Annotated in this window: 57 protein-coding genes, 2 tRNA genes and 2 pseudogenes (1 of these 61 cut by a window edge); 34 read left to right on the plus strand and 27 right to left on the minus strand. The window is 62.3% G+C overall.

What is annotated here, in order from left to right; all coding sequences use genetic code 11:
- The 5 genes from E8F06_RS09320 to E8F06_RS09340 form a co-directional block, all read right to left on the minus strand.
- Positions 1–1,482 (minus strand): aldehyde dehydrogenase family protein (locus E8F06_RS09320; RefSeq protein ID WP_280366442.1); only part of this gene is annotated, 1,482 nt, incomplete at its 3' end.
- A gap of 93 nt (positions 1,483–1,575) precedes the next feature.
- Positions 1,576–2,490: a transporter gene (locus tag E8F06_RS09325; RefSeq protein WP_280366445.1), complete on the minus strand. Its 915-nt coding sequence runs from the start codon at positions 2,488–2,490 to the stop codon at positions 1,576–1,578.
- A 64-nt stretch (positions 2,491–2,554) separates the two neighbouring features.
- Positions 2,555–3,805 carry an acyl-CoA dehydrogenase family protein gene (locus E8F06_RS09330; RefSeq protein WP_280366447.1) on the minus strand — a complete coding sequence of 417 codons (1,251 nt, stop codon included), beginning with the start codon at positions 3,803–3,805 and terminating at the stop codon, positions 2,555–2,557.
- 126 nt (positions 3,806–3,931) lie between these two features.
- Positions 3,932–4,933, minus strand: a complete 1,002-nt coding sequence (locus E8F06_RS09335) for a helix-turn-helix domain-containing protein (protein ID WP_280366449.1) — start codon at positions 4,931–4,933, stop codon at positions 3,932–3,934.
- 205 nt (positions 4,934–5,138) lie between these two features.
- Positions 5,139–5,531 carry a helix-turn-helix domain-containing protein gene (locus E8F06_RS09340; RefSeq protein WP_280366451.1) on the minus strand — a complete coding sequence of 131 codons (393 nt, stop codon included), beginning with the start codon at positions 5,529–5,531 and terminating at the stop codon, positions 5,139–5,141.
- 199 nt (positions 5,532–5,730) lie between these two features.
- On the opposite strand from E8F06_RS09340, the gene E8F06_RS09345 reads away from it, so the two are divergent.
- The 4 genes from E8F06_RS09345 (at position 5,731) to E8F06_RS09360 (ending at position 8,265) form a co-directional block, all read left to right on the plus strand.
- Complete coding sequence (locus E8F06_RS09345) at positions 5,731–6,765, plus strand: zinc-binding dehydrogenase (protein WP_280366453.1); 1,035 nt, start codon at positions 5,731–5,733, stop codon at positions 6,763–6,765.
- 2 nt (positions 6,766–6,767) lie between these two features.
- Complete coding sequence (locus E8F06_RS09350; protein WP_280366455.1) at positions 6,768–7,256, plus strand: RidA family protein; 489 nt, start codon at positions 6,768–6,770, stop codon at positions 7,254–7,256.
- A 420-nt stretch (positions 7,257–7,676) separates the two neighbouring features.
- Complete coding sequence (locus E8F06_RS09355) at positions 7,677–7,886, plus strand: BPSL0761 family protein (RefSeq protein WP_280366458.1); 210 nt, start codon at positions 7,677–7,679, stop codon at positions 7,884–7,886.
- Between the two features lie 175 nt (positions 7,887–8,061).
- Positions 8,062–8,265 carry a hypothetical protein gene (locus E8F06_RS09360; RefSeq protein WP_280366460.1) on the plus strand — a complete coding sequence of 68 codons (204 nt, stop codon included), beginning with the start codon at positions 8,062–8,064 and terminating at the stop codon, positions 8,263–8,265.
- Between the two features lie 2 nt (positions 8,266–8,267).
- On the opposite strand, the gene E8F06_RS09365 is transcribed toward E8F06_RS09360, so the two are convergent.
- The 4 genes from E8F06_RS09365 to E8F06_RS09380 form a co-directional block, all read right to left on the minus strand.
- Positions 8,268–8,933: a DUF882 domain-containing protein gene (locus E8F06_RS09365; protein ID WP_280366462.1), complete on the minus strand. Its 666-nt coding sequence runs from the start codon at positions 8,931–8,933 to the stop codon at positions 8,268–8,270.
- 103 nt (positions 8,934–9,036) lie between these two features.
- Complete coding sequence (locus E8F06_RS09370; protein ID WP_280366464.1) at positions 9,037–9,195, minus strand: hypothetical protein; 159 nt, start codon at positions 9,193–9,195, stop codon at positions 9,037–9,039.
- A gap of 79 nt (positions 9,196–9,274) precedes the next feature.
- Positions 9,275–9,649: a helix-turn-helix transcriptional regulator gene (locus tag E8F06_RS09375; RefSeq protein ID WP_280366466.1), complete on the minus strand. Its 375-nt coding sequence runs from the start codon at positions 9,647–9,649 to the stop codon at positions 9,275–9,277.
- 444 nt (positions 9,650–10,093) lie between these two features.
- Complete coding sequence (locus E8F06_RS09380; protein ID WP_280366468.1) at positions 10,094–12,058, minus strand: methyl-accepting chemotaxis protein; 1,965 nt, start codon at positions 12,056–12,058, stop codon at positions 10,094–10,096.
- Between the two features lie 277 nt (positions 12,059–12,335).
- Between E8F06_RS09380 and E8F06_RS09385 the strand changes: the two genes are divergently transcribed.
- From E8F06_RS09385 to efp, 3 genes are all read left to right on the plus strand, one after another.
- Entirely contained in the window at positions 12,336–12,545 is a 210-nt protein-coding gene (locus E8F06_RS09385) for a hypothetical protein (protein ID WP_280366469.1), read from the plus strand.
- Between the two features lie 120 nt (positions 12,546–12,665).
- Positions 12,666–13,796, plus strand: a complete 1,131-nt coding sequence (gene earP, locus E8F06_RS09390) for an elongation factor P maturation arginine rhamnosyltransferase EarP (RefSeq protein WP_280366533.1) — start codon at positions 12,666–12,668, stop codon at positions 13,794–13,796.
- A 43-nt stretch (positions 13,797–13,839) separates the two neighbouring features.
- On the plus strand, positions 13,840–14,406 hold the full coding sequence (gene efp, locus E8F06_RS09395) for an elongation factor P (protein ID WP_077523113.1): 567 nt from the start codon (positions 13,840–13,842) through the stop codon (positions 14,404–14,406).
- Between the two features lie 60 nt (positions 14,407–14,466).
- Here efp and E8F06_RS09400 read toward each other — a convergent pair whose 3' ends face one another.
- Together E8F06_RS09400 and E8F06_RS09405 are read right to left on the minus strand one after the other, a co-directional pair.
- Complete coding sequence (locus E8F06_RS09400) at positions 14,467–15,486, minus strand: alpha/beta hydrolase (protein ID WP_280366472.1); 1,020 nt, start codon at positions 15,484–15,486, stop codon at positions 14,467–14,469.
- 154 nt (positions 15,487–15,640) lie between these two features.
- A complete protein-coding gene (locus tag E8F06_RS09405) occupies positions 15,641–16,087 on the minus strand; it encodes a MarR family transcriptional regulator (RefSeq protein WP_280366474.1) in 447 nt (148 codons plus the stop codon).
- A 150-nt stretch (positions 16,088–16,237) separates the two neighbouring features.
- On the opposite strand from E8F06_RS09405, the gene E8F06_RS09410 reads away from it, so the two are divergent.
- Positions 16,238–16,747 (plus strand): RDD family protein, encoded by a 510-nt coding sequence (locus E8F06_RS09410; protein WP_280366476.1) that lies wholly within the window; start codon positions 16,238–16,240, stop codon positions 16,745–16,747.
- Here the strand turns inward: E8F06_RS09410 and E8F06_RS09415 are convergent, their stop codons facing one another.
- Positions 16,748–17,701, minus strand: a complete 954-nt coding sequence (locus tag E8F06_RS09415; RefSeq protein WP_280366478.1) for a LysR family transcriptional regulator — start codon at positions 17,699–17,701, stop codon at positions 16,748–16,750.
- Between the two features lie 101 nt (positions 17,702–17,802).
- Here E8F06_RS09415 and E8F06_RS09420 point away from each other — a divergent pair, with 101 nt between their 5' ends.
- Complete coding sequence (locus E8F06_RS09420) at positions 17,803–18,555, plus strand: sulfite exporter TauE/SafE family protein (RefSeq protein ID WP_280366481.1); 753 nt, start codon at positions 17,803–17,805, stop codon at positions 18,553–18,555.
- Between the two features lie 3 nt (positions 18,556–18,558).
- Here the strand turns inward: E8F06_RS09420 and E8F06_RS09425 are convergent, their stop codons facing one another.
- Positions 18,559–19,410, minus strand: a complete 852-nt coding sequence (locus tag E8F06_RS09425; RefSeq protein ID WP_280366483.1) for a LysR substrate-binding domain-containing protein — start codon at positions 19,408–19,410, stop codon at positions 18,559–18,561.
- Positions 19,411–19,507: 97 nt separating this feature from the next.
- Here E8F06_RS09425 and E8F06_RS09430 point away from each other — a divergent pair, with 97 nt between their 5' ends.
- The 3 genes from E8F06_RS09430 to E8F06_RS09440 all read left to right on the plus strand — a co-directional run bounded on the left by E8F06_RS09430 (position 19,508) and on the right by E8F06_RS09440 (position 21,584).
- Positions 19,508–19,747 carry a DUF1127 domain-containing protein gene (locus tag E8F06_RS09430; protein WP_280366485.1) on the plus strand — a complete coding sequence of 80 codons (240 nt, stop codon included), beginning with the start codon at positions 19,508–19,510 and terminating at the stop codon, positions 19,745–19,747.
- 76 nt (positions 19,748–19,823) lie between these two features.
- Positions 19,824–20,324, plus strand: coding sequence for a DUF3291 domain-containing protein (locus E8F06_RS09435; RefSeq protein WP_280366487.1), 501 nt, complete (start codon positions 19,824–19,826; stop codon positions 20,322–20,324).
- A 42-nt stretch (positions 20,325–20,366) separates the two neighbouring features.
- Entirely contained in the window at positions 20,367–21,584 is a 1,218-nt protein-coding gene (locus tag E8F06_RS09440) for a winged helix-turn-helix domain-containing protein (RefSeq protein ID WP_280366489.1), read from the plus strand.
- 112 nt (positions 21,585–21,696) lie between these two features.
- Here E8F06_RS09440 and E8F06_RS09445 read toward each other — a convergent pair whose 3' ends face one another.
- The 3 genes from E8F06_RS09445 to E8F06_RS09455 form a co-directional block, all read right to left on the minus strand.
- A complete protein-coding gene (locus E8F06_RS09445) occupies positions 21,697–23,046 on the minus strand; it encodes a 3-deoxy-7-phosphoheptulonate synthase class II (protein WP_280366491.1) in 1,350 nt (449 codons plus the stop codon).
- Positions 23,047–23,110: 64 nt separating this feature from the next.
- Positions 23,111–23,833, minus strand: coding sequence for a sulfite exporter TauE/SafE family protein (locus tag E8F06_RS09450; RefSeq protein ID WP_280366492.1), 723 nt, complete (start codon positions 23,831–23,833; stop codon positions 23,111–23,113).
- Entirely contained in the window at positions 23,830–25,164 is a 1,335-nt protein-coding gene (locus E8F06_RS09455) for an NAD(P)-binding domain-containing protein (RefSeq protein WP_280366494.1), read from the minus strand. Before E8F06_RS09455 ends, E8F06_RS09450 begins: the two co-directional genes overlap by 4 nt.
- 167 nt (positions 25,165–25,331) lie before the next feature.
- Here E8F06_RS09455 and E8F06_RS09460 point away from each other — a divergent pair, with 167 nt between their 5' ends.
- Positions 25,332–26,078: a spermidine synthase gene (locus tag E8F06_RS09460; protein ID WP_280366497.1), complete on the plus strand. Its 747-nt coding sequence runs from the start codon at positions 25,332–25,334 to the stop codon at positions 26,076–26,078.
- 85 nt (positions 26,079–26,163) lie between these two features.
- On the opposite strand, the gene E8F06_RS09465 is transcribed toward E8F06_RS09460, so the two are convergent.
- A complete protein-coding gene (locus E8F06_RS09465; RefSeq protein WP_280366499.1) occupies positions 26,164–26,955 on the minus strand; it encodes a crotonase/enoyl-CoA hydratase family protein in 792 nt (263 codons plus the stop codon).
- A gap of 370 nt (positions 26,956–27,325) precedes the next feature.
- On the opposite strand from E8F06_RS09465, the gene E8F06_RS09470 reads away from it, so the two are divergent.
- On the plus strand, positions 27,326–29,002 hold the full coding sequence (locus tag E8F06_RS09470) for a DEAD/DEAH box helicase (RefSeq protein WP_280366501.1): 1,677 nt from the start codon (positions 27,326–27,328) through the stop codon (positions 29,000–29,002).
- 188 nt (positions 29,003–29,190) lie between these two features.
- Here E8F06_RS09470 and E8F06_RS09475 read toward each other — a convergent pair whose 3' ends face one another.
- On the minus strand, positions 29,191–29,958 hold the full coding sequence (locus E8F06_RS09475; protein ID WP_280366503.1) for a class III extradiol ring-cleavage dioxygenase: 768 nt from the start codon (positions 29,956–29,958) through the stop codon (positions 29,191–29,193).
- A 99-nt stretch (positions 29,959–30,057) separates the two neighbouring features.
- Between E8F06_RS09475 and E8F06_RS09480 the strand changes: the two genes are divergently transcribed.
- Positions 30,058–30,714, plus strand: a complete 657-nt coding sequence (locus E8F06_RS09480; RefSeq protein WP_280366505.1) for a thiopurine S-methyltransferase — start codon at positions 30,058–30,060, stop codon at positions 30,712–30,714.
- A gap of 100 nt (positions 30,715–30,814) precedes the next feature.
- Here the strand turns inward: E8F06_RS09480 and htpX are convergent, their stop codons facing one another.
- The 3 genes from htpX to E8F06_RS09495 all read right to left on the minus strand — a co-directional run bounded on the left by htpX (position 30,815) and on the right by E8F06_RS09495 (position 33,446).
- Entirely contained in the window at positions 30,815–31,687 is an 873-nt protein-coding gene (gene htpX, locus E8F06_RS09485; protein ID WP_280366508.1) for a protease HtpX, read from the minus strand.
- Between the two features lie 88 nt (positions 31,688–31,775).
- Positions 31,776–32,228, minus strand: coding sequence for a hypothetical protein (locus E8F06_RS09490; protein WP_280366510.1), 453 nt, complete (start codon positions 32,226–32,228; stop codon positions 31,776–31,778).
- A 6-nt stretch (positions 32,229–32,234) separates the two neighbouring features.
- On the minus strand, positions 32,235–33,446 hold the full coding sequence (locus E8F06_RS09495; RefSeq protein ID WP_280366512.1) for a pyridoxal phosphate-dependent aminotransferase: 1,212 nt from the start codon (positions 33,444–33,446) through the stop codon (positions 32,235–32,237).
- A gap of 173 nt (positions 33,447–33,619) precedes the next feature.
- Between E8F06_RS09495 and msrB the strand changes: the two genes are divergently transcribed.
- The 3 genes from msrB (at position 33,620) to E8F06_RS09510 (ending at position 35,080) form a co-directional block, all read left to right on the plus strand.
- Positions 33,620–34,012 (plus strand): peptide-methionine (R)-S-oxide reductase MsrB, encoded by a 393-nt coding sequence (gene msrB, locus E8F06_RS09500; RefSeq protein WP_280366513.1) that lies wholly within the window; start codon positions 33,620–33,622, stop codon positions 34,010–34,012.
- Positions 34,013–34,130: 118 nt separating this feature from the next.
- Complete coding sequence (locus E8F06_RS09505; protein WP_280366515.1) at positions 34,131–34,616, plus strand: glutathione peroxidase; 486 nt, start codon at positions 34,131–34,133, stop codon at positions 34,614–34,616.
- Complete coding sequence (locus E8F06_RS09510; protein ID WP_280366516.1) at positions 34,613–35,080, plus strand: MarR family transcriptional regulator; 468 nt, start codon at positions 34,613–34,615, stop codon at positions 35,078–35,080. Before E8F06_RS09505 ends, E8F06_RS09510 begins: the two co-directional genes overlap by 4 nt.
- Here the strand turns inward: E8F06_RS09510 and E8F06_RS09515 are convergent.
- Positions 35,061–37,388: a response regulator gene (locus tag E8F06_RS09515; RefSeq protein WP_280366520.1), complete on the minus strand. Its 2,328-nt coding sequence runs from the start codon at positions 37,386–37,388 to the stop codon at positions 35,061–35,063. The two genes, E8F06_RS09510 and E8F06_RS09515, sit on opposite strands and share 20 nt — an antisense overlap.
- Positions 37,389–37,486: 98 nt before the next feature.
- On the opposite strand from E8F06_RS09515, the gene E8F06_RS09520 reads away from it, so the two are divergent.
- Positions 37,487–38,377, plus strand: a complete 891-nt coding sequence (locus tag E8F06_RS09520; RefSeq protein ID WP_280366522.1) for an ATP-binding protein — start codon at positions 37,487–37,489, stop codon at positions 38,375–38,377.
- Positions 38,374–38,856, plus strand: coding sequence for a GAF domain-containing protein (locus E8F06_RS09525; protein ID WP_280366524.1), 483 nt, complete (start codon positions 38,374–38,376; stop codon positions 38,854–38,856). Before E8F06_RS09520 ends, E8F06_RS09525 begins: the two co-directional genes overlap by 4 nt.
- 65 nt (positions 38,857–38,921) lie before the next feature.
- On the opposite strand, the gene E8F06_RS09530 is transcribed toward E8F06_RS09525, so the two are convergent.
- On the minus strand, positions 38,922–39,584 hold the full coding sequence (locus E8F06_RS09530) for a glutathione S-transferase family protein (RefSeq protein ID WP_280366526.1): 663 nt from the start codon (positions 39,582–39,584) through the stop codon (positions 38,922–38,924).
- Between the two features lie 23 nt (positions 39,585–39,607).
- On the minus strand, positions 39,608–40,378 hold the full coding sequence (locus E8F06_RS09535; RefSeq protein ID WP_280366528.1) for a hypothetical protein: 771 nt from the start codon (positions 40,376–40,378) through the stop codon (positions 39,608–39,610).
- A gap of 230 nt (positions 40,379–40,608) precedes the next feature.
- Between E8F06_RS09535 and E8F06_RS09540 the strand changes: the two genes are divergently transcribed.
- From E8F06_RS09540 to E8F06_RS09550, 3 genes are all read left to right on the plus strand, one after another.
- Positions 40,609–40,684: transfer RNA gene (locus E8F06_RS09540), tRNA-Glu, on the plus strand.
- Positions 40,685–40,689: 5 nt separating this feature from the next.
- Positions 40,690–40,765: transfer RNA gene (locus E8F06_RS09545), tRNA-Gly, on the plus strand.
- A 224-nt stretch (positions 40,766–40,989) separates the two neighbouring features.
- Positions 40,990–42,816, plus strand: a complete 1,827-nt coding sequence (locus E8F06_RS09550; protein WP_280360092.1) for an integrase arm-type DNA-binding domain-containing protein — start codon at positions 40,990–40,992, stop codon at positions 42,814–42,816.
- Positions 42,817–43,024: 208 nt separating this feature from the next.
- Here E8F06_RS09550 and E8F06_RS09555 read toward each other — a convergent pair.
- A pseudogene (locus E8F06_RS09555) lies at positions 43,025–43,158 on the minus strand (DNA-binding protein); the annotation flags it as partial.
- A 181-nt stretch (positions 43,159–43,339) separates the two neighbouring features.
- Here E8F06_RS09555 and E8F06_RS09560 point away from each other — a divergent pair.
- From E8F06_RS09560 to E8F06_RS09575, 6 genes are all read left to right on the plus strand, one after another.
- Complete coding sequence (locus tag E8F06_RS09560) at positions 43,340–44,281, plus strand: site-specific integrase (protein ID WP_280360093.1); 942 nt, start codon at positions 43,340–43,342, stop codon at positions 44,279–44,281.
- Between the two features lie 221 nt (positions 44,282–44,502).
- A complete protein-coding gene (locus E8F06_RS09565) occupies positions 44,503–44,709 on the plus strand; it encodes an MbcA/ParS/Xre antitoxin family protein (RefSeq protein WP_280360094.1) in 207 nt (68 codons plus the stop codon).
- Between the two features lie 78 nt (positions 44,710–44,787).
- Positions 44,788–45,042: a hypothetical protein gene (locus E8F06_RS29340; protein WP_348530033.1), complete on the plus strand. Its 255-nt coding sequence runs from the start codon at positions 44,788–44,790 to the stop codon at positions 45,040–45,042.
- A gap of 23 nt (positions 45,043–45,065) precedes the next feature.
- Positions 45,066–45,227 carry an inositol monophosphatase family protein gene (locus tag E8F06_RS29345; protein ID WP_348530034.1) on the plus strand — a complete coding sequence of 54 codons (162 nt, stop codon included), beginning with the start codon at positions 45,066–45,068 and terminating at the stop codon, positions 45,225–45,227.
- On the plus strand, positions 45,187–45,633 hold the full coding sequence (locus E8F06_RS29350) for a hypothetical protein (RefSeq protein WP_348530036.1): 447 nt from the start codon (positions 45,187–45,189) through the stop codon (positions 45,631–45,633). The genes E8F06_RS29345 and E8F06_RS29350 overlap by 41 nt, the downstream gene beginning before the upstream one ends.
- Before the next feature lie 191 nt (positions 45,634–45,824).
- A complete protein-coding gene (locus E8F06_RS09575) occupies positions 45,825–46,139 on the plus strand; it encodes a hypothetical protein (protein ID WP_280360095.1) in 315 nt (104 codons plus the stop codon).
- 568 nt (positions 46,140–46,707) lie between these two features.
- On the opposite strand, the gene E8F06_RS09585 is transcribed toward E8F06_RS09575, so the two are convergent.
- Both E8F06_RS09585 and E8F06_RS09595 read right to left on the minus strand, forming a co-directional pair.
- Positions 46,708–47,064, minus strand: coding sequence for a histone-like nucleoid-structuring protein, MvaT/MvaU family (locus E8F06_RS09585; protein WP_280360096.1), 357 nt, complete (start codon positions 47,062–47,064; stop codon positions 46,708–46,710).
- 372 nt (positions 47,065–47,436) lie between these two features.
- Positions 47,437–47,834 (minus strand): annotated as a pseudogene (locus E8F06_RS09595) (CmpA/NrtA family ABC transporter substrate-binding protein); the annotation flags it as partial.
- Positions 47,835–48,052: 218 nt separating this feature from the next.
- On the opposite strand from E8F06_RS09595, the gene E8F06_RS09600 reads away from it, so the two are divergent.
- The 5 genes from E8F06_RS09600 to E8F06_RS09620 all read left to right on the plus strand — a co-directional run.
- Positions 48,053–49,000 carry an alpha/beta hydrolase gene (locus E8F06_RS09600; RefSeq protein ID WP_280360100.1) on the plus strand — a complete coding sequence of 316 codons (948 nt, stop codon included), beginning with the start codon at positions 48,053–48,055 and terminating at the stop codon, positions 48,998–49,000.
- Positions 49,001–49,161: 161 nt separating this feature from the next.
- A complete protein-coding gene (locus E8F06_RS09605) occupies positions 49,162–50,889 on the plus strand; it encodes a DUF1302 family protein (protein ID WP_280347768.1) in 1,728 nt (575 codons plus the stop codon).
- 31 nt (positions 50,890–50,920) lie between these two features.
- On the plus strand, positions 50,921–52,261 hold the full coding sequence (locus E8F06_RS09610; RefSeq protein ID WP_280347770.1) for a DUF1329 domain-containing protein: 1,341 nt from the start codon (positions 50,921–50,923) through the stop codon (positions 52,259–52,261).
- A gap of 59 nt (positions 52,262–52,320) precedes the next feature.
- Positions 52,321–53,361: an alcohol dehydrogenase catalytic domain-containing protein gene (locus E8F06_RS09615; RefSeq protein WP_280347771.1), complete on the plus strand. Its 1,041-nt coding sequence runs from the start codon at positions 52,321–52,323 to the stop codon at positions 53,359–53,361.
- 256 nt (positions 53,362–53,617) lie between these two features.
- Positions 53,618–54,043: the beginning of a YCF48-related protein gene (locus E8F06_RS09620; protein WP_280347772.1), read on the plus strand. 693 nt of this gene lie beyond the right edge of the window; the window shows 426 of its 1,119 coding nt (coding positions 1–426); its start codon is at positions 53,618–53,620; the stop codon falls past the right edge of the window.

The raw sequence follows: 54,043 nt of genomic DNA on the forward strand, positions 1-54,043 counted from the left end.
GATGCAGACCGACTTCAGCTCGGTGTACGCCTCGATCACCGCGCGGCCGAACTCGCGGCCCATGCCGGACTGCTTGACGCCGCCGAAGGGCATGTTCGGGTCCAGCAGCACGTGGGCGTTGACCCACACGGTGCCGGCTTCGATGCGCGGCACCAGGTTCATCGCCTTGGACAGGTCGTTGGTCCACAGGCTCGCCGCCAGGCCGTACACGCTGTCGTTGGCCAGTTCGATCATCGCGTCCTCATCGGTGAAGGGGATCACCGACAGCACCGGGCCGAAGACTTCTTCGCGCGACACAGTCATCGCGTGGTTCACGTCGGCCAGCACGGTGGGCTGGACGAAGAAGCCGTCGCCCTCCAGACGCTCGCCACCGGCGACTACGCGGGCGCCTTCCTGGCGGGCCAGGTCGATGTGCTTGAGCACGTTCAGCTGCTGCTTGCGCGACACCAGCGGGTTGATCGCCGCGTTCTGGTCCATGCCCGGACCGATGGACAGGCCTTTCACCGCCGCCGCCAGGCCCTCGACGAAGGGCTCGTAGATGGACTGGTGCACGTAGAAGCGCGAGGCCGCGGCGCAGACCTGGCCGTTGTTCAGCAGGCCGCCGAGCAGCGCGCCCTGCACGGCCTTCTCCACGTCGGCGTCGGCCAGCAGGATCATCGGGTTCTTGCCGCCCAGCTCCAGGGCGAAGCGGGTCATGTTCTCCATGCAGGCCACGCCGACGCTCTTGCCCACGGCGGTGGAACCGGTGAAGGACACCTTGCTGATCAGCGGGTGCGACGCCAGGGCGTTGCCCACGGTGCTGCCGCCGCCGGTGACGACGTTGAACACGCCGGCCGGGATGCCCGCCTCGAAGGCCAGCTCGGCCAGGCGCAGGGCGGTCAGCGGGGTTTCGCTGGCGGGCTTGATGACCACGGTGCAGCCGGTGGCCAGCGCGGGCATGGCCTTCCAGGTGGTGATCATCAGCGGGAAGTTCCACGGCACGATGCCAGCGACCACGCCCACCGGCTCACGCCGGGCGAAGGCGGTGAAGCGCGAGCCCGGCGGGATCGGGATCGACACGTCCATGGTCTGGCCTTCGATCTTGGTCGCCCAGCCGGCCATGTAGCGCATGAACTCGACGGTGGCGCCGACGTCCAGCATGCGCGACATGTTGATCGACTTGCCCTGGCTCAGGGTTTCCAGCTGGGCCAGTTCCTCGGCGTTTTCTTCCACCAGGGCGGCGAAACGCAGCAGGATGCGCTCGCGGTCGGCCGGGCGCAGGCCGGACCAAGCGCCTGATTCAAAGGCCTGAAAGGCGGACTGCACGGCCTGGTCGACATAATCGAGCGACACGTCCGGCACGTGGGCGATGGTTTCGCCGTCGGCTGGATTCACGACCTTCGTGGTCGGACCTTCCGGCAGCACCCACCGGCCGTCGATGAAGCAGCCATGACGGCGCTCCAGGAATGCCGCCACCTGCGGCAGGATTTCAACCTTGCTCATATCTGGACCTCATGGTGATTGAACGGGCGTTGCCTTTTTTGCGGCAAGGCAACGCCCTCGGCACGAGTGCCGTGGTGTCGTGAAAGTGGGGATTCAGAAAATCTTGACCAGACGCAAGCTGACGCGGAAGTCTTCCTTCGGGCCGTTGCGAACCTCCAGGTCCTGGCCCACCTGGCCCATCAGCTGCACAGTTGGCGCGACCATGTGAGCAACCGACAGCAGGTAGCGTTTGGTGTTGAGCGAGTCGTCGAGGTCGACTCCGTTCAAGCGATTTTCACCGCCTGTCGTGTGGAAGTAGCTCGCACCGACGAAGCTGCCTGGCGAGAAGTCGTAGCGAAGGTGGGTTTGCAGTTCGAAGATGTGGGACTGCTTGCGGGTCATCCCGGCGAAGTCGTCGTTCTCGCCGAAGAAGTCCCACTCTGCGGTGACCTCGCCTGAGAGGTTCCCGAACAGCGACTGCGTGTAAGACGTGTGGAGCACACCTTTCCAGCGGTTCTCGCCGAGATTGACCGGGCCATCGTCAGCGTCGTAGTTGCCAAGGGGAGGGGCAATCCAGGTGCCGAATGACAGGTAGCGTTTGCGTGCAGGATCGTTGACGAGCCAGAACGCACTGCCGATGAGGGGATCGCCTACGCCGCTGGCGCTTGTGTCCTCAGCGCCTTTCATTCGCAGGCTGCCGAACGGGACTATGACCTGCGGTGCTGCCAGGAGCGGTCCGAGTTCGACGTAATGCACGGCGCGAAATGCCGCGATGTCGTTGTCCAGCCCGAACCCTTGCGTGTCTTGCTTGTGGCCGTTCAGGTAAACGTCATTGCGTTCGGCATGGTTGTAGTAGAGGACGGCCAGGCTGGTGCCGGCGGGAAAGGCGACGTAATCGCCGGGGTCGGTGGCGATGACACCTGCGCTGGCACTGGCACCGTATAGGGCACTCAGCAGCAGGAGGGTGCGAATCAGGCGTTTCACCCGTTTTGCAGGCGGAGTTGGAGCGTGGGCGTTGCTGGATTTCATTGTTGCGACTCACTTTCTTGGATTTGTTTTGAGTGGCGACGTCAATGACTGCTGGTGGCGCGTGCTACGGGTGGAACACCGTGGAAAGGGAGTCGTAGTCGTCCTGCTTCATCAGTTCGTGAAGCTGGCGGCGGCGCACGCCCATGTTCCCGCCGTCGAACAGGGGAAAGGCGAGGGCGTCCTGGAGTAGCGAGGCGAGCGGCGACGTGGCGTGGTCGTAGCTGTCGATGCCGACGACGCGCATCAACTCGGTGATGACCCGCACGGCGGTTTCCGAGCCGAACACCTTGGCGTGCAAGGCGAGTTCCAGGGCTTCGGGGGCTTGTCTATCGAGTGCGAAGCAGGCCCGGTAGCTGAGGCTGCGCACGGCTTCGATGGCTGCCTTGGCATCCGCCAATGCATAGCCCACGGCCTGATGTTCGATGACGGGCACAGGGCCGCCCCGTCGTTGGGTTCTGGCGAAGTGCAAGGTGAAGTCGAACGCCGCGCGCAGGACGCCAAGCGACATGACGCCGACCAGGGCTGCAGTAGCCGAGAAGCTGGCGTCCACCACCTGTAGCCCCTGGCCGACTCCGCCGACGATGTTGCCTCCGGGAACCCGCACCTGATCCAGGGTGAAGTTGGATGTCAGGTGGCCACGGTGCCCGGGGGATTCGTGATAGCGGTTGACCCGGAAACCTGCGGGCGGTCCCGGTACGAGGAGAACGGAAACGCCGTTCTGAGGCGCTACACCGGCATCAGTGCGACACACGACGCAAAGCAGGTCAGCCCCCTTGCCGTCCCACCCCGAAGCACCAGAGATCCATTGCTTGGCACCGTCGATAACCCACTGCTGGCCGTCCAGGCGAGCACGGGTGCGAACGCCGCCGCCCACTGCATCGGAGTGGTAGTTCGCGCTGCCGCCCGGCTCACTGGATGCAAGCGCGGCCAGCGGTGCGCCACGGCATTCGAGGAAGGGCGCGACGAAGGTCTTTTGCTGCTCCGGGGTGCCGGCCAGGAAGATCGGCATGAGGCCCAGCAGGTTGGCAAAAGCCGTCAGCGGGACATTGGCGTCCTCGGCGTAGAACTCTTCAGCGACTATGGCCATGTCGACCATGCCGCCGCCCTCTCCGCCGAAGGGTTGCGGGATCAGGCGGCGCAAGAATCCTTCGCGAACCAATTCCTCATAGAACGGCCGGGTCGCCAGGAATCGGCTTTCCGGGGTGGGCAGGTAATGGATGGTTTCCCTGACCTGGCTCAGGGTGTCCCGGGCGAACCGGCGCGCGGCAGTTTTCAGCTCGGCCTGGGCATCTGTCAGGGTGAAATCGATCGACATGAGACGACTCTCCGAAAGGGCATTGGAACCGGGGAAAGCCGCGGGATATGCGGCTTCCCCTTGAACCGGATGCTACGGAAGGTCGGGAGCGGACTCTTCGCCGTGAAGGAGCAGCTTTATTGACTGTCAGCGCAGTGCGGAACTGGGCTGCTTTGTGTGCAGGGCGCGATAGTCCCGGGCAGTCAGTTGGAAGCGGTTGCGGAAGGCGCGGCTGAAGTGGGCGGCGTTTTCGAAGCCCCAGGAATAGGCCAGGTAGCTGATGGAGTAGGTGTTGGCGGGGAGGCTTGTGAGGTCGCGTGCGCAGCCGTCCAGGCGCATTTCCTGGATATGCCGGGCAACGGTTGCACCGGTGCCCTGGAACAGTTGGTGGAGGTAACGCACCGAGATGCCCAGGGCATTGGCAATGGCTTCGGGGCAAAGCTCCGGCTGGCGGATATGTTCGGTGATGTAGGCATAGGCCCGGTTGAGGTGGTAGGTCTGCAGATTGCTCGCGGCGATGGGCGCCCGGTCGCTCAATTCGCTCAGGGCACCGCCGAGCAGGTCGAGGGTGCTGCCCGCCATGAAACGGAACGTCGCGGGCTGGATGGCGTGGCGCTCATCGAGCAGCGATCGCAGATGCCCCGTCAGCAATCGACCGACCCCACGGCTGCCATCCACCCGCAGTGCCGTGCATTTTTCAGCGCCTTTCACATAGCGGTTGAACGAGTCGCGGGGCAGGCGCACGACCAACTGCTGCAGATCGCCACGGAACTCCCAGCGAAACGGCTGCGTGCAATCGTAAAGTGCCCCGTCTCCGGGCTGGAGCACCACGCTGCGGTCGCTCTGGGTCAGGCGCCCTTCGCCGCGCAGTTGCAGGCTGTAGAGAAAGGCATCGTCCGTGCCCTGCCGGATGTGCGCGCGGTCGTGTGCGCATTGGCAGCTGACCGATGTCACGCGGCTGAGATACAGCTCTCCGAACATCTGCTCGATCAGCGTTGCCTTGAGCCTGTGCTCCGGCTGCAAGGTGATGCGCAGCGGCGCACAGCTGCGTTCGACGGCCGCTTCCCAGGCATCGACCTCGTCGAAGAAGAACTCATCGATGGCGGAGGAGGGCCGCTGGCTTGAACTGGCCGGGAGTACTTCGCTCATCTGCGTATTTCCTCACACCGTATCTCGACTATTGGGGATCGCCGCCGCTCCCGGCGGGGAGGCGTTCGGTCGCTCTTCGCGCCCGGCGAAGCAGTTTCCACCCAGGCGACACAGGCTTGTCAATGCTGTGCGCGCAGGGTCAAGCAAGTCCTTCACTGTCAGCAAAGTGAGCTTTACGGCAGCGCATAAGATTGCCGTGCCTGCGCTATGAAACCGACGATTCCGCCTTCTGCAGATTCCGTTCAAGTTCATCCAGCGCAGCGGAATTTCGCGCTGCCCAGTCATAGAGCTCACGCAGGGGCTCGACGAAGGTTTCCCCCAGTGGGGTCAGCGAATACTCGACCCGGGGAGGCACCACGTTGAACACCTTGCGATTGACCAGACCGCTGTTTTCCACGTCTCGCAGCGTCTGCGTGAGCATCTTCTTGGATATGCCAGGGAGGGTCCTCTCCAGTTGGCCGGTACGCATCGCGCCATGACTCAACGCATAGATGACCATGGAGGTCCACTTGCCATTGAGGATGTAGTGGATGCGTCGCTGCGGGCAGTTTTCCCTGAGTACGAATGCGGATTCGGCGTGTTCAGTGGTTGCGTTCATTGTGGTTACCAAAGGGTGCCTATGGAACTGTTTGGTATCTACGGCACAAAAAAGTGCCTACTTACTTAAATGGCCATACGGTGATTAGGATGGTACCACCTGATTGGTGACATCAACTGAAAGTCGCCAAACGGTCAGCGCAAGACTTCCAACAGGAACTGGCTTGCGAACACGTTCAACCTGATTGCGAGATACCACCATGAAAGCAGCTGTCATCCACGCCTTTGGCGGCCCCGAACAAATCCGACTCGAAGACGTCCCCGCGCCGGTTCCCGGTCCGGGTGAGGTCCTGGTGAAGGTGCTGGCTGCCGGCATCAACCGCCTGGATCACTACGTGCGTCTTGGCCAGATTGCGCCCCAGTTGGCTTTCCCGCACATCCTCGGTTCCGATGCGGTGGGCGAGGTGGCGGGGCTGGGCGTTGGCGTGACGCGCTTCGGTATTGGCGATCGGGTGATCTCGATGCCGGGATACCCGCTCGACCCCGCGGAATCGCAGGTTCGCCCTGTCACTAACGCGGCCAGCTACGCCATTCCGGGTATCCACGTACCAGGCACTTATGCGCAGTACATCGTCGTGAATGAGCGCTGGCTGCTTCGGGACACCACCGGGCTGCCGGTCGAGCAGATCGCTGCGCTGCCGGTTGCCCTGCTCATCGCCATCCGCTCCGTGCAGATCGTGGGCGAAGTGAAGGCGGGTGATCGGGTGCTCATCCATGCGGGGGCGTCCAGCACCGGCATCATGAGCATCCAGGTAGCCCGTGCCTTGGGGGCGCGCGTGGCTGTCACTGTGCAGAACGAGTCGTCGGCAGCGCTTGCCGCCAGCCTGGGCGCCGAGCTGGTCATCAACAGCAACGAAGAGGACTTCGTCGAAGCGCTTGGCAGCTGGACGGAAGGGAGGGGAGTCGATGTCGCGATCGACAACCTCGGGGGTGACGTGCTGGCCCGGACCATCGCGGCCGTCAGACCCATGGGCATCATCGTGGCCATGGGGTTCATGGCCGGCAGTGAAGTCACCTTCGACATCAGGAACTTCTTCTTCACCCAGAAACAGTTGCGCGGAACCCTGGTGGGCGATATCGAAGACTTCGCCGCCTGGCTCGACCCCATCAAGGAAGGCAAGGTCAAACCGGTGATCGACAGTGTCCTGCCGTTGTCCCGTGCGGCTGAGGCCCATGAGCGCATCGCGGGTAACCAGGCGCGCGGCAGCATCGTCCTGTTGCCTTGGGAGGAATGATGGTGGAAGCAATCACCGACCTGGCGATGCAACGTCTTGCCGCGCTCGGAATCGGCCTGCCCAAGGCTCCACAGCCGCTAGGTGCCTACCTGGCGGTTGTGGAGGCGGGGACGACGTTGCATGTATCGATGCAAGGGCCGGTAATCGATGGTCGAGCGATGCTGACCGGACTGCTCGGGCAGGAGCTTTCGATCGAGGAGGGTCGCATGGCGGCCCGGCTTTCCGTGCTCAATGCGCTTGCCCAGGTGCACCAGTACCTGGGTGGATTCGAGCGCATTCGCCAGGTGGTCCGCCTGGAGGGGTACGTGGCGTGTGATGAAGGCTTCATGGGGCATCCGCAGGTACTGGACGGGGCATCCGAACTGCTGGCCAGCGTCTTCGAAAGCCGGGCCGGCCATGTGCGTTCGGTGTGCGGGGTTCGCAACTTGCCGGGCAATTTGCCGGTTGCCGTTGCCCTTACCTTCGAGCTCGATCCCGGAATGGCCTGTTGAAGCGGTAGTGCCTTGCAAGGTGAGGCGCGGTCCTTCGCGAAAGGCCTAGCGTCAACGGTCTGACCATTGCCGCTGGTTCGCGGACCATGAGGTCCTGGATGCTGGACTGCATGCGCTCAACTACCTGCCGCTGTCGGTGAGGGCGGGACGGAATTACCGACATCGGCGTGCTGGGCTCCATCGATCGCTCTGCCAGCTCCCGAACTTCCCGCGCGATGGCTCCACCCGCAAGTCTCCCGTAGTCGATCCCCTACAGACACGTGCTCGTAACCACGACAACAGGTCCCCGCGATCGACTATGCCGACAGGTGCCTGGATTCCATACAGTGACTTCGCTGCCGCTTTGGCCCTGGCGAAACCAGAAGGTTGCAGAAATCTGAGCTAATCAATCGAAGACCTGCCTTTTACAGGAGGCACCGCATGAACTTCCCGAACAGACGCACTGAATCGGCTCTCCAGACCCAGGATTTCCTGATTGGGCTGACACGCGACGCCGATCTACCAGATTCTGTCCGGCAGGAAGTCGGCTGGTTGCTGCGGCATTATCCGAATTTCCTGCAGGGCAGTATGGTTGTTGCCGGCACACCTGACGCAGGAGCCCTTCGGGAAGAAGCTGCCCATGCCGGGTAGTGATGACGTGGGGTAACCACGCGACACGGATGTGCCAATCATGAGAAAGCCCAGCCAGGACGCTGGGCTTTTGTTGTGGTCGGCAGTGAAGTCGCCTAACCGATGGCCGAATATCGACCTCGTCCCGGTGCGGCGCTATAGTCCGCGACCTTTCGACCCCTCACGGCACCGCGCTATGGATGAAGATCTCGACCTCCACGAACCCGAGCACGATCACCTGCTCGACAACGACGACGACCTGGACGACGAGTTCTTCGATGACGAGGACCTCGACCCGCTCGATGCGTCGGAAGGGGAGTGCGAGTACTGCGGCGAGCTGACCGAGAGCGTCGACCGACGCGGCCATTTCGTGTGCGGTGACTGCGCCGACTTCGACTGAAGTCAGGCGAAATGCTCGCCCTGGTCCAACACGGCCAGGGCCCATTCCTCCTGCCCTGGCTCCACCAGGGCGGCTACGCGCCAGGTCCTGACGCGGCCGACATCGACGTGGATGAAACCTTTCGACGGATAGAAGCCCACGCCGCCAGCGCCGATGGCGCGTACCAGCTTGCCCAGCCGCTCGACGCTCACACCGGGAATACGGATGTCGGCGGCCATGCCACGGATGTGCAGGGAGTGGCGGGCGGCGCCTTCCAGGGTGGCGTTGTGTTGAGGGGTGCGATAGCCGCTGTTGACCAGGATGCGCGTGGGCAGCTTGTTGATGCGCAGCCAGGCCTGGATCAGGAACAGCAGATCGAGCAGTTTGACGTTGATCTTCACCGTGCTCTTGTACTTCACGTCGCGCAGGATGCGGCAGCCCTGGCGGTAGCCATCGAGGTCCCAGCCCTTGCCTTTGCGGAAATAGCAGAAGGTGACGACTTCCCCGGATGCCGGGCGTTCCAGGCGCAGGTGCCGATCGCGGTTTAGCAGGCGGGCGTGAAGGTTGCGGGGTCGCAGGTTTACTTCGATCCGGGTGGCCAGGGCATCGCCTGTGACCAGGGCGGCACCGAGGACAGCGAAGGCCTGGAGTACCTGGCGCCTGGACAATCCGGGAGTGGAAGCAGCCATGGTGACCGCTCGCAGGGAGGACGAGGTTGTCGACTATACACCCGGCCATAAAAGCTGCAGAAGATCTGCGAAAAAGCCCCGCAATTGCGGGGCTTTTCGTTACTCAGCGATGGCCTCTCCTGTGTCCATCCCGGTCATCGTGGTCCCGGTGGCCGTCCCAGCCTCCGCGGTAACGGTCGTGATCGTAGTGATGGATGATGCAGCCGCCGCTGTTGGCGAGTACCACGGCCAGCAGCGCGATTTTCACGACATTGGCAAGCATGGGCGGTACCTCTCAAGGTACGGGAAACGCATTTCCCATGTCCTTGAGACAGGCAACCGGAGGAAAGGGTCGACTCGAATCAGTCTTCGGGCTTTTCCAGGCGACGGGCGATCTGTTCCAGCAGGACCAGGTCCTGCTCGACCAGCCGGCCTTCTGTGGCGGCAAGCGTGAGGCGATCGAGCACCTGGCGTGAGCGTGGGCTGAGGTTCTGTTCAGGGTCGTAACGACCCTCTTTGGATTCGGCGATCTGCATGACGGGATTGAGCAGGTCGTTGAGCGATACCTCCAGCGCTTTGGCGATGCGCCTGAGGTCTTCGAACGAGGGCTCGCGGGTATCCCGTTCGTAGTTACCGATCCGGGACTGGGATTCCCACCCGCACTCGTTGGCCAGGGCCTGCTGAGAGAGTCCTTTCAGCTTTCTGTAGTGCGCAATGCGCGATCCAAGCGTATTCATGCCGCGAATCTTAATGACGGAATGAATCGTCCTTGGCTCACTTATCGTGTTTGCCTGATTAGCAAAACGTGATTATCGTAGGCCGCAATCGACGGATTGCCAAGAGCACTCAAGGATGATGAGGAAAACCCGCAAGGGCGGGGGAGGTTCGCCACCAGGGAAGTGGCCGCCCGGGAGTTCGACCTGCCGAGTGGTGAACGAACCTGGCGCCGGAAGTCGTGATCCGGCGTGGCGTGCCTGTCCGATGACTAGCAGATGGACCTGGGCTACCGGACCGCCTGGGCGACGATCCGAATACCCCGGGCAGGCAGGATGAAGCCGAATCGGTAGGGTGCGCCGTGCGCACCGGCGGTTTGACCTGGTGCCGAGGCGGATTCTGGAATCGGTGCGCACAGCGCACCCTACGGGGGGATTACCGCAACTCCACGTTACGTGGATGCTTACTCAGGCCAGTCGGAAGCGATTGACCTCGGTCTGCAATTCGCCTCCCAGCCGGGCGAGGTCGATGCTCGCCGCCGAGGTTTCTTCGGTGGCGGCGGCGGATTGTTCGGCCACGTCGCGAATGCTGGTGACGCTGCGATTGATTTCCTCGGCCACGGCGCTCTGCTGTTCGGCGGCGGTGGCGATCTGCTGGTTGAGTTGCTGGATGTCGGACACCGAACTGTTGATGGCCTGCAGCGCAGTACCGGCTTCTTTCGCGGCTTCCACGGTGTGACCGGCCTGGGTGCGGCTGCGGCCCATCATGTCCACCGCGCCCTGGGCGCCGTCCTGCAAGGTGCTGACCAGCTGTTCTATCTGGGTGGTGGACTCCTGGGTCCGGCGGGCGAGGGCGCGCACTTCGTCGGCCACCACGGCGAATCCACGACCGGCTTCCCCGGCCCGCGCCGCTTCGATGGCGGCATTGAGGGCAAGGAGGTTGGTCTGCTCGGCGATGCTCTTGATCACGTCGAGCACGGTGCCGATGTTGGTGCTGTCGTGCTTGAGCCGCTCGATGGCACCAGCGGATTGCTCGATAGCCTGGGCGAGGTGTTCGATACGTTCGATAGCCTGCTGGACGACGGCGGTGCCGTGCTGCGCCTGCCGGTCGGCGTGGCCGGCGGAGTCGGCGGCGGACTCGGCATTGCGGGCGACGTCCTGCACGGTGGCTACCATTTCGTTCATGGCGGTGGCCACCTGCTCGGTTTCCATCTTTTGCTGGGTCACGCCGGCGCTGGTCTGCTCGGTGACGGCGGACATTTCCTCGGCGGCGGTAGCCAGTTGCTCGATTCCGCTGCTGAGGCGCCTGAGCAGGCTGCGCAGGCTTTCAGTCATGTCCTGCATGGCCTGCATCAGTTGGCCCAACTCGTCCTTGCGGTTGCTGTGGATGTCCGAGGTCAGATCGCCCGCCGCGACCTTGCGGGCCTGCTGCACGGCCTGGCGCAGGGGCGTGACGATCAGTTGGGCGATGACGAAGGCGGACAGCAAGCCCACCGCGAAACCAATGGCGGCCGCGGTGACCAGGATGGTCTTGGCCTTGCGGGCGTCGGCTTCCAGCAGCTGCATCTGGATGTTGAGTGCGTCGGTCGACGAATCGGAAATGCCGGAAGCGCGGGTGGTCATTTCGGATTCGGAGTCGGCGTGGAGCTGAATGCTCTGGCGCAGGTTGGCGAACTCGCTGCGATAGCGCTCGATCTGTTTGCGCGCCGACTCCAGGTCTTCGCGGGCGCTGGGATCGCTGATCCGGCCAGCCAGGTCGCTGGCCCGGCTGTCTAGAGCGTCGAACAGGGCGTTGAGCTTGTCGGCGTACTGGTCGTCGCCGCGCATGACGAAGTCCTTCTCGTGGCGCCGTGCGGTGAGCATGTCCTTGGCCATGCCGGAGGCGTGCGTCGCGCTTTCCAGCGAGCGGATGCTGTTCTCGTCGCCGCTTTGGCGGATCTGCACCAGTGCCGCCTGGGTCAGGTGCTGCTCCAGCTCGTCGAACTGCTTGAGCGCCTCGCGGGCTGCCTGCTCCATGTTCTGCTGGGCACTGCGCTTGTTCTTCTCCATGTCCGCCAGGCCGGTCAGGTTCTGCTGATACTGGCCGAGATCGGTCTGGATCTGCTTCATCAGTTCGATGGTCTTGGGGATGGTCATCACCTGCAGGGTGTTGTCGGCGATGCCCTGGATTTCCCCAATGATCTGCAGCGCATTGCGGATGGCCTGCTCGTCGCTGCGGATGATGAAGTCCTTCTCGTGCTGGCGAACCTGATAGAGCTTGGTGTCGATGTCATTTACCCGCAGCAGGATGTCGAAGCGGTGCAGGGCGCCTTCCAGTGCTCGCCAACTGGTCCAGGCCACCAGCAGGGTGATGGCCAGCACCAGGCCGAATCCGGTGAGCAGCTTCTGACGGACGCTGAGGTCGTTGAAAAAGCCTGTGATGGAGCCGTTCATGGCAGCAGCCTCGCGTTGAGCAGGCGATAGGGAATGCAACGGGCAAGGGGAAGTGCGGGGTGGGCGGGGGCGGACATCGTTTGACTTCCTGTCAGGGGGGCGCCATCCAGAACTAATAGCTATGAGCCATCAATCTAGTCGCCCCATTTCGGTGCTGTCCAGTTGGCGGACGGACGGCCAATTGCCGAAATGGATAGCCACTATCGAGGCAACTGATTTCTACCGCAGAGGCCCCCCTCGTAGTCTTTACCCCATGCAAAGCGATGGAGGTGAGGCGATGTCCCACGTCGATGTGATGTCTCTGGTAGGTACCGCGGTTCCGGAATCGCTTCGGACCGAAGGCCACATGGCCTGCTGGTTCGTTGTCGTGGATGGCGTGAAGCGTTCCGGCCCCTTCACCTCCCGCGAAGCAGCTGGCGCCAGCAAGGCGATCTGGCTGCTGGAACTGGCCCGCCGCCAACGCGGCCCGCACCGCCTGGTCGCCTGAGGCACCCGTTCTCCGCAAATTCTTTTCGGCACCATGCTCCCCTTGGCCCGCCTTTATGGCGGGCATTTTGTTTGTGTGCCCGATGTCTTGGGTAAACTGCGGTTTTCTTCGGGAATCCGCATCGTGAAGTGGGACATCTTCTGCAACGTCGTCGATAACTTTGGCGACATCGGCGTGACCTGGCGCCTGGCTCGCCAGCTGGTGGCCGAGCACGGCCAGGCGGTGCGCCTGTGGGTGGATGAGCCGGCGGTTTTCGCGCCCCTGTGTCCCCAGGCCGATCCCCAGGCGGAAAGCCAAATCCAGCAAGGCGTGGAGATTCGTCACTGGCGCAAGGAGTGGCCAGCGGTGGAGCCGGCGGACGTGGTGATCGAGGCCTTTGCCTGCCAACTGCCCGAACCCTACCTGGCGGCCATGGCTGCCAGGGACGACAAGCCCCATTGGCTGAATCTGGAATACCTCAGCGCCGAAGACTGGGTGTCCGGCTGCCATGGGCTGCCATCCTTCCAGCCCAACGGCCTGCAGAAGGTGTTCTATTTCCCTGGCTTTGCCGAGGGCACCGGCGGTCTGTTGCGCGAAGGCGCCCTGGCGGAGCGTCGCGAGGCCTTCCAGGCCGATCCAGAAGTGCGCCGGGCTTTCCTCGATGAGCTGGGAGTGGAGCTGGAGACGGGCGCCTTGCTGATTTCCCTCTTCGCCTACGAGAACGCTGCCCTTGCCGGCTGGCTCGATGCCCTGGCGGCAGGCGAGCGGCCGGTGCAGTTGCTGGTGCCCGTCGGTCGCGTACTGGCGGACCTGGCGAGCTGGCTGGGCGAGGAAAAGCTGAGTGCGGGTGCGAGCTTCCGTCGTGGGAACCTGGCGATCCAGGTCCTGCCGTTCGTCAGCCAGGATAATTACGACAGGATTCTCTGGTGCTGCGATTTCAACGCTGTGCGCGGCGAGGATTCCTTCGTTCGTGCCCAGTGGGCCGGACGGCCGCTGCTCTGGCACATCTACCAGCAGGAGGAGGGCGCCCATTGGGACAAGCTGGAAGCGTTCCTCGCCCTCTACTGCCATGATCTGTCTCCGGCCGCAGCCGCCGCGCTGACCGAAGGCTGGCGGGCGTGGAATCGTGGCGAAGGCATGGGCACGGCCTGGAATGCCCTGCTGGCGCAGTGGCCCGAGCTCGTTCTGCATGCCGAGCGCTGGTGCCGGGAGCAGGTGGCCCGCACCGACCTTGCGGCGGGTCTGGTGCAGTTTTGTACAAAGCGGCTATGATACGCGGCCTGTTTTTTGTCACCCATCCACATCGGATATTCGTATGAAAACCGCTCAAGAGTTCCGCGCCGGCCAAGTTGCCAACATCAATGGCGCTCCCTGGGTCATCCAGAAGGCCGAGTTCAACAAATCCGGCCGCAACAGCGCAGTCGTCAAGATGAAGCTGAAGAACCTGCTGACCGGCGCCGGCACTGAGACTGTGTTCAAGGCCGACGACAAGCTGGAGCCGATCATCCTTGAACGCAAGGAAGTGACCTACTCCTACTTCGCCGATCCGCTGTACGTGTTCATGGACACCGAGTTCAACCAGTACGAGATCGAGAAAGCCGACCTGGAAGGCGTCCTGACCTTCATCGAAGACGGCATGACCGACGTCTGCGAAGCCGTGTTCTACAACGATCGCGTGATCTCGGTTGAACTGCCGACCACCATCGTTCGCCAGATCGCCTACACCGAGCCGTCCGTTCGCGGCGACACCTCCGGCAAGGTCATGAAGACCGCTCGCCTGAACAACGGTGCTGAGCTGCAAGTATCCGCCTTCTGCGAAATCGGTGACTCCATCGAGATCGACACCCGTACCGGCGAGTACAAGTCCCGCGTCAAGGCCTAAGCCTTACCGTGAGACAAGAAAAAGCCCGGCATCTGCCGGGCTTTTTCGTTTCCGCTTCCCTTACTTCAGGTGCTCCTTCAGCGCTTCGCCGGCCTGCTGCATGGCGGCGCGGGTGCCCGGAACCTTGGCCAGCACGTTGAGCAGGCCAAAGTCGTGGATCATACCGTTGTAGCGCACCGAGGTGACCTCCACGCCGGCAGCGTCCAGCTTGCGGGCGTAGGCTTCGCCCTCGTCACGCAGCACGTCGAACTCGGCAGTCTGTACCAGTGCCGGCGGCAGGCCCTTCAGCTGCTCGGTCGAAGCCTGCAGCGGCGAGGCGTAGGTCTCGGCGCGCTGGCGCGGATCGGTGGTGTAGCTGTCCCAGAACCACTTCATCATGTTGCGGGTGAGGAAGTGGCCGTTCTCGAACTGGTTGTAGGACGCATTGTTGAAGTTGGAGTCGGTTACCGGCCACAGCAGGGCCTGGAAACGGATCTTCGGTGTGCCCTTGTCCTTGGCCATCAGGCTGACCACCGCGGCCATGTTGCCGCCAACGCTGTTACCGGCCACCGCCAGGCGGTTGCCATCCACGCCGATTTCCTTGCCGTGCTCGGCCACCCACTTGGTGGCGGCGTAGGCCTGGTTGATGGCGGTCGGGTACTTGGCCTCGGGGGAGGGCGTGTAGTTCACGTAGACCGCCACGGCGCCGGAGTTGGCTACCAGGTCGCGGATCAGCCGCTCGTGGGTCGGGTAGTCGCCCAGAACCCAGCCGCCGCCGTGGAAGAACATGAAGACGGGCAGGGTGCCTTTCACGCCAGCAGGGCGAACGATGGTCAGATCGATCTTCTGGCCGTCGGCTTCGATGGTCTTCTGGCTGACGTCGGCCTTCGGCAGTTCCAGCTTCACGCTGGCCTGGGCGCCGACCAGCACTGCGCGAGCATCCTTCGGGGCAAGGGTTTCCAGCGGCTTGCCACCACCGGCGGCCAGGGCTTCGAGGAAGGCCTGGGTGTTGCGTTCGACGCCCGGACCGCCTGCAGCGAAAGCCTGGCTCACGGAGAGGGCGAGAAGGCTGCCTGCGACTACGGTGCTGATCGATTTCATGGCGGGTTTCCTCTATCTGTGAATTGATTTGCTGTCTAAAAGTTTGCGCGCCAAATAAGTGCGTGAGGCAGAAGTTATTCGCGATTTATTTAGCGCGCAAGATATTTGTTGGAAATATTTGGAATAGCGGCGTGAGGATTCTGGAATAAGGCCGTCAGACGGCCTTTCCCAGACTGCTGCGCAGGGACACCAGTTCTTCCTTGAGGTCGCCCAACTGCTCAATGGTGAGTTCGGTGGCGGCGAATATGCAGGCGGGCACCCGCTTGGCCTTTTCCTGCAAATCCCGACCTGCCTGGGTAAGACGCAGTTCCACCACGCGTTCGTCCTTGCTGCTGCGGGTCCGGGTGATCAGCCCTTCGGCTTCCAGGCGCTTGAGCAGGGGAGTGAGGGAGCCGGGGTCGGTGAGCATGCGGTTGCTGATTTCGCCCACGGTGATGCCGTCGCTTTCCCACAGCACCATCATCGCGAGGTACTGCGGATAGGTCAGGCCAAGCTCCTGGAGCAGGGGCTTGTAGACCTTGGTCATCATCAGGGAGGTGGAATACAGGGCGAAGCAGAGCTGGTTGTCGAGCATCAGCTCCTTGCAGGGGGGCGTGGACATCGGAGGTCTCCAGAGGCAGTTCTGGTGACCAATTTAGCGCGCAAGCCTTTCGTGGGCAAAATGCATTCTGTCCATCGCCGTCTCGGGCGTTCTTGCATTGCCTCTACCAGGCACCACAATTGCCCGATCAACCTCTGCAAGGACTGCATCATGGACAACCTGCAAAACCCCTATCAGGCGCCCCAGGCGGAGCTCACGATCAACAGCGCCGCCCAGCCCCTGCTCGCGTCACGCTGGACCCGCTTTGGCGCGGCCTTGATCGACGGCCTCATCATGAGCCTGGCGACGGTACCAGTGGCTTACTTCTCTGGTGCCTTCGCCGCCGCCCAGCAGGGCATTGAGCCTAGCCTGGGCCAGCAGTTGCTGAGTCTGGTGGTGGGTGTAGCGGTGTTCCTGCTGGTCAACGGTCACTTCCTCAAGAACTTCGGCCAGACGCTCGGCAAACGCCTGCTGAAGATCGCCATCGTCAACCTCGACGGCCAGGTGCCGGAGCTGGGCGGCCTGTTGCTCAAGCGCTACCTGGTCTGGTGGTTGCTGGCGTACATCCCGATGATCGGTGCGCTGCTGGTGATGGTGGACTATCTGTTCATCTTCCGCGCCGACCGCCGCTGCCTGCATGACTTGCTGGCAGGCACCCGCGTGGTCCAGCTGCCTCGCTGATCAGGTCCGGCCCAGGCCGCCCAGGGCCAGGTCCCAGGGCGGCACCGGGCCGAAGCGGTTCTTCAGGAATTCCAGTAACAGCCGGCTTCGCGAGCTGGCTTCTCCTTCCAGGCGCAAGGCATAGATGCCACTGGGCTCCGGCGCGGGCAGGCCGTCTTCGCAGAACAGTGCCACCAGTTCACCGCGTACCAGGTATTCGCTGATCAACCAGGTGGGCAGGTGAGCGATTCCGAGCCCGGCCAGGGCGCTGAATACCAGGGTTTCGGCATTGTTCGCCGTCATGCGCATGCGCCCCGGGCGAATGTGCTGCAGCTTGCCGTCCACCTCGAAACGCCAGGCGTAGGGCGGCGCCAGGGCGTCCCAGTCGAGGCCATCGTGTTCCGGCAACTCCCGTGGGTCGCGGGGGATGCCGCGACGGCGCAGGTACTCAGGGCTGGCGCAGAGGATTCGTACCATGGGGGCGAGCGGGGTAGCGACCAATCGGGTGTCGGCCAAGGGGCCGATGCGCAGCACCAGATCGACCTGGCCTAGGCTTTCACCCTGCATGTCGATGAAGCTGTCGATCAGCCGCAACTGCACATCCAGCCCGGGATAGCTGGCGAGGAACTCCGCGATGGCTGGAGCCAGGTGGCGGCGGCCAAAAGGGCTGGGCGCGTCGATGCGGATCAGCCCCTCGGGCGCGCTGCTCAGGGACACCGCTTCCGCGCGGGCAAGGCGCAACTCCGCAAGCACCCGCTTTGCCCGTTCGGCAAAGGCGAGGCCAGCCGGGGTGGCTTTCACCACGTGGGTGCTGCGCACGAACAGCGTGCTGCCCAGCGCACGCTCCAGGGCATCGATGCGTCGTGCCACGGCCGAAGGTGTGAGCGGGTGGCGGCGGGCGGCGGCGGAAAAGCTGCCGGCGTCCAGGACGTCGAGGAAGAGGGCCAGTTGTTCAGTCAGGGCATCGGGGTTCATCAGCATTGCCTATGCGTATTTCGCAAAGCCATTGTGCGTTGCTGTGCGTTTCCGCGGCAATTAGTGCTGCGTAGCATTGCGCCAACTGATTGGGAGGCGTCATGGATCTCGTTACGTTCGTTCTGAATATCGTGCTGGGTGCGCTGCTCGGCACCATGGGTGGCCTCTTCGGCATTGGTGGCGGGTTGATCGCCATTCCTGCCCTGGGCGTGCTCTTCGGCCTCGACCAGCAACTGGCCCAGGGCACTGCCCTGGTGATGGTGGTGCCCAACGTACTGCTGGCGCTGTGGCGCTATCACCAGCGCAATCGCATCGATCCGCGCTACGCGACGCTGCTGGCAGGCACCAGTTTCGGTTTCGCCTGGCTGGCTTCGCTGTTCGCGGTGCGGGTGGATGCGGAGAGCATGCGCCTGGCCTTCGTTGGCTTCCTGCTGGCCCTGGCTGCCTACAACTTCGCGCGGATGTTCATGGCCAAGGCACAGGCCAGCGCCGAACTGCGTCAGCCGTGGCCCTGGTTGGGCGCTCTGGGTGGTGTGGCGGGAGCCGCCGGAGGCCTGTTCGGGGTGGGCGGCGCGGTAATCGCCACACCGATATTGACCAGTGTCTTCGGCACCAGCCAGGTGATGGCCCAGGGGCTTTCCCTGGCGCTGGCTGCGCCGAGTACTGCTGTGACCCTGGCCACCTACGGCCTGCACGACCACGTGAACTGGGCCATGGGCCTGCCCCTGGCGGTAGGGGGGCTGCTCAGCATCAGTTGGGGTGTACGCCTGGCCCACGCCTTGCCGGAGCGGGTGCTGCGCTCGCTCTTCTGCGCTTTCCTGCTGCTCTGTGCGGTGATGCTGGCGATCAAGTAAGGCTCAGATGCGGAAGCCTTCGATGATGTGTTCGGCCAGGGTCTCTGTCACCGGCGACTGATGGCGCTCGCTGCGCAGCAGCATGATGTTGCACACCGGTAGCTGCGGCAGGCCTTCGGCCTCACCCAGGATGCGCAGGTCCGGGGTGATCAGGCTCTGCAACTGGGCGGTAACCGCCAGTCCGGCGCTGACCACTGCCATGATGGCCGACAGGCTCGGGCTGGTGTAGGCCACCCGGTATTCACGTCCAATGGCGTCCAGGGCGTTGCAGGCCCAGGCGCGACAGAAGCATTCGGAGTTGAACATGGCGAGCGGCAGGGCTGGTTGCTCGTGGGGGGTGAAGCCTATGGCCTCGGCCCAGACGATACGCTCCTGACGCAGAAACTCTCCGATATCGTCGCCCGGCTTGCGGGTCACAATGGTCAGGTCGAGATCCTGGCGCTGCAGCAGTTGGGCGGAGGAGTCGCAGTGCACTTCCACCTGCACCAGCGGATAAGCCTGGGCGAAGCGCGAAAGGATGCCCGGCAGGAAACGCATCACATAGTCGTCCGGCGTGCCGATGCGCACCGAACCCACCATGTGGGGCTGGCGCAGGGTGTTCATCACTTCGCCATGCAGCTTGAGGATGCGCCGCGCGTAGCCCAGCAGGATCTGCCCCTCGGCGGTGAGCCTGACCTGGCGGCCGTCGCGCTCGAACACCGCGCGTTGCAGCACGTCTTCTTCCAGCCGCTTCATCTGCATGCTCACGGCCGACTGGGTGCGGTTGACCATTTCCGCTGCGCGGGTGAAGCCGCCGTAGTCGGCAATGGCGACGAAGGTGCGTAGCAATTCGGTATCGATGGCAGGGTAGTTCATTCATCAATTCCTGAGATGCACCACATAAGAAACATTCGTTGGATTGATCTTAGTCCCGTGTGGAAACTGGCGCCATCCCCACAGGGAGGGCGATACGATGAAAGGTCAACACGGTTTTATCGGTACTTCGCATGACGCTCGTTTCAACGCAGCGCATCATCACGAAAGCTGGCTTTCCGCCGCCTGGCACGCGATCAGGCGCTGGGAGCAATTGGCGTATGAGCGTGACCAGCTCGCACGCATGAGCGATGACATGCTCAAGGACATCGGCCTGTCTCGTGCCGACGTGATGGAAGAGAGTGATCGTCACTTCTGGGAAGATCCGCTGAAAAAGTGAAACCAGGATGCGGCCCGCCACCGGTGAAGCGCAGGGCGGGCCGCAGCCCCGATGAATGGATGCACAGGACGGGAACATGTCGAACACCTACGAGCTGGCTCAACTGAACATCGCCTCGATGAAGGCGCCCCTCGATTCCCCGCTCATGGCCGACTTCGTCGCTAACCTGGCGCCGATCAACGCCTTGGCCGATAGCGCGCCGGGGTTCGTCTGGCGGCTCCAGGACGAGGAGGGCGATGCCACGGCCATCCGCCCGTTCGGTCCGGAGGTGCTGGTCAATCTCTCGGTCTGGCGCGACGTGGCCAGCCTTACCGACTTCGTCTATCGCTCCGCCCATGTCGAGATGCTGCGTCGGCGCAAGGAGTGGTTCGAGCGTGTTTCCGGCATGCACCAGGTGCTCTGGTGGGTGCCCAAGGGACACCGACCGGACGTCCGCGAGGCGGCGCAACGCCTGGCATTGCTGCAAGAGAATGGCCCGACGCCGCAAGCCTTCACCTTCCGCCAGAGTTTTCTCGCGCCGGACCAGGCAGTCCCCTTTGCGCCCTTCGACGTGGAGTGCGAAAGCCAGGCGGGCTGATGCTACTGTGAAGCGTCATCCCCCCTGCTGGCACGGAGCCCCATGACGCTGACCCTTTCCCTTCCCGAAGCCCGTCGCCTGGCCCTGGCAGCCCAGGGTTTTGCGCGGGCGCCGCGCGGTGCCATCCGCCATCGGCAATTGCTGGCGCAGCTGGATGCGCTGGGCGTCGTGCAGATCGATTCGGTGAACGCCCTGGTGCGTTCCCATTACCTTCCGGCCTTTTCCCGCCTGGGCCACTACGACCGCGAAATGCTGGACGACCTGGCCTGGGGCAAGCCCCGGCGCCGGGCGCTGTTCGAGTACTGGGGACATGAGGCGTCACTCCTGCCGCTGGAGCTCTATCCGCTGATGCGCTGGCGCATGCGTCGTGCGGCCAATGGCCAGGGCATTTACCAGCAGCTGGCGCGCTTCGGCTTCGAGCAGCAGGAAGTGATCCAGCGCGTCTTGCAGGCGGTACGCGATCAGGGCCCGCTGGGTGCCGGTGCCCTGAGTACGCGGGAAGAGCGAGCCGGCCCCTGGTGGGACTGGAGCGCGGAAAAGCACGCCATGGAATGGCTGTTCGCTGCGGGTGAAGTGACGGTCGCCGGGCGTCGGGGCTTCGAGCGCCTCTACGACCTGCCTGAGCGGGTGATTCCCGCTGACATCCTGAACCAGCCTGATATGCCCGAGGCCGATGCCCAGCGCCAGTTGCTGCTGCGCGCCGCCCAGGCCCTTGGCGTGGCCACCGAGCGGGATCTGCGGGACTACTACCGGCTCGATACCGGCGACAGCCAGGCGCGTCTGGCCGAGCTGGTGGAGGAGGGCGCGCTGCAACAGGTCCAGGTCAATGGCTGGAAACAGCCGGCCTACTGCCTGGGCGAGCCCAAAGCGCCGCGCAAGGTTCGCGCCAGTGCATTGCTGTCGCCCTTCGATTCGCTGATCTGGGAGCGGGCGCGCACGGAGCGCCTGTTCGACTTCCGCTATCGCCTGGAAATCTACACGCCACAACACAAGCGCCAGTACGGTTACTACGTGCTGCCCTTCCTGCACGACGAGCGCCTTGCTGCGCGAGTGGACCTGCGCGCTGAACGCGCCCAGGACCGCCTGGCGGTGCATGCACTGCATGAGGAGGAGCACGGCCTGAGCGAGGCCGGAATGCAGGCGCTGGCGGAGAACCTGCGAAGCATGGCGGACTGGCTGGGGTTGGGTGAGGTGGCGGTTACTTGCCGAAGGCCAGGAACGGTGCGGTTGCAGGCGGGCCTGTCCGGGCTGGGGAGCTGATGGGTCTTTGTGGGGGCGAATTCATTCGCTATGTAGGCCTGCCTTGTCAGCCGACATGGGCTGCTTTGCAGCCCTTGGCGAATGAATTCGCCCCCACAGAAAAAGCGACGTCCTAGCGGCGTATCTGCTTCAGCGTTTCGGCGATCAGGAAGGCCAGTTCCAGAGACTGGTCGGCGTTCAGGCGCGGGTCGCAGTGGGTGTGGTAGCGGTCGGAGAGGGCGTCTTCAGTGATGGGGCGGGCGCCGCCGATGCATTCGGTGACGTTCTGCCCGGTCATCTCGATATGGATGCCGCCCGCGTAGCTGCCCTCGGCCCGATGCACCTCGAAGAACTGCTTCACCTCGCCGAGGATGGCGGCGAAGTCGCGGGTCTTGTAGCCGCTTGAGGCCTTGATGGTGTTGCCATGCATGGGGTCGGAACTCCACAGCACCTTGCGGCCTTCGCGTTCGACGGTGCGGATCAGGCGGGGCAGGTGCTCGCCGACCTTTTCGGCACCCATACGCACGATCAGGTTGATGCGGCCCGGGTCGTTGTCCGGGTTGAGGATATCGATCAGGCGGATCAGTTCTTCGCCGTCCATGCTCGGTCCGACCTTGACCCCGATGGGGTTGCCGACGCCACGCATGAACTCCACGTGGGCGCCATCCAGTTGGCGAGTGCGGTCGCCGATCCAGAGCATGTGTGCGGAGCAGTCGTACCAGCCACCAGTGAGGCTGTCGCGGCGCACGAATGCCTGCTCGTAGTTCAGCAGCAGCGCTTCGTGGGCGGTGAAGAAGCTGGCTTCGCGCAGTTGCGGCGCGCTATCCAGGCCGCACGCGCGCATGAAGGCCAGGGCTTCGTCGATGCGGCCGGCCAGTTGGCTGTACTTCTCGGTCAGCGCCGAGTTGGCGATGAAGTCCAGGTTCCACTGATGCACCTGGTGCACGTCGGCGAAACCGCCCTGGGCGAACGCGCGCAGCAGGTTGAGGCTGGCGGTGGACTGGTGATAGGCCTGCAGCAGGCGCTCCGGATCCGGAACGCGGCTGGTGGAGTCGAAGCCGATGCCATTGACGATGTCGCCGCGGTAGGCCGGCAGGGTGATGTCGCCCTGGGTTTCGTTGCCGGAAGAGCGCGGCTTGGCGAACTGGCCGGCCATGCGCCCCACCTTCACCACTGGGCAGCCGGCGGCGAAGGTCATGACGATGGCCATTTGCAGCAGCACCTTGAAGGTGTCGCGGATCTTGGCGGCGGAGAACTCCGCGAAGCTTTCAGCGCAGTCGCCGCCCTGGAGCAGGAAGGCGCGGCCTTCGGTGACCTCGGCGAACTGGCGGCGCAGCTCGCGCGCTTCGCCGGCGAACACCAGGGGCGGGAAGCTCGCCAGGGTATGCTCGACGTGCGCCAGCTTGGCGGCGTCCGGGTACTCGGGCTGTTGCTGGATGGGTTTGTCCCTCCAGCTTTCAGGGCTCCATTCTTGGCTGCTCATCAGGGTCTCGATTCGGCGGCTTGCGGTAGATGAGCCATGGTAACCGAAAGGCCCCGAGGCGGCGCTAGGCGCGCCAGCAGAGGAGCACACCGCAGAGGCAGAGCAGCAGGTGGATGGCGGTGCGGAAATGTGCTTCGGCCAGGCGCTGGTGCAGGTACTCCCCGGCCAGCGCGCCGACCAGGAGCAGCGGCGCATAGGTGGCGATGCGCGGCAGCGCGGGTGCCAGGCTGCCGTCGTAGAGGTAGGCCAGGGTCAGCAGGCTGTTGAGGCCGAACCAGACGCAGAGCAGGGTGGCGCGCAGGCGTGCCTTGTCCAGCGCGGTGCCGGCCAAGGCATGGACCAGCAGGGGGCCGCCGGAAGCGAACAGACCATGGCTGATGCCCGCCGCGCCGGTCTGCAGGCGCGTCATCCAGGCCGGCGTACGGCCACGGGGCGCACCGCGCAGCAATTCGCGCAGGGCGAACCAGAGGATCAGTAGGCCGAAGCCCAGCTTCATCAGACCGTCATCCAGCCAGGGCCGGAGGCCGTAGCCGATCGAAGTGCCGATGAGCATGCCGGGCAGGATGGTGGCGAGCAGCAGGCGCCACTGCACCAGGCGGCGATTGCGCCAGGCGAGGAAGCCGCTCATGAGGATGTTCAGCGGCACGAGAACCGGCAGCAGGTCATGGATCGGCAGCAGCAGGGCGCCCAACGATAGAGCGACGATGGTGCTGCCGAAACCGGTGATGGCTTCCAGGGTGTAGGCAAGGAGGATGAACAGCGCTAGCCAGAGCCAGGCGTCACTCATGTCCCGGCCGGGACGCCGGCGAAGGGCTGGACGCCTTCCAGGCCCTGGCTGAGCTCGGCGATGTGTTGCCTCACCTGGTTGCGGTAGCTGTCCTTGTGCACGTAGTAGGCCATGCGCTCCAGCTCCAGGTAGGCGTAACCGCCATCGAGGCGCTGGCTGGCGCGTTCGGCCTTGAGCGCACGGAAGCGATCAGCCTGCGCACTGCGGGCCTGCTGCTGGCGGATGTACAGGGCCACCAGTTCTGCCTGTTCCGCGCGGCCCTGCCAGCCCAGGCCTGAAGCCTCGACCATGCCCATCATGAACAGGTCGTCGTACTCGGGATGGAAGATGTTCAGGTAGAGCTGCGGGGCGCCAGCGCGCTCGGGCCAGTTCAGCTGGGCGCGGTCGATGAAGGGATAGTCCAGCTTGTAGCCGGTGGCCTGGAGGATCAGGTCGTATTCGGCCTGGCGGCCATCGCTGAAGGTCACGCGGTGGCCTTCGACCTGCGTGATGTCCGGACGCGCCTTGATGTCGCCATGACCCAGGTGGTGGAGCACCAGGGAGTTCATCACCGGGTGGGATTCGTAGAGCTTGTAGTCCGGGTCGGGAAGGCCGTAGTGCGAAGGCTTGCCGACCAGCGCGCGCACCAGCAGGCCATCGACCAGTTGCTTGAGCCGACGCGGGAGCTTCACGGCGCCGCCGAAGGTATCGGTGGGGCGGCCGAGGAGGAACTTGGGCAGGAAGTAGTAGCCACGGCGCACCGAGAGGTCGACCGAGGCGGCGCGATGCACGGCGTCGACGGCGATGTCGCAGGCCGAGTTGCCGCAGCCCACCAGCAGGACCCGCTTGCCGTCGAACATGGCTGGCGAGCGATATTCGGCCGAGTGCAGCAATTCACCGTCGAAGTGGCCGGGTAGGTCGGGCCGATTGGGTGTGTGCAAGGTGCCATTGGCGATCAGCACTCCGTCGAAATGGCTTTCGCGACGCTGGCCGTCCTGCTCGGTGATCAGCTTCCAGCCGCGCTCCAGGCGTTCCAGGTGCAGCACGCGGGTATTGAAGCGGAAGTGTTTGTAGAGGTCGAAATGCCGGGCGTAGTCGCGGAAGTAGCGGCGCATTTCGCTGTGATGCGGGTAGGGTGCCACGTCGGCATCCATGGGGAATTCGCTGAACTCGGTGGTGTGCTTCGACGAGATCAGGTGCGCCGAGTCGTACATGGTGCTGTGGGGATTGTCGATGTCCCACAGTCCGCCGACATCGCCATTCAGCTCGAAGCCGACGAAGGGAATGCCATGTTTCTGCAGTTGGCGGGCACTGCACAGACCCATGGGGCCCGCGCCGATGATGGCGTACATGCTGGATTCGACCTCTGCGCTGTTATTCTTGTGCGGTTTTTCGCCCCTGGGGCGCGCGGTTCGGATTATGCCGGGAGCACAGGCTCCGGCTTCAATGGCAATAGGCGCCGGTGCAGCGCCGGGTTGGTGCGAAATGTCAGCGCCGGCCTTGAAGGAGTGATGACTTGATGTCCGAGGAGCGCCTGCTCGCGGAAGTGCATGATGATTTCGGCGTGATCCGCGTCTACGAAGTCGGCCCCTATCGCATCCTCGAATTCGGCGAGGCGGTGGAGCAAAGCTGTGTCTTCGTGGCCGATCCGGCCTGGCTGGAATACGACTACACCCGCGCCATGCTGCTGGGCGCGTTGTGCCACGATGCGCCGGAAAGCGCGTTGTTCCTCGGTCTGGGCGCCGGCACCCTGACCCAGGCGTGCCTGAAGTTCCTGCCGCTGGAAGACGTGGAAGTGATCGAGCTGCGCCCCGATGTGCCGCGCCTGGCCATGGAGTACCTGGGGCTGACCGACGACCCACGGCTGTACGTGCGCATCGGCGATGCCCTGGAGCTGCTCGACAGCGCCGAGCCTGCGGACCTGATCTTCGTCGATCTCTATACCGACCAGGGGCCGGGTGTCGGCCACCTGGCCTGGAACTTCCTCGGAGCCTGCCAGAAGCGCCTCAGCCCTGGCGGTTGGCTGGTGATCAACCAGTGGGCGGCGGATGACGGCAAGCCCCTTGGCGCCGCCCTGCTGCGCGGGTTGTTCCATCGCCATTACTGGGAGTGCCCGGTGAAGGAGGGCAATGTGGTGCTCTTCGTGCCGGCTGACCTCGAACAGACACTGGACCTCGGCGCGCTCAAGGCCAGGGCCGACGCACTGGCCCCTGTGCTGGGCTATTCGCTGCAATCGCTGCTGAATGTCGTGCGGCCGGCGAGTTAGTCGGGCGGTTTCCTGTGGGGGCGAATTCATTCGCCAAGGGCTGCGAAGCAGCCCCATCGATGGGAGCGATCAGGCGTTGGGCCAGTCATTTCCCTTTGAAGTGCCCGTCGCGCCGTTCCAGCATGGCCCGCAGCCCTTCCTTGGCATCCTCGGACTCCAGCAGGCGCTTGGCCTCGGCCGGCAGGGCGGCGGCCGCGGCCTTTTCGCCTTCGTCGAGGGTCTGGCGCGCGGAGGCCAGTGTGGCGCGGACTCCCAGTGGCGCCTGGGCGGCTACCCGTTCCGCCAGCCAGATGGCGCGGGGTAGCAGGTCTTCGGGCGGCAACACTTCCTGGACCAGCCCCAGGCGATAGGCTTCGTGCGCGTCGAACTCATCCCCCGTGAGCAGCCAGCGCATGGCATTGCCCCAGCCGGCGATCTGGTGCAGGCGCAGCGTGGCGCCGCCGAAGGGGAAAATGCCGCGCTGCACTTCCAACTGCGCGAAGCGGGTAGTACTGGCGCAGAGGTTGATGTCCGCCGCCAGCATGAGTTCGATGCCGATGGTGTAGCAGTAGCCCTGCACGGCGACCATCAGCGGCTTGGTCGGACGCGGGCCGCCGAAGGTGCCCCAGGGGTCCACGGAGCCGGCCGGCATCTTCCAGCCCTGTTTGAAGGCCTCCCCGACGCTGGCCAGGTCGAGCCCGGCGGTGAAGTGCTCGCCATGGGCGAAGACCAGCGCGCAGCGCGCATTGTCGTCCCGTTCGTACTCGCCCAATGCCAGGACCAGGTCGTCCAGCATCGCCTGGTCGAAGGCATTGCGCTTGGTCGTGCGGTCAAGGCCGATCAGCATGATGTGGCCGCGCTTTTCACGACTGACGCGGCCGGCGGAACTGGTGGACATGGATGGCTTTCCTTCGTGGGAATGACAGGAGGGCAGGTGGGATATAGACCCGCGAAATGGGCTTGTCCATTGCCGCGCGCCGTCTGGCGGAGAGGAAGCTGGGGTGCCGAAAAAGCTGCACGCGAGCAAGATTTTTCCTGTATGATGCGCGCCGGCCAATTGACGGCTCCGTTCAAGTACTGCGTTTTTTCCCGAGGCACTTTGCCTTCGGCTGCAAGTCCGCGCTGCGGGCTACCCTTGACGTTTCATCCATTCCCAATAAAGCGATCACGCAAATTCTCTACCAGGCTGCCAGGGCGACCCACAAGGTCCTTCACGGCATGTGCAGCTATGGAACAAGGGTCTTTGCGGATGCACATGAGGCAGACCCATGACCCAGGAAATCGGCACTTTTGCCGCGCTCGGCATTCATCCCAATGTACTGGCCGCAATCACTGCGGTCGGCTATGAAGAGCCGTCCCCCATCCAGGCCCAGTCGATTCCGGTAATCCTTGCCGGTCACGACATGATTGGCCAGGCCCAGACCGGTACCGGCAAGACTGCAGCCTTCGCGCTGCCGATCCTGTCGCGCATCGATCCGGCCAAACGAGAGCCGCAGGCGCTGATCCTGGCACCGACCCGCGAGCTCGCACTGCAAGTTGCTACCGCTTTCGAAACCTACGCCAAGCAGATGCCGGGCCTGAACGTGGTCGCCGTCTACGGTGGCGCGCCCATGGGTCCGCAGCTCAAGGCCCTGCGCCAGGGCGCCCAGGTGATCGTGGCGACCCCCGGCCGTCTCTGCGACCACCTGCGTCGCGATGACAAGATGCTCGCCACCGTGCAGCAGCTGGTGCTGGACGAAGCGGACGAGATGCTCAAGCTCGGCTTCATGGACGACCTCGAAGTGATCTTCGAAGCCCTCCCGGAAAGCCGCCAGAGCGTGCTGTTCTCCGCTACCCTGCCGCCGTCGATCCGCTCGATCGCCGAGCGCCACCTGCGTAACCCGCAGCACGTCAAGATCGCTGCCAAGACCCAGACCGTGGCGCGCATCGAGCAGGCCCACCTGATGGTCCACGCCGACCAGAAGACCCCGGCTGTCCTGCGTCTGCTGGAAGTCGAGGAATTCGACGCGCTGATCGCCTTCGTGCGCACCAAGCAAGCCACCCTGGATCTGGCCAGTGCCCTGGAAGCCAAAGGCTACAAGGCCGCTGCGCTGAACGGCGACATCGCCCAGAACCAGCGTGAGCGCGTGATCGAGTCGCTGAAGGACGGCCGTCTGGACATCGTGGTCGCCACCGACGTGGCTGCTCGCGGTATTGACGTACCGCGCATCACCCACGTGTTCAACGTGGACATGCCCTACGACCCGGAATCCTATGTGCACCGTATCGGCCGTACTGGCCGTGCCGGTCGCGATGGCCGTGCGCTGCTGCTGGTGACCCCGCGTGAGCGCCGCATGCTGCAGGTGATCGAGCGTGTGACCGGTCAGAAGGTCGCTGAAGTGCGCCTGCCCAACGCCCAGCAAGTGCTGGACGCGCGCATCAAGAAGCTGAACACCAGCCTCACCCCGCTGGTGGCCGAGGCCGATGCCAAGTACGGCGATCTGCTGGATCGTCTGGTGGCCGATATCGGTTGCACCCCGCGTGCCCTGGCTGCCGCGCTGCTGCAGCGTGCCACCAATGGCCAGGCCCTGAACCTGGCGGACGTGGAGCGCGAACAGCCCCTGGTGCCGAGCTTCCAGCCGCGCGAGCGCCGCGAGCGTGACGGTGCTGACCGTAGCGAGCGTGGTGAATACCGCGAGCGCCGTGCGCCGATGCCGCTGGGCGAAGGCCGTGTACGCTGCCGTACCGCGCTGGGTACCCGCGACGGTATCGCCGCGAAGAACCTGCTGGGCGCCATCCTCAACGAGGGCGGTATCGCTCGTGAGGCCATCGGTCGTATCCAGATTCGCGAAACCTTCAGCCTGATCGAGCTGCCGGAAGAAGGCCTCGACCGCCTGCTGGGCAAGCTGAAGGACACTCGCGTGGCCGGCAAACAGCTCAAGCTGCGCCGCTACCGCGAAGACTGAAGCGCGATGCTGTAAAACGAAAAAGCCCCGCAATTGCGGGGCTTTTTTGTGTCTGGCGGGCGAGTGAATGGTTGACCTTGTGGGGGCGAATTCATTCGCTAGGGGTTGCGAAGCAGCCCCCGGCGACGCTGAGGGCAGCCCTGCGGACTGCATGGCGAATGAATTCGCCCCTACAAGAGCATCGCTGCTCAGTCGAATCGATAGATATCCATCCCCAGCGCCCCCAGGGTGAAGCCGCTGTGCACCAGGCCGAAGCGGCTGCCGGCACCGCGGGCGAAGTAGAGCGGCAGCAGATGCTCGTCCCGTGGATGGTTGCGCGCGGCGTGGGGCGCGAGGCTGCGGTAGTCGTGCAGGGCGGCTTCGTCGTTGGCCTCGAGGTGTTCCACCATCCAGTCGCGGAATTCCTTGGCCCAGGGGGTGACCACGTCGGGACCGGCGCGCCAGTTCAGTTCGCCCAGGTTGTGGGTGATGCTGCCCGAACCGATCAGCAGGATGCCGCGTTCCCGCAGGCTCGCCAGGGCCTGGCCGATGCGAGTCTGGAATGCAGGGCCCAGGCGACTGGGTAGCGACAGCTGGACCACCGGGATATCGGCCTCGGGGTACATCAGCGTCAACGGCACCCAGGTACCATGGTCGAATGGGCGTTCCGGGTCGACCCCGGCAGGAAAGCCGGCTTCGGTCAGCAGGCCGGCGATTTCCTCGGCCAGCTGCGGTGCGCCGGGTGCCGGGTATTGCACGGCGTAGAGCGGCGGTGGGAAGCCGTAGAAGTCGTGCCAGGTTTCCGGATGCGGGCTGCCGCTGAGCAGTAGCTGACTGCTCTCCCAGTGGGCGGAAACGACCAGGATCGCCTTGGGACGCGGCAGGGAGTCGGCCAGGGCCTTGAGCGCCGGACCGCTTTCACCGGGCTCCAGGGCGAGCATGGGAGAGCCGTGGGAGATGTAGAGGCTGGGTAGCATTTCGGAATTCCTCCGGTAGGATTCCGGCATCATCCGGGCTGGATATATCGATTTCCAGCATAATTATTTGAGCTATTTGATCGAATTTATGGAGGCATCATGGATGAGCAATTCTGGCAGTCGCGCTGGGCGGAGAATCAGATTGGATTCCACCAGCGCGACGTAAACCCCTATCTGGAACGCTACTGGCCGCAACTAGCGCTGCCCCGTGGTTGTCAGGTGCTGGTGCCGCTCTGCGGCAAGACCCTGGATATGCTCTGGCTGGCGGGGCAGGGCCACCGGATTCTGGGCGTGGAGCTGGCCGAACGCGCCGTGCAGGATTTCTTCGCCGAACAGGGGCTGACGCCCGAAGTGACGCAGCAGGGTGAGCTGCGTCGCTACAGTGCAGGTGCCGTCGAAATTCTCCAGGGCGATTTCTTCGCCGTCACTGCGGCAGACGTCGCCCAATGCCAGGCGCTCTATGATCGCGCCGCGTTGATCGCCCTGCCGCCGGTCATGCGCGATGACTACGTCGCGCACTTGCAGTGCATTCTGCCGGCCCGTTGCGATGGTTTGCTGGTCACCCTGGACTACGAGCAGGTACGCCTGGAAGGGCCGCCGTTCTCGGTGCCCGAAGGCGAAGTGCGCAGGCACCTGGAGGCAGGCTGGGAGGTGGAGATGCTGGAGCGCAATGACGTGCTGGAGAAGAACTGGAAGTTCGCCTCTCGCGGGCTGGATAGCCTGCACGAGCCGGTGTTCCGCTTGAGCCGTAGATAGCGACGAATTGTTGGGCTTCGCTGAGCTCAGCCACAACCTACGGTTTGGAGCAGGCAAAAAAAGGGCGGCCAATTGGCCGCCCAAGTCAGTGTGATTCGTTTCAGCCGCGGCGGCGCAGGGCCTCGATGCGGTCTTCCAGCGGCGGGTGGCTCATCAGCAGGCCGGCGAGGCCGTGCTTCAGGCCGCCGTTGATGCCGAAGGCGGTCAGGCTGTCGGGCATCTGCACCGGTACGCCTTGCTCGGCACGCAGGCGCTGCAGGGCGCCGATCATGGCGTTGGTGCCGGCCAGGCTGGCGCCGGCTTCGTCGGCGCGGTACTCGCGGCGGCGCGAGAACCACATGACGATGATGCTGGCGAGGATGCCCAGGACCAGTTCAGCGAAGATGGTCGCGACGAAGTAGCCGATGCCGGGGCCTTCTTCGTTCTTCAGGATCACCTTGTCGACGAAGTTGCCGAAGATGCGCGCGAAGAACATCACGAAGGTGTTCACCACGCCCTGGATCAGCGACAGGGTGACCATGTCGCCGTTGGCCACGTGGCCGATCTCGTGGGCCAGTACGGCTTTCACTTCATCGGGGGAGAAGCGCTCCAGCAGGCCCTGGCTCACGGCCACCAGTGCATCGTTCTTGTTCCAGCCGGTGGCGAAGGCGTTCGCTTCGTAGGCTGGGAAGATGCCCACTTCCGGCATCTTGATGCCGGCGTCGCGGGACAGTTGCTCGACGGTCTGCAGCAGCCATTGCTCATGGCGGGTGCGGGGCTGGGTGATGATCTCGGTGCCGGTGCTCATCTTCGCCATCCACTTGGAGATGAACAGCGAGATCAGAGAGCCGGCGAAGCCGAACACGGCGCAGTAGACCAGCAGGCTGCCGTAGTTCTGGCCGGTGAACCGGTCTACGCCCAGCAGCTTCAGGGTGATGCTGGCAATCACCAGGACTGCAAGGTTTGTGGCCAGGAACAACAGAATGCGCATCATGATTGGAACAGTCTCCTCACGGCGGAAAGCGGTTTCGTATGCGGGGGTATATAAGGGGCGGCCCTGGCGTATTCAACCAGGGACTATTTCAAACTATGTCGCCCAGGGCGTCGGCACTGCTCTCGAAGATTAGTCGAGTCAGGCGTACGAGGCGTTCGCTGTCGGCATTGCGCAAGGCCTCGCGCAGTTGCTGCGCAAGGCTGGCGCGGACCCGCAGGATGCTGGGTGGCAGGGTTTCGGGATTGTCCAGCGCGCCAGGCAGCGCGCGGGACATCCGCAGAAAGCCCTTCTCGGTGAGGGTCGCCTGATCCAGCGCTTCGAAATGGATGGTGCTGTCGAAGCGCAGGTAGCCCTCGTCGGCAAGCCAGAGCAGGGCGCCCAGGCAGCTTTCGTGGCGCTTGCTGGGCAGGCCGAACTCATCCGGTTCGGACGGGCCGATCAGGTCTTCCACATAGAGCGCAATGCGCCGCGGGAAGGCTTGATACAGCTGTAGCAGGCCGGTGGCGCAGTCCTTGTAGAAGTCGTCGATCTGCAGGTCCATTGGCCGTTACTGGCGATACGACTTGAGGAAGTTGCCGATGCGGCCGATGGCCTGCTCGAGGTCATCGACGCGGGGCAGGGTGACCACGCGGAAGTGGTCCGGCCACGGCCAGTTGAAGGCGGTGCCCTGGACGATCAGCAGCTTCTCGGAGAGCAGCAGGTCGAGGACGAACTTCTCGTCGTTGTGGATCGGGCAGACCTTCGGGTCGATCTTCGGGAAGGCGTAGAGCGCGCCCATGGGCTTCACGCAGCTGACGCCGGGGATATCATTGAGCAGTTCCCAGGCGCGGTTGCGCTGTTCCAGCAGGCGGCCGTTGGGCAGGACCAGGTCGTTGATGCTCTGGTAGCCGCCGAGTGCGGTCTGGATGGCGTGCTGGCTGGGTACGTTGGCGCACAGGCGCATGTTGGCCAGGATATCCAGGCCTTCGATGTAGCTCTGGGCCTTGTGCTTGGGACCGGAAATCGCCACCCAGCCGGAACGGAAGCCGGCCACGCGATAGGACTTGGACAGGCCGTTGAAGGTCAGGCAGAGCACGTCCGGCGCGAGGGAGGCGGTGGAGATGTGCTGGGCCTCGTCGTAGAGGATCTTGTCGTAGATCTCGTCGGAGAACAGCACCAGGTTGTGCTGGCGGGCCAGTTCGACGATGTCCATCAGCACTTCGCGGGAATACACCGCGCCAGTGGGGTTGTTCGGGTTGATCAGCACCAGGGCCTTGGTGTTCGGGGTGATCTTCGCCTTCATGTCGGCAATGTCGGGGAACCAGCCGGCCTGTTCGTCGCATAGGTAATGCACCGGCTTGCCGCCACCCAGGGCCACGGAGGCGGTCCACAGCGGGTAGTCCGGCGCCGGGATCAGCACCTCATCGCCATTGTTCAGCAAGGCCTGCATGGCCATCACGATCAGCTCGGAGACGCCGTTGCCGAGGTAGATGTCCTCGATGCCGACGCCTTCCACCTGCTTCTGCTGGTAGTACTGCATCACGGCCTTGCGCGCGCTGAACAGGCCCTTGGAATCGCTGTAGCCCTGGGCGGTGGGCAGGTTGCGAATCACGTCCTGGAGGATTTCCTCCGGAGCTTCGAAACCGAACGGCGCCGGATTGCCGATGTTCAGCTTGAGGATGCGATGGCCTTCCTCTTCCAGGCGTTTGGCGTGCTTGAGCACCGGTCCGCGGATGTCATAGCAGACATTGGCGAGCTTGTTCGATTTGCTGACCTGCATGATGCGTGGATGTCCCGAGTGAAAAGGGTCGCGCGAGGCGACGGGGATCGATGCGCCTTGGCAGCCTGTAACGCCACTGCCAGACTGGCGTCTGATGAATCGCGCATGATACGTGCGGCCCGATGGCCCGAAAAGGTCGGGATCGGGCTTTTTTACCATTGCCGAGGACTGTCATGGACAAGCTTGAGAAACCCCTGGAAAGCTGGCGTGAGGAGCTTTCCGATACTCAGTTCCACGTCTGCCGTCTGGGTGGCACCGAGCGTGCCTTCACCGGCGAGTACTACGCCACCAAGACGCCAGGTATCTACCACTGCGCCTGTTGCGGTGAAGCGCTGTTCGACTCCGATGCCAAGTACGATTCCGGCAGCGGCTGGCCGAGTTACTTCCAGCCGGTGGGCAAGGACGTCATTGCCGAGCGCGAGGACTTCAGCCACGGCATGCACCGTATCGAGGTGCGCTGTGCCCGCTGCGATGCCCATCTGGGCCATGTCTTCCCGGACGGCCCGCGTCCCACCGGTCTGCGTTATTGCATCAACTCGGTGTCGCTGAAGCTCGAACCGCGTTAAGCGCGCGGCTTTTGATGAGGCCCGCCAAAAGGCGGGCCTTTTTATAGAGAAATTAAATTGCACACAATTTAATTGAGAGCTATTTTCTGGATCTAAATTCCCCGAACAGGTTCCGACCATGAGCGACAAGATCCTCGATATCCCCGTCACCACCATCAAAGGCGAGCAGAAGACCCTCGGGGACTTCGGCGGCAAGGCCCTGCTGGTGGTCAACACCGCCAGCAAGTGCGGCTTCACCCCGCAGTACAAGGGCCTGGAAGAGCTCTGGCAGCAATACAAGGAGCGGGGCCTGGTGGTGCTGGGCTTCCCCTGCAACCAGTTCGGCAAGCAGGAGCCGGGTGACGAAGGCGCCATCAGCGAGTTCTGCGAACTGAACTTCGGTGTCAGCTTTCCGCTGTTCAAGAAGATCGACGTGAACGGCGCGCAGGCCCATCCGCTCTACGTGCAGCTGAAGAAGCGCGCACCGGGCCTGCTGGGCAGCCAGGGCATCAAATGGAACTTCACCAAATTCCTGATCAGCCAGGACGGCCAGCGCATCCAGCGCTTTGCGCCGACCACCAAGCCGGAAGAGATCACCGCCGAGATCGAAGCCCTGCTGAAATGAACACGCCATCGATCGAGCCGGAGCTGCTGCTGGATAACCAGCTCTGTTTCAAGCTCTACGCCGCGTCCCGCGCGGTGATTCGTGGCTACCGGCCGCTGCTGGAGCCCCTTGGCCTGACCTACCCGCAGTACCTGGTCATGCTGGTGCTCTGGGAGTGGCACGCACGGGCGCCGGAACAACCCACGGTCAAGGCCCTGGGCGAGCGCCTGCTGCTGGATTCGGGCACCCTCACGCCGTTGCTTAAACGCCTGGAGCAGCTCGGGTTGGTGCGCCGCAAGCGCTCGGCCCATGACGAGCGTGAAGTGCACCTGGCGCTGACGGAAGAGGGCGCTGCCCTGCGGGACAAGGTGATGCCGCTGCGCAACGAGCTGATCTGCGCCAGCGGTCTGGACCTCAATGAAATGGCTGAACTGCGCGCGCGCCTCGGCGAGTTGCTGGGTCAGCTCATCGGGTTGCCTGAGTAGCCGGCAGCCAAGTGTCGAGCAACGCCACCAGTTCCTCGCGGCGGAAGGGCTTGGCCAGGTAGTCGTCCATGCCGGCGGCGCGGCAGCGTTCGCGTTCGTCCGGCAGGGCATTGGCGGTCAGCGCGATGATCGGCAGGTCCGGCCAGCGCCCACTCTGGCGAATGCGCCGGGTCGCTTCGTAGCCATCCATCACCGGCATGTTGCAGTCCATCAACACCAGGTCGACGGCCGATTGCTCCAGGCGGCTCAGGGCCTCGGCGCCGTGGGTCGCCAGCAGCACTTCGCAGCCCAGCTTGGCCAGCATGCCCTTGGCCACCAGCTGGTTCACCGCGTTGTCTTCCACCAGCAGCACCCGCGCATGGCGATGCTGCGGTTCGGCGGTTTCCGGTGCTGCCGCTGGCGTTTCATCCGGGAGTTTCAGCAGCACCCGCTGCAGGGCCTGGTGCAACGCCGCCCGTGACAGGGGGCGGGCCAGTTGGTGCAGGGGTGTCAGGGTCGCCGCCCGTGGTGGCGGCAGGAAGCTGCCGTAGCCGGTGACCAGCAGGATGGGCATATGGGCGGTGCGACGCAGGTTTTCCAGGCAGTCGGGGTTGTCGCTGATCAGCAGGTCGGCGTGCACGCCGCTGAGGTCGGTGCCCGCGTCGCGGCGTTCGAATTCCAGCCCCCACAGCGGCAACCAGGTCCCCAGCATCTCGGCCAGGCCGCTCTTGGCGCCGCACAGGGCGATGACCTTGCCCTGCATCGGCGCGCGCGATTCCGCCGGGCTGTGCTCCACCAGCGGCAATTCCGCACTGAACAGGCTTCCCAGGCCTTCCTGGGATTTCACGTCCAACTGGCCCTGCATGGCTTCGCACAGATGGCGCGTCAGCGCCAGGCCAAGGCCCGTGCCGCCGAATTGTCGGGTGATACCGGCGCTGCCCTGCGAGAAGGGCTGGAACAGTTTGGGCAGGGCTTCGACGGAGATGCCGATGCCAGTGTCCCGGACCGTGATCAGCACGCCGCCCGGGCTGGGTGCAGCATGCAGGTCGACGCGGCCGAATCGGGTGAACTTGAGGGCGTTGGACAGGAGGTTGCTGATCACCTGGCGCACCCGCGTCGGGTCGCCCACTACCAGTGACGGCAGTTTTGGGTCGATCAGGCAGGTCAGCTCGACGCCGGGCGCCGTGTTCTGCGACAGCAGGTTGGCGGTGTCTTCCAGCAGCGTGCCCAGGTCGAAGGGGATTTGCTCCAGCTCCAGTTGGCCGGCTTCGAATTTGGAGAGGTCGAGAATGTCGTTGAGCAGTTCCACCAGCACGCTGCCGGAGTCGTGGGCGATCTGCAGCTGGCGCCTCTGCTCGTTGTTCAGTGGGCCGTCCAGGGCCAGGTCGAGCATCCCAAGCAGACCATTGAGCGGCGTGCGGATCTCGTGGCTCATGTTGGCGAGGAAGGCGGCGCGGGCCTTGGCCATTTCCAGCGCGGTGCTGCGCGCCACCTCCAGTTCCTGGTTGTAGCGGCTGAGACGGCTGTTGGCGGCCTTCAGCTCGGCGGTGCGCGCCGACACGATGTTCTCCAGCTCGGCCAGGTACTGGTTCAGGCGCTCGTCTGCCTCGCGACGCTGCTGCATTTCGGTGGCCAGGCTGGCCAACTGGCGGTTCGTCACTTCCACCAGTACGCCGATCTCGTCCTGCTCGTGGCCGGGCGGGCAGGGTAGCTTGGTATCTGGCGAGGCGCGCGGGTCGCGCTCGCTGAGGCCGCGGATCAGCTCCACCAGCGGCTTGGTCAGCATGCTGTAGAAGAGCACCAGGAGGATCAGCGACAGCAGCAGGCTGCGCACGAAGCCGCTGAGCAGGGTGATCATCGCGCGGCGCAGGAAGTGGCTGCCGAAGGCGAAGGTATCCACTTCCAGGCGCAGGACGCCGAGGGTTTCGTTGGGGGCGTGGATGATATAGAGCGGGTCCTCGAACTCGCGCTGCTCACCGAACAGGTAGTCGCTGAAGATACGGAAGTCGCTTTCGGTGCGCGGACGGCTGACGCTGGCCAGCACCGCTCCGTTGTTGTCGATGATCTCCGCGCGAATCACCGCTGGCGAGCGCAAGAGGCCGAGGACCAGTTCCTGGGCCAGTTCGGCGTCGATGTTGTAGGCGATGCGCGCGGCCGGGCTGTGGGCGATCTCAAGGAGCGCCTTGATCTCGCGGTCGATCGAGGCGTTTTCGTTGAGATAGTCGCTGGCTACCTGGATGACGCTGAGGACGGTGCCGAGGAGGAACGCCACCAGCACCGTGAGGCTGGCCTGCTTGAATGACAGCCGTTGTGTCAGCGGAATATCCATGGGGCTTGGGATTTGGCCTTGTTCCGAGGGCTTGCCAAGCATAGCCTATCCCGTCTGCCGGCAGCGCCTGATGGCTGCGGCTGAAGAAGGAGTTGAACGTGGATTCCCGCCTGTATGAGATTCTCGAGCGCGCCGATGCGGTGCTGGCCCGTCTCGAACCCCTGTTGCCCGTACCTCGACCGGAAATCGACTGGCAGAAGAGCCTGGCTGCACGCTGGCATCGCGATGGTCGCAGCGGATACCTGCAACCGCTGGACATCAGCCTGGACCTGTCCCTCGCCGACCTGATCGGTGTCGACAAACAGCGTGAGCAGCTGGCTGGCAACACCCGCCAGTTCGTCGACGGGCTGCCGGCCAACCATGCGCTGCTCTGGGGCGCCCGGGGCACCGGTAAATCTTCCCTGGTTCGCGCGCTGCTGGCCGAGCACGCCGGTGCCGGCCTGCGCCTGATCGAGATCGAGCGCGACCACCTGGCCGACCTGCCGCGCGTGGTGGAGCAACTGGCCGGCCTGTCGCAGCGCTTCGTGCTGTTCTGCGATGACCTGTCCTTCGAGGCGGGCGAGGGCGACTACCGCGTGCTCAAGAGCGTGCTGGATGGCTCCCTGGAACGTGCCCCGGACAACGTGCTGCTCTACGCCACCTCCAACCGCCGCCACCTGGTGCCGGAGAAGCAGAGCGACAACGAGCACTGGCAAATGGTCGACGGCGAACTGCATCCCAACGAAGCGGTGGAAGACAAGATCGCCCTGTCCGACCGCTTCGGCCTCTGGTTGTCCTTCTATCCCTTTACCCAGGACCACTTCCTGGCCGTGGTGCGCCACTGGATCGGCGTGCTGGCCGAACCGGCGGCCCTGAAATGGGAGTGGACCGAGGAGCTGGAAATACTGGCGATCCGCTGGGCCCTGGGGCGCGGCAATCGCAATGGCCGTTGCGCCTATCAATTCGCCCGCCACTGGGTCGGGCTCGCTTTGCTGGAGTCTTCCAAATGATCGATCTGCAACAGACTGGCGCGGGCCTGTCCGGCTATGCGTTGCTGGCCGCCCAACTGGAATCCCTGCTGGCCGATGAGCGCGATTTCATCGCCAACAGCTCGCAGTTCTCCGCCTTTCTCTTCAACGAGCTGGCGGACCTGAACTGGGCCGGCTTCTACCTCAATCGCAACGAGGAGCTGGTGCTCGGCCCGTTCCAGGGCAAGGTCGCTTGCGTGCGCATCCCCTTCAGCAGGGGTGTCTGCGGCGCTGCGGCACGCACCCGGGAAACCCAGCGGGTGGAAGACGTGCACGCCTTCCCCGGCCACATCGCCTGCGACAGCGTGTCCAACAGTGAACTGGTAGTGCCGCTGGTGAAGGACGGCCGCCTGATCGGTGTGCTCGACCTGGACAGCCCCAAGCTGGCGCGCTTCACCGCAGAGGACCAGGCTGGCATCGAGCAGCTGGCGTCGATCTACCTGCGCCTGACCGACTGCTGATCGAGCGGTAATGAAAAAGCCCGGACTTGTCCGGGCTTTTTCATGGGTTGGCGGTGGCAACAGGCTCAGGCGCGGCCGGCCAGCTTAGCAAGGATCTTCTGTTCGCCCGGCAGCACGGCCTGCACCGATTCCCGCGCGGTCATGCGTTCGTAGTGGGCTGCCAGGTGCGGCCAGCGCCCGGCATCGAGACGCTCGCCGCCGTGCTCCATGTTGATCATCTGGGTGGCGAAGGCAAGGTCGGCCAGGGTCAGGCGCTCGCCGACGAAGTATTCGGCGGTACCCAGGGCCTTCTCCAGATAGTCGAAGTGGGGCGGCAGCTTGTCCGCCAGGGCTGCCTGGACGATGGCTTCGTCACAGGCCTGGCCCATGGATGGCTTCAGGGTCCGGTTGCGGAACACGCCGAAGGTGGCCAGAGGGGCCACTTCGTAGTCGCAATACTTCTCCAGCCAGCGGACCCGTGCGCGCTCCTCGGTGTCACGGCCGTAAAGCGGGGCGAGTTGGGTGTGTTTCTCTTCCAGGTACTGGCAGATCACGCTGGAGTCGGCGAGGGTCACGTCGCCGTCACGCAGGGCCGGAATGCGGCCCAGGGGGCTCAGCTCGCGGAACCAGCTCGGCTGGCTGAAGGGCGAGACGATTTCCAGCTGGTACTCCAGCCCCTTTTCCTGCAGGTAGAGGCGCACTTTGCGCACGAAAGGAGACAGCGGGGCGCCGTAGAGGGTCAGGCTCATCGGGAGGTCCTCGTCTGAGCGGGTCAATCGTAGATGTTCTTCTTCTTCCAGGTGTCTTCGTCTTCCAATGACTTCAGACCCTCAGTCAGCTCACTCGGTTCGTCAGCGCTCGGCTGGGCGTTTTCCAGCACCAGGGCGTTGGCGCGGGCGAGCTGGGCTTTCAGCTGTTGCAGCTGATTCTGGTAGTGGGCGGGGTCGGGCTGTTTCTGCAGGTACTGGACACCGCGCTCGAAGGCCAGGCGAGCCTGGCGCGGCTGGTTCTCTTGCAGGGCCTGCAGGCCGAGGTTGGTGAAGAACTCCACGTGCAGCTGGACCAGCATGTCGCGGATGTCCTTCACCCAACTCTTGGCCTCGTTGGCCGGTAGCAGGCCATCCTGGGCGGCACGGGTGATCTGGCCGTGGAGGCTTTCCAGTTGGAAGCGGATTTCCTTGGCCTTGGCTTCGTTGGCGATCTTCTGCGGCGGATTGTTCACCGGGATCGATTCGCCCTGGCCGACCAGCGAGCGGAGTTGCCCGAGGCGGGTCTTGAGGGCGTTGTCATTCTTGTCCACCTGCAGCAGGCGTTCACCGAGCTGCAATTGCAGTCGGGTCAGCAGCAGCTTGAGTGCGGGGGAAACCATCTGGCCGGGGAGGGTTTCGGAAAGGTCGGCGCAGCGGCGGATGCGGTCACTGAGGTCGGCCTTGAGTCGGGCCTTCTCCAGTTTGCTGTTCTCCACCATGTGGTTCACGTAGCCAATGACAATAAGGATGACGATACCGACAACGATCAACAGGGTGATCACGAGTGGCGACATCTGCAGGGCTCCGAGGTTCTTGTCAGAATGGGCTGAGTTTAGAGGCTCGACTTCCGTGCTCATAGAGGTGGATCAAAATTTGAGCAGAAGTCTTTGATTTTAAAAAGTTTTTGTTAGGGGGTTGACGGGTGTTCGAGGCGTCCCTAGAATGCGCGCCACTTCGACGCGATGCCCAGGCAACGCTGAGAAGCCGGAAGAAAGCATGAAAGCTGTTGTAAGTTCCGGGCCGCGTCCCCTTCGTCTAGTGGCCTAGGACACCGCCCTTTCACGGCGGTAACAGGGGTTCGAGTCCCCTAGGGGACGCCAATATTGCGGGAATAGCTCAGTTGGTAGAGCACGACCTTGCCAAGGTCGGGGTCGCGAGTTCGAGTCTCGTTTCCCGCTCCAAATTATGATCTACAGATGTCCAGTGAGGTCTGTAAGTCATTGAAAAAAGGGCCGTAAGGCCCTTTTTCGTTCCAGCGAATTCTTCTGAAATCTACCCCCTGCCAGGGCTTTTAAGTCCATTTTAAAGTCCATCTTTACGGGGGATGTGGTTTCCGGATTGTTGCTGGAGGAGCGAGGTCGGCGAGACAAGCATCTGGTCCTGACTCCTGTTCAGGAACTCGATCATGGCACTCACAGACGTCGCTGTCCGGCAGGCCCGGACTATTGGCAAAGACTATACCCTTCCTGACTTCGATGGCCTGTCGTTGGCGGTGTCTGCCACGGGCGGTAAGTCCTGGCACTTTAGATACTACTGGGCGGCCAAGCAGAAGCGGATGTCCTTGGGCACCTATCCGGAGGTCAGTCTCCGGGAAGCGCGTGCGCTGCGCGATGAGGCTCGCGCCCAGTTGGCGAAGGGGGTCAACCCCAAGATTGACCGCAAGCAGAAGCTACGGGCTGTCCGTTTGGCGACGGAGAACAACTTCCAGTCGGTGTATCTGCAGTGGCTGGCACACCGCAAGTTGGAGCTCAATGAGGGGCGGCAGAGCACGCTCTCGCAAATCCAGCGTGTCTTCGACAAGGATGTTTTGCCCGTCCTGGGCACCGTAACCATCTTCGATATTCGCCGTGCCCATCTGCTGGACGTACTTGCCAAGGTCGAGCAACGCGGGGCCTTCACAACTGCGGAGAAGGTGCGCACCTGGTTCCGGCAGTTGTTCCGCTTTGCCATGGTGAAAGTCGAAGGGTTGGAAGTTAACCCTGCGTCCGATCTGGACGTGGTTGCAGCCCCCAAGCCACCCGTTGCTCATAACCCGTTCCTGCGCTTGCATGAGTTGCCCGAGCTGTTGCACAAGATGCGCCGTTATAGAGGCAGCATCACCACGCAACTGGGGCTTCGTTTGTTGCTACTAACTGGCGTGCGCACCGGCGAATTGCGCCTGGCGACCCCGGATCAATTCGACCTGGAACGTGGTTTGTGGATCATCCCGCCGGAAGTGGTTAAGCAACTGCAGGACGGCATGCGCAAGCGTGGAAAGAGGCCGCAGGACATTCCACCCTACATCGTGCCGCTATCTGTCCAGGCAATCGAGATCGTTCGCTACTTGCTGGAGCGGGTCAATCCTGCGCAGCGCCATCTGCTGGCTCACCGTGGGGACCTAAAGAGGTGCATCAGCGAGAACACGCTGAATGCAGCGCTCAAACGCATGGGCTATGAGGGGTTGCTCACCGGTCATGGCATTCGTGGCACGCTCTCCACAGCGCTCAACGAAATTGGCTACCCCAGAATTTGGGTGGATGCCCAGCTCTCGCACGCGGACCCCAACAAGGTCAGCGCAACTTACAACCACGCCCTGTATGTGGAGCCGCGTCGGAAGATGATGCAGGACTGGGCGGATCGGCTCGATCTGCTGGAGCAGGGAGAGGCCAAGGCTGCCAGCACACACCTGACTATCCGCATTGATGGCATGCCGGTGCTGTACGAAGGTGCTGTGGATTCAATTGAGTCGGGTGCGTCTCCGATCCTGCTGCCGTCAACGGTGGGCGCGTTGGTCAAGCGCCTGTCAGCGGTGCCCATGCCGCTCGAGCCAGTTTCAGTGGCGGAGGCAGTGGTTTCGGAGGTCCAGCGCGAGCGTATGGAAATGCTCGAAACCTACGAGGCACCTCACAATTTGCCGGTGGTCCAGTTCGCCAAGCTGGCCGGCAAATCTCGGGATCAGATCAACCGCGAGATCAAGGCCGGCAAGTTGCTGACCTTGAGCATGGGCAATCGCGGCCAGCGGATTCCCGACTGGCAGCTTGATCCGCTTAAGCAAAGGCTGGTGCACGCGGTGCTGATGCGTTCGGAGGGTGTCGACTCGTGGCGACTCTATCAACTGCTGTTGCAGCCTCGGGGCTCATTGGGCGGGCGTTCGGCCATTGAGGGTGTCTCGCTTGCGAATCTCCATGAGGTAGTCCAGATGGTCAGCGGTGATCTTGCTCGGGATAGATACCCAGTAGGGGAAGTCGCGTAGTTTTCCTCTGTGTAGGGCAGCGAGATCGGTTGCTCGGAATCAGCAAGCGCGGAGATGGCTGCGATATGCCTGCTGTCGGCCCGCGACCGTTTCGCGCTCCGCCGCGCCGAAGTCTTCCGCCTCCTGGCGTAGCCGGTCCGCAAGACCGGAGATGAAGCTGACTATTTCGTCGCCCAGGCCTGGGCCGTTGGCTACAGGAGGTGTATCAGCGTTGAATGGTGCTTTTCGAGCCGGTATTGCCCAGTTCAATGCGCACGGCGTCAATGCTGGGCGCACCCCGCGTGCCAGGAGTGCGTTTCGGGCCTTCTGCACTAACGCCTTGTTGATGCCGCTACGCGCCATGGCGCTGGTCACTCCGACGATTTCGTGGTGTGACATGGAGTATGAAAGTACAGCTGTGCCAGCCCCCGGATTACGGCGATAGATCCAGACGAACTGGCTCTTGAGAAGCGGGCATTCTCAAACCTCAGCGGTGGTGGACGGGCGGAAGGGCAGTTTTTCCAGTACGCAGGCGGGCGGGACGGTGACGGAGAAGGTCGATCGCTACCGGCAGGCCGCGCGGCGCGAGAGCACCGAGCGCCGCTATCAGCAGGCACTCGCCCATTTCGAGGAAACCTGGGGTGGCTTCCTGCCCGCCAGCAGTGAGGCCATTGCCCGCTATCTGGCGGATTACGCCGAGACCCTGGCCAGCTCGACCTTGCGGGCGAATCTCGCTGCCCTGGCCAGCTCGACCTTGCGGGCGAATCTCGCTGCCCTGGCCAAGTGGCACCTCAGTCAGGGCTTTCCCGATCCGACCAAGGCGCCGCAGGTACGGGAGGTGCTGCGCGGCATCCAGGCCCTGCACCCCCGGCTGGAGCGGCAGGCAGAGCCCCTGCAATTGAGCGAGTTGACATGCTGCATCGACTGGCTAGTGGCGCAGGAACAGCTCGAACCTGGCAACCTATTGCGCTGCCGGCGCGACCGCGCCCTGATTCTGCTCGGCTTCTGGCGGGCCTTCCGCAGCGATGACCTGTGCCGGCTGCGGGTGGAATTCATTGACGCGCGTCCAGGGGAAGGCCTGGAGCTGTTGCTGCCGAGTAGCAAAGGGGACCGTGACAACCAGGGGCAAGTGTTCACGGTGCCCGCATTGAAGCGCTTGTGCCCGGTGGAGGCGTATCTCGATTGGCTGGCGGTCTCTGGGTTACAGCAAGGGCCGGTGTTTCGGGCCTTGGATCGCTGGGGGCATCTGGCCGACACCGGGCTGCATCCCTACAGCGTGTCGCGGATCCTTCGCCGGGTGTTGGTGCGCAGCGGCCTGGAGGGGAGCCGGTTCAGTAGTCACTCCCTGCGCCGCGGGTTTGCGACCTGGGCGAGTCGCAACCAGTGGAGCGCCAAGGCGCTGATGAGTTACGTCGGCTGGCGCGATGCCAAGGCCGCTTTGCGCTATGTTGAGCCGGAGATGCCGTTTGGCGAGCTGCGCCGCTAGTCGTGAATGGCCCCGTCGTCGGTTGTTTGCTCCGACTTGCTCGGTGGGCGAGGGGGCAAGCGGGACTCGCGCGGTGAGCGAGCCTGCCGACAGGAGGGCAGGTGACCGGACCTGACCCCACACGAACAGCCTCGCTAGCGCATCGGCGTCGGAGGGGCATCAAGCTTAGGCTTGGTTAACTGGGGCCGGGTGGGTGCATCGCTCGGCGAGGAGCGACCATAATGAGTGAGAGTTTTGCTGTGCAGTATTCCAAAATGCTGAAGCGCGCCACGCAAGTTCTCGGCAGTCGAAAGGCCGCCGAGCGCTGGATGGAGGCGCCGTCCTTGGGGCTCGAGGGGCGTCGTCCGATCGACATGCTCGCCAGCGCAGAGGACCTGGAAGTGCTCATGACCTTTCTCGGGCGTATCGAGTATGGGGTTTATCACTGACCCTGAGTTGTAAGGCCGCCGTTGCCGGCCTGGCGTGACCTGCTATCCCCTTTGCAAGCCCACTGTGAGGGTACCGGCATGCGTGAACGACCTGTCCCGTTGTCACCGGGGGCGTTAGCTTGCCAGGGCGTCGATCGCGTCCTGCTCGAGGCGGTGATCGCCTTGGTGCTGGAGGCTGGGCATCTGATTGCTGCGGAACTGGTGCGACCCGGGGGACCGAGAGGCGCCGGGGACAAGGCCGAGATTGATGTCGAGGTTGAGGTGATACTGCGCCAGGGACTGACTAAGCTGCTGGCCTGTGACTTTGTCGGTGAGAAACCGGTGTGCAGCTGACGGGGCATCACGATTGCTGGGTTGTGGATCCCAATGATGGCACCCGTGACTTCCTGCAAGGCCACCTGGGCTCGGCGATTTCCGTGGGCTTGCTACGAGAGTGTGTGCCGGTACTGGGCGTCGTCTTTGCCCCGCTGACGGCGCATGGCACCGATTGCATGGCATGGGCCGAGGTTGCTCCGTAATGGCGCGTTGATTGCGCCGAACATCGCGACAGGCGGACTGGCGGAAGGTGCGCAAGTCTTCGTCAGCCTCGCGGCGGGCGCCCGGCCGACCCAGAACGCCGAGCTTTGTGCGCCCGCCACCTTCCACCCTATGCCCAGCATTGCCTATCGGCTTGCGCGGGTGGCCGCGGGGGACGGGATCGCTGCAGTATCCTTGTACGCGGTGTCGACCCACGATGTGGTGGCAGGCCACGCGCTGCTGCGGGCCGGTGGCGGTGGCCTCTGGAACGAACGGGGACAGGCCTTGGGTTACGCGACAGCGGTGACATTCAATCAACCAGTCGGGTATTGCTTCGGCGGCGGGGAAATAGCCTGTCAGGAACTGATGAAGCGCCCGTGGCAGATTGTTCTCGCGGGCGGAGCATAACTGTGTGGCGGGCCTACACGCGGGCAGTCGCCCTACCCTATGTGAAAGCCAACTGCTGAGTTCTGCTGCGGGTCCGGAGCACCGATGGGCCGTATTCGGGGGAGCACGTCATCCCACCGAGCAAAGCGCCTACAGGAGTATCGTGTGCCAGATAAGCAAAGGCGTACATATATCCGGGTAGGAGGTGCTCGATGAAGATAGCTGCTATGGAACAGGCCGAATCGGTCCGTGATGTCCTGTGCGACGTCTGTGGCACTAGCACGCGTATTCAAGGGGATGGATCGCAATTTGGCACGCTTCGCGCCAGTTGGGGCTATGGCTCGGCCCATGATGGCGAACGCTATGAGGTCCATCTGTGCGAACCCTGTTTTTTCAGGACGCTTTCAGGCCTCAGCCGTGACCGCATGGTGAACTTCATGTTCAGTGAGGAGGATCAAGACCTCAGCGATTTTGGGCGCGTTGCTCGCGATGATCTGTCCAATGACGGCGGCAATTCGGTCACCTGATTTCCCTGCTGGAGCAGCATCCTGGGTCTAGCCGGCATTTCACCTGGAATTGCAGATTCAACGTCAGCGGGGCGGTGTATGAAACGCTTTACTCAGGGAGAGCATCTAGGCTAAAGCTCTAGGCATTTAGCTGTCCCGACTGCCTGAAAATTGCTACGGCAGCAGCTTGTTCACGTCATGAGCAGTGGCAGTGACTGAAGGCCGAACGGTGTCGATCTTAAGCTGTGCGGTCTCACTGGACCCAAGATCTTACTGCTGCAGCACCATACTCGACCTTCCAAGCGTTTATCGGCTCGCGCGGGTGGCCGCAGGGGATGGGATTGCAGCGGTGTCGTTGTACGCGGTGTCGCCCCACGATGTGGTGGCTGGTCACGCGCTGCTGCGGGCAGGTGGCGGCGGCCTATGGAATGAGCAGGGGCTAGAGTTGGGTTACGCCACGCCAGCGGAGTTCAATCAATCCGCTAGACATTGTTTCGGAGGGGCTGAAGCGGCTTGCTTCGGGCTGATGCAGCGTCCATGGCGGACTGTTTTACTCGACCGCCATGAATAGCCACGAAGCCGCGCCTCTTCACTGGACCCACGATTTTACTGTCGCGGCTCCATACTCGGCTTTCCAAGCATTCAGCACCTTGTTGTTACCGCCCTTCGTCTCGACCACTTCATTGGTGTGCGGATTCTTGTAGGTCTTGACGGTGCGCTCGCGACGGTGGCCCTTCTGAACCGGCAGGGGCGCGCGGGTGCGACCGGGGTCTAGGATGTTGATTACCGCCTTTAGCCCCAAGCCATATTCATCCAGAAGCGCTCGGAGTTTGGTTTCAAACTCAATTTCGCGCTTGAGCTCTGAGTCGTTTTTGAGGCTGTTCAGCGCGGTGAGTTGTTCCGCCAGTTGTGCTTCCAGGCGTTTAAATTCAGCCAGTTTGCTCATTGCGTTCTCCTTAGCGTGATGCCAATGGACGCCGCAGTTGGCCGGCAATGCCCACATATACTCTGGCGGTTGTCATTGCTCTTGATTGGCTTACAAGAATGGCTCTGTTCCAAACCATCAGTCCAAATTCTCTGCTATGTGCCTGACGAGCTTGAGTGGTTCGGCGCTGTCGATGATAGAGAACATCAGATCTCGTTTGCTGCGGGGAAGCCGTTGGGCGCAGCGTTTCGCAGTAGCCTTGATGGCTCTATCCGAACAGTGAATCTGAGCGGCGAGCAAGAGGGCAATGGTGGCGTCCAATAAAGTCAAACTGCGATGCCTTGTGTCAGTTAGTAAGCCAGTATTCGCCAACTTGTAGGTCACTTCAAGTTAGAGGATGCGCTGTTCGATGACGTCCGCCGGGGCGTTGACGTAGGCCTTGCCGGCGATGAGTTTGGCAGTGGCCTACTTGTTCTCATCGTTGGCGTTGATTATGCGGCTGGCGTCGAGCAGAGCCATTACCAGGGCCCGCGCGGTAACGGGGTTCTGCTCGACGAAGTCGCGCGAGCAACCCAGCACTTTCTCCGGATGGTCCGCCCAGATCTGCTGGGTGGTGGTGGCGGTGAAACCGATCTTGTCGAAGATCGCCGATGCACCACAGGACTTGCCGACGCAGAAGCCGTCCATGTTGCCGACGTGCAGGTAGGCGGCCATCTGCGGCGGCACGGTGATGTCTTCACATCGGCTATCGAGTTGATGCCGTGGCTGGCCAGACAGTAGTAGAGCCACATGGTGTCCTGGGCATGCGCGTCGGCCCCTGGGAAACTGAAATTCCATAGACCTACTGGCCATAGCACGTACCTCTGTGTCCCCCGTCAGGGGGGCAGACACTCATGCCGGCATGCTGGAACCTAACCCAAAGAAGCTTTCGGGCGGCGCTCTGCCAAGGACGTTCAATTCGGCATGCAGCGCCTTCTTTTGTCGCAAATTGCTCTTGGGAGAGATTCGGATGTCGCTTGATCCAGAGGTCACGGCACTGCTGAGTTTGATTGAGGAGCACCTACCTGCGCTTGGCAGTGTGCCAATCGATGTGTATCGCGGCATTAATGGCAGCTTGGTCTCCGCTATGCCCCCGGGGCCTGAGTTACATCAGGTGAAAGACATGGACTTCGCTGGACCTGGTGGCAACCTACGGCTACGCCTGTACGTGCCGCAGGCCGTTAATCCCGAACTAGTGATCTTGTATTTCCATGGTGGTGGTTGGACCGTTGGGGATCTGGACAGCCATGACGCGGCGCTACGAATGCTGGCAAAGGACACTGGAGCAGCATTGGTGTCAGTCGATTATCGATTGGCGCCGGAGCATTCTTTCCCGGCGGCTATTGACGATGCCTACGCCGCGCTGACCTGGGTAAGTGATGCCTTACCGCGCTGGTTTGGCTCCCCGCTCCCGCTGGTGGTAGGTGGTGACAGCGCGGGGGGGAATCTGTCTGCGGTGGTTTCTATTATGGCCCGCGATCGCCAGGGGCCATCGATCACTGCTCAGCTGCTTCTCTATCCCAGCACTGCCGGCTGTGAGTTTATCAATTCACCGCATCTATGTGGTGAAGAGCCACCATTTCTCAGGCTGTCGGACATCAATTGGTTCTTTGATCAATACGTGCCCGACTGTGCCACTCGCCGCGATCCTCGTTTTGCACCACTGCTCATGGACGACCTTCGTGGTCTGCCGCCAGCACTGGTATTGACTGCTCAGTACGACCTATTGACAGCGGAGGGAAAGACTTACTCGAGGCGTCTCAAGGATGCAGGTACTCCATGTGAGTTCTTGTGTTATGACGGCACGGTGCATGGGTTCTTCTCTCTGGCGCCTACTCAGCGTCAGGCTGTTCAAGCGCGTAAGGATATAGGCGCATTTCTGAATAGAGTGGTGAGGAGGGCGCCCATAAAGTCGTAAGAAACTTTTCATCTATATTTGTGGGTGAGAAGAATTGCAAGAAATTCAATTATTGCCAATGGCGTCGAGTGCGCGGCTCGCTGTGAAGTAAGTGTAGTTAAGGGCCGGCTGCATCAGATTCCGATTATAAAAACAAAACTAAAGTCGGGAGTATTGTAACTGTGAACGTTCAGAAAAGTAGTAATGATCACCTGGCCATTCCAGCGCGAATCGGCGCAAAAATATCTGTGGGTTCCAGCGTTCTGTTGCTGGCTGCTTCAGCCCACGGTATTGAGTTGGGATCAAACCCCGATTTACAAATAAAATGGGATAACACTCTTGCGTACACTATCGGTGCCCGCGTAAAGGATGCTGATAGACGCATTGCTACTAACGTCAATTTCGACGAATCTGACAACCTCTTTTCTGACGCTGGTGACGTGGTCACCAACCGAATTTCAGTTCTTAGCGAGTTCGATACCGTCTACAAGGAAAACTACGGTTTCCGAGTGAGTGCTTCTGCCTGGAAGGACTTCGCGTACGACAACTCATCCTCCACCGCCTCGGGTGATTTTATACCAGGGGTGCCTTACCGCGAACTGGCAAGCTATGACAATCGGCGATACTCCTCTTACACGAAGCGTAACTATGTGCAAGGCGCTGAAATATTGGATGCCTTCGTGTTTGGCGGTTTTGATTTGGGCGATCACCGAGTGGACCTTAAGCTCGGCCAGCTAATGCAATACTGGGGTAACTCGATTTTCCAAGGTTTTCACAGTATTTCCTATTCACAATCTCCTCTTGATCTGGGTAAGGCCTTGGCTAACCCGGGTGCTCGATTGAATGAACTGTTCCTGCCTCGGGAGCAGATCGCCGGTCAAATTCAGTTGACCCCGGACCTTAGTCTGGCGGCCCAGTATTTTTTTGGCTGGGATCACGATCGACTACCTGAAGGTGGCACCTACTTGGGCTTTGCCGACTTCTTGTTTAACGGGCCTGACAAGGCATTTTTGGGCCAGTTCGATCCCGTCACGGGAGCGCCGGTATTGGTACGGCGAAGCAGTGCCTTCGAGCCGGACGATAACAACGGGAATTTTGGCTTGGCCCTGCGCTGGTCGCCTGAGTTCCTACGGGGAACTGTTGGGGCTTACTACCGGCATTTTGATGAAACACAGCCTTGGGCTCCTTTGCTGGGAGTGGACCCATCCACCGGTGGTCTGAATTATCACTTGGCATACGCCAAGGGCGTCGACATGTTTGCGCTGAGCCTCGACAAGCAGATTGGCGATTACAGCTTCGGCTTTGAGCTGTCTCACCGCAGAAACACCGCTCTGATGTCCACGACCGGCCCGTTACCCAGCGATCTTTCTGGGAAAGAAGGTGCACGAGGCAACACAGTGCATGCAATCGCCAACGTGGCCATAGGCCTGACACCGACCCGGTTCTACGACACTGGCACTGCGCTTGTTGAGTTGAGTTGGGGTCACCTGCTGAGTGTCACTGAGAATAAGGAGCTCTATAACGGTGAAGGTACTGCTGCGTGCCGTCGCAAGTGGGACGGCTGTTCCACCGATGACGTGGTGAATTTGGCGTTCCAATTTGAACCACAATGGCTGCAGCCTATCGCTGGAGTGGACCTGTCGTTACCGATCAGCGGAACGTACGGGGTATATGGCAATGGCGCGACCCTATCTAGTGGATATCAGGGTTCGATGAACTATTCAGTTGGACTGAGTGCCGATATCCAGCGGCAGTACAAAGTCAAACTGGCCTACAACGGCTACTACTACCGCCCAGGCTCGCAGGCGTCCTATACGCCCGGTGGTCCTGAGCATTACGAGTCCGGCAATGGCTATTACTGGCTCAACGACCGTGACTGGGTGTCGCTGACATTCCAGGCGACTTTCTGACCATCGACCTTCACGCGAGCGAGGATTAACCATGAACCGAGGCCGTATTTACTCATTTCTTTGCATGACTCTGATTTTCAAGGCGAGCACAATTTATGCCGCTGAAGATCTGACACCATGGGGCGCAATAAAGGGTGCAAACGCTGACGGCTCAATTCCTGTCTACAGCGATGCGCCCACTCAGCCACCGGCGGGCTTTTCCGGCGAGGCCGGGCACTATCCAGATCCATTTGCCAACGAAAAGCCGCTGTACTCTGTGAGCAACGGTAACCAGGGCCAGTATGCTGACGTCCTCACTGACGGCGTTAAAGAACTTCTGAAACGATTCCCCAGCTATCGAGTTGATGTTTACCCGACCCATCGTACCCACCGCTATTCGACCTGGGAGCTTCAGCAGATTGCCAAGAACGCCACTTCAGCCAAGTTGGTAGGTGAAGGGGATGGTGTCGAAGGTTCCTACGGCCCCGTGCCGTTTCCTAAACCGAGCAACGGTTATGAAGTGCTGTGGAATCATTACAACCGGTCGGAACCGGCAGCCTTCCAGTTTCGTGCATGGGGTTACTTGGTGGATGCTTCGGGTCGGCCGACCCTCATCGAAGACCTTTCTCTAAAAACCCTCAAGCTGGTTCATGATCAGCGCAAGACTAGTCTGGAGGGCCCTTACAAGCAGAAAACTCGCATGACCTACCAAGGGCCTGCGTCTCAGTCCGGCACGCAGTTGCTGTGGTTCTACTCGCAGAACTACAGCAAGGATAATCAGATCTTTTATTCGTACACGCCTGGTCAGCGACGTGTGCGAATAGCTCCGGAGTTTGCCTATGACACTCCGGTAGCCAGCAAGGGAGGGGCAATTGTCTATGACGAAGTATCTCTTTTCGAGGGGCGTCCGGATCGCTTTGATTTCAAGATTGTAGGCCGCAAAGAAATAATTGTGCCCTATAACAACAACCGCATGAACGAACCATCTGCTACTAAGGAGTCCGTTCTCGGCAAGAATTTTATAAGCCCCGACTGGATGCGTTGGGAGAAGCATCGGGTATGGGTGCTTGAGGCGAACCTAAAACCCGGAAAGCGCCACATTTACAGTAAGCGCCGATTTTACGTGGATGAGGACAGCTGGGCGATCTTGGCTTCTGAATCCTATGATCAAGCTGGAAAGCTTTACCGTGTGGGTATGATGAACCCTGTACTGATGTATGACACCGGTACTCAATGGTGCAATTCGTTCATCATTTATGACTTGATCAAGAACAACTACTCAATCTCGGTTTGGTTGGGCGGCAATGAACGCAATTTCCTCAAGGCTCAAAAAGAGCTGTTTGCAGAGAAGGAGTTTACTCCCGAAGCAGTTCAGGCATCTGGCGTGCGTTGACATTGCACAAAAAAGGCCCGCGTAACATTGCGGGCCTTTCATGGGATCAGGAGAGAGGAATGAAAGCTCTTGTTTATGCCGGGCCTCGGAAAATTACTTATACCGACATGCCTGACCCGATTATTGAAGAAGATCGGGATGTCATTGTGCAAGTCAGTGCCTGCAGTATTTGCGGTAGCGATCTTCATATTTATGCAGGTGAATCCTTTACAGGTGAATCGGGCGGCTTTTGCGTGGGGCACGAAGCTGTCGGCGAGGTGGTGGCAGTTGGCTCAGGGGTGCGTCACCGAAAGGTAGGCGACCGAGTCATGCTGCCAGCGGCGGTTGGTTGCGGCGAATGTCGTAAATGCCTGGCGGGCGATGTCCTGCAGTGCCTGAATTTCCGGCAGCAGTGCTACGGCTTGGGATCGGCTTTACAGGGTTGCCAAGCGCAACTGGTTCGAGTGCCAGTCGGTGACCTCAACAGCAGCATTATTCCCGATGGGCTGAGTGACGAGCAGGCGTTAATGCTGACCGACAGTATGGCCACGGCATGGTATGGCTGTCGCAACGCTGCAATTCGTCCTGGGGCGGATGTGGCTATTGTAGGGCTCGGTCCTATAGGTCTGATGGCTATTGAGGGCGCCTTTGCCATGGGGGCTGCCCGGGTGTTTGCTATTGACCCGGTGAAGGAACGGCGTGCATGGGCTCAGTCTCTGGGTGCCATTGCTCTGGAGCCGTTGACTGCAGCTGAGGTGATCCGCGACGCGACCGCCGGACAGATGCTGGATTGTGTTGTGGAGGCAGCAGGGACTACCCCTGCATTGACGAACGCTTTGAAGTTGGCCGGACGAGAGAAAAATGTATCGGTTATCGGCGTCAACCTTTCACCCAACTTCCCCTTTCCACTTGGTGAAGTGCTCTTGCGTGGCGTGAATCTGGCGATTGGTACCTGCTCGGTCCCGCGTTACTGGCCCGAGCTGATTCCGCTGGTGCGGGAGGGACGGCTTAACCCCCATCGTTTCATCACCCATCGCGCTCCTCTGGCAGAAGGCGCCGCAATCTACACAGCTTTTGCCGAACGTCAGGAAGGCATATTGAAGGCGGTCCTTAGACCCTAAGGGGTCACAACTGAGTCCGCGGGCTCGGTACGAGGATTTGCTTGGTGCTTCGTGTCCCTCTTCAGGGGGGCAGACAGATCATGTGCCTTGCCTGAAGCTGGGGTCACGAGATGATAGCTGTGAATCGTGATTGCAGCAGATTTACCCAACCAAGGGCGCTCAAGTTCGAAGCTTGTGAAGCTGACTGACTTGTCTAGATCCGCTTGAATACGGCGCCACATTACAAGAACAACAGATGGTCCGGAGTGATGGTAGAGTGAAGAGCCTGCCTGGTAATACCTTTTCTTTGCGCCTGTTCCACCGTGGCGCATGTTCGTTCGGGCTGCGCAGCGGCGTTTTTATGGGTTTGCTGCTTAGCACAGCCACCTTGCTTGCGGCCGATTATCAATTTCGCGATCCATTGAGTCAGCCCGCATTATTTTCCCAATCGCCTCAAACACAGCCAGCTTTCGCGGTGGCCGAAGCGGGTACACGGCTAGTTGCTGTGGGGCCGCGTGGAATGATCTTGGTCTCTGAGGATAAGGGTACCAGTTGGCACCAGTCGCCCGTTGGGGTTAGCTCGGATTTGACATCTGTGTACTTCATCAACGGTCAGAAGGGATGGGCCGCAGGCCACGATGGAGTGATCTTACACAGCGAAGACGGCGGCGAGTCCTGGGTCAAGCAACTTGACGGGCGTCAG

Source organism: Pseudomonas sp. BN411 (genome assembly GCF_029871235.1).
GTDB lineage: Bacteria > Pseudomonadota > Gammaproteobacteria > Pseudomonadales > Pseudomonadaceae > Metapseudomonas.

What these genes read in the sequence shown, in the direction of transcription:
- E8F06_RS09530 (WP_280366526.1), bottom strand. Translation starts at nt 39,584, where the DNA reads ATGAGCCTGACCCTCTACGGCGCCCCGCTGTCTCCTTTCGTGCGCAAA.
- E8F06_RS09610 (WP_280347770.1), top strand. Translation starts at nt 50,921, where the DNA reads ATGAACCGAGGCCGTATTTACTCATTTCTTTGCATGACTCTGATTTTC.
- E8F06_RS09380 (WP_280366468.1), bottom strand. Translation starts at nt 12,058, where the DNA reads ATGAACGGCTCCATCACAGGCTTTTTCAACGACCTCAGCGTCCGTCAG.
- E8F06_RS09525 (WP_280366524.1), top strand. Translation starts at nt 38,374, where the DNA reads ATGATCGATCTGCAACAGACTGGCGCGGGCCTGTCCGGCTATGCGTTG.
- E8F06_RS09370 (WP_280366464.1), bottom strand. Translation starts at nt 9,195, where the DNA reads ATGCTTGCCAATGTCGTGAAAATCGCGCTGCTGGCCGTGGTACTCGCC.
- E8F06_RS09385 (WP_280366469.1), top strand. Translation starts at nt 12,336, where the DNA reads ATGTCCCACGTCGATGTGATGTCTCTGGTAGGTACCGCGGTTCCGGAA.
- E8F06_RS09575 (WP_280360095.1), top strand. Translation starts at nt 45,825, where the DNA reads ATGAAGATAGCTGCTATGGAACAGGCCGAATCGGTCCGTGATGTCCTG.
- E8F06_RS09375 (WP_280366466.1), bottom strand. Translation starts at nt 9,649, where the DNA reads ATGAATACGCTTGGATCGCGCATTGCGCACTACAGAAAGCTGAAAGGA.
- E8F06_RS09465 (WP_280366499.1), bottom strand. Translation starts at nt 26,955, where the DNA reads ATGTCCACCAGTTCCGCCGGCCGCGTCAGTCGTGAAAAGCGCGGCCAC.
- E8F06_RS09345 (WP_280366453.1), top strand. Translation starts at nt 5,731, where the DNA reads ATGAAAGCAGCTGTCATCCACGCCTTTGGCGGCCCCGAACAAATCCGA.
- E8F06_RS09550 (WP_280360092.1), top strand. Translation starts at nt 40,990, where the DNA reads ATGGCACTCACAGACGTCGCTGTCCGGCAGGCCCGGACTATTGGCAAA.
- E8F06_RS09505 (WP_280366515.1), top strand. Translation starts at nt 34,131, where the DNA reads ATGAGCGACAAGATCCTCGATATCCCCGTCACCACCATCAAAGGCGAG.
- E8F06_RS09340 (WP_280366451.1), bottom strand. Translation starts at nt 5,531, where the DNA reads ATGAACGCAACCACTGAACACGCCGAATCCGCATTCGTACTCAGGGAA.
- E8F06_RS09415 (WP_280366478.1), bottom strand. Translation starts at nt 17,701, where the DNA reads ATGAACCCCGATGCCCTGACTGAACAACTGGCCCTCTTCCTCGACGTC.
- E8F06_RS09460 (WP_280366497.1), top strand. Translation starts at nt 25,332, where the DNA reads ATGTCCGAGGAGCGCCTGCTCGCGGAAGTGCATGATGATTTCGGCGTG.
- E8F06_RS09430 (WP_280366485.1), top strand. Translation starts at nt 19,508, where the DNA reads ATGAAAGGTCAACACGGTTTTATCGGTACTTCGCATGACGCTCGTTTC.
- E8F06_RS09455 (WP_280366494.1), bottom strand. Translation starts at nt 25,164, where the DNA reads ATGTACGCCATCATCGGCGCGGGCCCCATGGGTCTGTGCAGTGCCCGC.
- E8F06_RS09410 (WP_280366476.1), top strand. Translation starts at nt 16,238, where the DNA reads ATGGACAACCTGCAAAACCCCTATCAGGCGCCCCAGGCGGAGCTCACG.
- E8F06_RS09440 (WP_280366489.1), top strand. Translation starts at nt 20,367, where the DNA reads ATGACGCTGACCCTTTCCCTTCCCGAAGCCCGTCGCCTGGCCCTGGCA.
- E8F06_RS09480 (WP_280366505.1), top strand. Translation starts at nt 30,058, where the DNA reads ATGGATGAGCAATTCTGGCAGTCGCGCTGGGCGGAGAATCAGATTGGA.
- E8F06_RS09515 (WP_280366520.1), bottom strand. Translation starts at nt 37,388, where the DNA reads ATGGATATTCCGCTGACACAACGGCTGTCATTCAAGCAGGCCAGCCTC.
- E8F06_RS09355 (WP_280366458.1), top strand. Translation starts at nt 7,677, where the DNA reads ATGAACTTCCCGAACAGACGCACTGAATCGGCTCTCCAGACCCAGGAT.
- E8F06_RS09600 (WP_280360100.1), top strand. Translation starts at nt 48,053, where the DNA reads ATGTCGCTTGATCCAGAGGTCACGGCACTGCTGAGTTTGATTGAGGAG.
- E8F06_RS09330 (WP_280366447.1), bottom strand. Translation starts at nt 3,805, where the DNA reads ATGTCGATCGATTTCACCCTGACAGATGCCCAGGCCGAGCTGAAAACT.
- E8F06_RS09495 (WP_280366512.1), bottom strand. Translation starts at nt 33,446, where the DNA reads ATGCAGGTCAGCAAATCGAACAAGCTCGCCAATGTCTGCTATGACATC.
- E8F06_RS09585 (WP_280360096.1), bottom strand. Translation starts at nt 47,064, where the DNA reads ATGAGCAAACTGGCTGAATTTAAACGCCTGGAAGCACAACTGGCGGAA.
- E8F06_RS09475 (WP_280366503.1), bottom strand. Translation starts at nt 29,958, where the DNA reads ATGCTACCCAGCCTCTACATCTCCCACGGCTCTCCCATGCTCGCCCTG.
- E8F06_RS09335 (WP_280366449.1), bottom strand. Translation starts at nt 4,933, where the DNA reads ATGAGCGAAGTACTCCCGGCCAGTTCAAGCCAGCGGCCCTCCTCCGCC.
- E8F06_RS09510 (WP_280366516.1), top strand. Translation starts at nt 34,613, where the DNA reads ATGAACACGCCATCGATCGAGCCGGAGCTGCTGCTGGATAACCAGCTC.
- E8F06_RS29340 (WP_348530033.1), top strand. Translation starts at nt 44,788, where the DNA reads ATGCGTGAACGACCTGTCCCGTTGTCACCGGGGGCGTTAGCTTGCCAG.
- E8F06_RS09325 (WP_280366445.1), bottom strand. Translation starts at nt 2,490, where the DNA reads ATGAAATCCAGCAACGCCCACGCTCCAACTCCGCCTGCAAAACGGGTG.
- E8F06_RS09365 (WP_280366462.1), bottom strand. Translation starts at nt 8,933, where the DNA reads ATGGCTGCTTCCACTCCCGGATTGTCCAGGCGCCAGGTACTCCAGGCC.
- E8F06_RS09435 (WP_280366487.1), top strand. Translation starts at nt 19,824, where the DNA reads ATGTCGAACACCTACGAGCTGGCTCAACTGAACATCGCCTCGATGAAG.
- E8F06_RS09490 (WP_280366510.1), bottom strand. Translation starts at nt 32,228, where the DNA reads ATGGACCTGCAGATCGACGACTTCTACAAGGACTGCGCCACCGGCCTG.
- efp (WP_077523113.1), top strand. Translation starts at nt 13,840, where the DNA reads ATGAAAACCGCTCAAGAGTTCCGCGCCGGCCAAGTTGCCAACATCAAT.
- htpX (WP_280366508.1), bottom strand. Translation starts at nt 31,687, where the DNA reads ATGATGCGCATTCTGTTGTTCCTGGCCACAAACCTTGCAGTCCTGGTG.
- msrB (WP_280366513.1), top strand. Translation starts at nt 33,620, where the DNA reads ATGGACAAGCTTGAGAAACCCCTGGAAAGCTGGCGTGAGGAGCTTTCC.
- E8F06_RS09565 (WP_280360094.1), top strand. Translation starts at nt 44,503, where the DNA reads ATGAGTGAGAGTTTTGCTGTGCAGTATTCCAAAATGCTGAAGCGCGCC.
- E8F06_RS09615 (WP_280347771.1), top strand. Translation starts at nt 52,321, where the DNA reads ATGAAAGCTCTTGTTTATGCCGGGCCTCGGAAAATTACTTATACCGAC.
- E8F06_RS09450 (WP_280366492.1), bottom strand. Translation starts at nt 23,833, where the DNA reads ATGAGTGACGCCTGGCTCTGGCTAGCGCTGTTCATCCTCCTTGCCTAC.
- E8F06_RS09420 (WP_280366481.1), top strand. Translation starts at nt 17,803, where the DNA reads ATGGATCTCGTTACGTTCGTTCTGAATATCGTGCTGGGTGCGCTGCTC.
- E8F06_RS09535 (WP_280366528.1), bottom strand. Translation starts at nt 40,378, where the DNA reads ATGTCGCCACTCGTGATCACCCTGTTGATCGTTGTCGGTATCGTCATC.
- E8F06_RS09470 (WP_280366501.1), top strand. Translation starts at nt 27,326, where the DNA reads ATGACCCAGGAAATCGGCACTTTTGCCGCGCTCGGCATTCATCCCAAT.
- E8F06_RS09360 (WP_280366460.1), top strand. Translation starts at nt 8,062, where the DNA reads ATGGATGAAGATCTCGACCTCCACGAACCCGAGCACGATCACCTGCTC.
- E8F06_RS09425 (WP_280366483.1), bottom strand. Translation starts at nt 19,410, where the DNA reads ATGAACTACCCTGCCATCGATACCGAATTGCTACGCACCTTCGTCGCC.
- E8F06_RS09400 (WP_280366472.1), bottom strand. Translation starts at nt 15,486, where the DNA reads ATGAAATCGATCAGCACCGTAGTCGCAGGCAGCCTTCTCGCCCTCTCC.
- E8F06_RS09405 (WP_280366474.1), bottom strand. Translation starts at nt 16,087, where the DNA reads ATGTCCACGCCCCCCTGCAAGGAGCTGATGCTCGACAACCAGCTCTGC.
- E8F06_RS09445 (WP_280366491.1), bottom strand. Translation starts at nt 23,046, where the DNA reads ATGAGCAGCCAAGAATGGAGCCCTGAAAGCTGGAGGGACAAACCCATC.
- E8F06_RS29350 (WP_348530036.1), top strand. Translation starts at nt 45,187, where the DNA reads ATGGCACCGATTGCATGGCATGGGCCGAGGTTGCTCCGTAATGGCGCG.